Consider the following 57,671-nt stretch of genomic DNA (forward strand, 5'->3'; position numbering starts at 1 on the left):
TACAAGAACCTTATGAAGCTGGTGTCCATAGCGAACACCGATGGTTTTTACTATAAACCTAGGGTAGACCATGGGGTTCTTGCGGAGCACTCCAAGGGGTTAATCGCCTCTTCCGCGTGTCTTGCAGGGGAGATCCCCCAGCTTTTGATGGAGGGGGACTTCGATGGTGCCGCAGCCAGGGCCATGCTTTACCGGGATATATTTGGGGAAGGTAATTTCTTCATAGAGGTCATGTACAACCAGCTCCCGGAACAGGCCCTTGCGAACCGGGAGCTAATAAGGTTGGCCAAGAGCTGCTCTCTGCCGCTTGTGGCCACCAACGATGCCCACTATCTAAGGCGTGAAGATGCATCTTGGCATGATGTCCTTCTTTGTGTCCAGACCAACAGCACTGTGGAGACGAAGGACAGATATAGGTTTGGCTCTGATGATTTCTATTTGAGAAGCCCAGAGGAGATGTGGTCTCTTTTAGGAACTGAGGTTCCAGAGGCCCTTAAAAACACCCTTTTGATAGCTGAACGTTGTGATGTAAAGCTAACCCTGGGGCAGTACATGCTGCCGGAGTTCCCGATCCCGGAGGGAGAGACTCTGGACAGCTATCTAGAGAGGATCGCACAGGAGGGGCTTAGACGGAGGGTTGGTGAGCCGGTACCCAGGGAGTACGAGGACCGCCTTCGTTACGAGCTTGGGGTGATAAAGCAGATGGGCTTCCCGGGGTACTTCTGCATAGTGGCGGACATAATAACCGCCGCCAAGTCGAGGGGCATCCCCATAGGACCTGGCAGGGGATCTGCGGCGGGATCTTTGGTGGCCTGGTCGTTAGGCATAACAGAGCTTGATCCGCTAAAGTACAACCTTCTTTTTGAACGGTTCCTGAACCCTGAGAGGATCAGCATGCCCGATATAGACACTGATGTTTCGGACAAGCGAAGGGACGAGGTGCTTGCTTACATAGTTGAGAAGTACGGAATGGACAGGGTTTCCCAGATAATCACCTTCGATAGGATGAAGAGCAAGGCCGCTGTAAGGGACGTGGGAAGGGCCCTTGCCATGTCTTATCCGGAGGTTGACAGGGTTGCCAAGCTGATCCCTGATGGGGTGAAATCCCTAAAGGAGGCGCTGGAGAAGTCGGCGGAGCTCAAGGAGGCCCACGCTTCGGATCCCAAGGTGCGCCGCTTGGTGGATACCGCTTCTCATATAGAGGGCATAGCCAGACACTGTTCTCAGCATGCCGCGGGGGTCGTGATAACCCCGGTGCCCCTTGTTGAGATGGTCCCGGTCAAGAAGATAGGGGAGAACCAGGTGGTTACCCAGTACTCCATGGAGCCATTGGAACACCTGGGGCTGGTTAAGATGGACTTTTTGGGGCTTAGGACCCTTTCCGTGATAGAGGGTGCCCTTAAAAACATAGAGTCTAACAGAGGGATCAAGTTGGACTTAGGTGCCATTCCCATGGATGACGAGGCCACGTTCCGGATGCTCCAGCAGGCCGACACCCTTGGGGTGTTTCAGCTTGAATCCTCGGGCATGCAGGACCTGTTGCGCCGTCTTAGGCCGGACTGTTTCGAGGATCTTGTAGCGGTGTTGGCCCTTTATAGACCTGGTCCCCTTGGGAGTGGGATGGTGGACGACTACATAGAGAGGAAACATGGCAGGGCCCCGGTTACCTACCCCCATCCGAGCCTAGAGAAGGCCCTGAAGGAGACCTATGGGGTTATCCTGTACCAGGAGCAGGTCATGCAGTGTGCTGCCGAGTTGGCCGGTTATACGCTTGGCGAGGCGGACCTGTTGAGGAGGGCCATGGGTAAGAAGAAGGCGGACGTGATGGAGAAGCAGAGGTCCAAGTTCGTTGAGGGGGCCAGGCAGAGGGGCGTGGATCCCAAGATGGCGGAGGAGATCTTCAACAGCATAGAGAAGTTCGCCGAGTACGGCTTCAACAAGTCTCATAGCGCTGCGTACGCCCTTATAAGCTATCAGACCGCCTATCTCAAAGCCCATTACGGTCCGGAGTTCCTGGCATCTTATCTCTCCAGCATAGTTGGGGCCCGCATGGATGTGTTGGGGAAGTACATAAGGGATGTGAGGAACCTGGGTTATCAGGTCCTTCCGCCGGATGTAAACGAGTCTCAGCGCGACTTCGTGGCGGTCAAGGACGTTATAAGGCTGGGCTTGTCAGCGGTGGCCAAAGTTGGTGATTCTGCGGTGGAGGCCATCATAAAGGCCAGGTCCGATGGTCCATTTAAGTCCTTTTGGGACTTTTTATGCCGAGTTGACCTAAGATCGGTTAACAGGGCGGTGGTGGAGAACCTGATAAAGGCCGGTGCTTTTGATGCCCTCTGCCCCAACCGCAGGATGTTGTTGGAGAACCTTGGCAACCTTTTGGAGATAGCTCAGCGCAGATGCGACTCCACCAAGCAGGTAAGCCTCTTCTGCGAGGATGATGTGGAGGAAGCGGAGCCGGCGATGGAGGAAGTGGAAGATGCGGAGCTCCACCAGAGGTTGGAGTGGGAGCGGGAGGTACTGGGGTTGTACATATCGGGGCATCCGTTTGAACAGGTGGAACGGGATCTTGCTCCGTACCTGGTTTGCCGCATAGGGGATCTTCCGTCGTGGAGATCGTCCAACGTGGTCCCGGTGACCGCCGGTTTGCTGGTGGGGTTGAGGGAAAGGTACACTAAGCGGGGGGATCCCATGGGGATTCTAGAGATGGAGGACGGGGAGGACAAGGTTGAGGTGGTGTGCTTCCCCAAGGTTTGGCAGAGGGTCAAGCCTGTGCTTAGGAGCGGGGGCATATACGTGTTCTCCGGGGCGGTTAAGGACGATGGGCGGTTGTCGGTTTTGGTGGATGAGATTATGGAAGCGGGAGAGTGGATGAAGACGAAATCTCCCATTGCAAAGATAAGGGTTTTAGGTCCCAGGGCTGGCCTTTTTAGAGATCTTGCAAGAGAATTAAAGGGACATTCCGGCCCCAGTCCTCTCTTGGTTTACGTTGAGGATAGGGGTAGCATTGTGGCCCTCTGGTCCCGTTCCATAAAGGTGAGGGTGGATGATTCCTTGAAGAGGAGCCTTGAAGAGATGTTTGGCGGCCAGTTGGCCCTTGACTTCTAGGCTCCAGGATGAGGGCGAAGTGGAGGGGTGAGACAAGTGGAGGGTGTCCAGCGCATGTCGGTCATGAGTGATTACGTGGTGGTCAAGGCTTTGGAGGATGGGGTGACCGTCATAGGTTTGACCAGGGGGCAGGAGACTAAATTCTCCCATACGGAGAAGCTTGATAAGGGTGAGGTTTGGATCGCTCAGTTTACGGAGCATACCTCCGCCATAAAGGTGAGGGGAGCAAGCGAGATATACACTAAGCACGGTAAGATAGACAGCGGGAGGTGAGCCCAGTTGAGACGGGTGAAGATAGTTTGTACTTTGGGGCCCGCGTGCAGCGATTACGATGTTTTGAGGGCCATGGCGGAGGCGGGAATGAACGTTGCTCGTTTTAACTTCAGTCACGGGGAATACGAGACTCACGAGCTTAACCTGAAGCTGGTTCGTCAGGTGGAACAGGAGATAAGGCGTCCCATCGCCACGCTTTTGGATACCAAGGGTCCGGAGATTAGGACCGGCCTTCTGAAGGGTCATTCTCCGGTGATGTTGCAGCAGGGGAAGAGCTTTGACCTGGTGATCCCTGAGATAGAGGGGGACGAGAGGGGAGTTTCGATAAGCTACCACAACCTTCCCTCGGAGGTCTCCCCGGGCATGGACGTGTTCATTGATGACGGCACCATTCACCTGAGGGTCGAGCGGGTATATGAGGACCGCATATCCTGCAAGGTCTTGGTGGGCGGAGAGCTTGGGGAGCGGAAGGGGGTTAACGTCCCGGAGGCGGCGCTTTCGGTCCCCACCCTCACATCGAAGGACATAGAGGACATCAAGTGGGGTGTGGAGAAGGGGATGGACTACATAGCGGTCTCCTTCGTGAGGACCCGGGACGACATAATTCAGGTGAGGCGGGTTTTAGAAGAGCTGGGCGGTACCATGAAGATCATCGCCAAGATAGAGACCCGGCAGGCCTTCCAGAACTTGGAGGACATTGCCCAGGTGGTTGACGGTATGATGGTGGCTCGTGGGGATCTTGGGGTTGAGATGCCCACGGAGGATGTCCCGCTTGCGCAAAAGCGAATAGTGGACGTATGCCGTCTCCAGGGGAAGCCGGTCATCGTGGCCACTCAGATGTTGGACTCCATGATAAGGAATCCCCGGCCCACTAGGGCGGAGGCTAACGACGTGGCCAATGCGGTGTTGGACGGGGCGGATGCGGTGATGTTGTCCGGGGAGACCGCAAAGGGTAAGTATCCTATCCAAGCGGTGGAGACCATGAGCCGGATCGTTAACCGCGCCGAGGGGGAGATGCGCCTGTGGCAGCGGTATCAGCAGGTTCAGGTGGCTAACCATGTGGCTGATGCGGTGAGCCACGCGGCCATGACGATAGCTGAGGACATGAAGGCGGCGGCCATAATATCCCTTACCAGAAGCGGAAGCACCGCCAGGATGGTGAGTAAGTATCGTCCCCAGTGCCCCATCGTGGCGGCTACCCCATCGAAGAACACCTGGAGGGAGTTGGCACTCCTTTGGGGTGTTTACCCGGTTATGAGGGACGAGGCCAGCAACGCAGAGGAGGCGGTTGAGGCCGCCATGTCTGCCGCACTGGAAGAGGGTTTCGTCGCCGAGGGAGATCTGGTCGTCATAACCGCCGGGGTGCCAGTTGGAATACCTGGCACCACCAACATGGTTCAGGTTTACACCATAGGCCAGATATTGGTTAAGGGTTTGTCCCTCATAAAGAGAGAGGCCTCGGGGTTTGTGTGTCGTTGTAAGAATGCCAAGGAAGCATTGGAGAAGATGCGCCCCGGGGATGTGCTTGTGGTGGAGCAGACCGACAAGGACTATGTTCCTGCCATGAGAAAGGCCTCTGCGATCATAGCGGAGGAGGGTGGTCTTACCAGCCACGCTGCCATAGTGGCGTTGGAGCTTGGCATTCCCTGTGTGGTGAGCGCCAAGGATTCCATGAAGCTCCTCCAGGATGGTATGTTGGTCACTGTGGACGGTACCAGAGGAGTGGTCTATCAGGGGAGGGTGAAGCTTCGCTGAACGACAAAGGGGCTTCGGCCCCCTTTTTTAATTTGGAGCTCTTATCTCATCGGATTTCCCTGCGGGCCATCAAAACGGCGGAGGAGATCCCCTTGTGGGACTCCTATGGCTTTGATGGCTTGTGGGGAGCCATATGGGTTCCCCTGTGGTTTTCTCCAGCTAAAGGGGTCTGTACGTTGCTGACCAGGCGCCCGTTTACCCTAAGGCGCCACCCCGGACAGATAGCCTTTCCTGGGGGAGCCAGGGATCCTGAAGATCGTACGCCGGCAGATACCGCCAGCCGGGAGGCGGCGGAGGAGGTTTCTCCTTCGGGGGACTGGCGCCCAGTTGCGGTTATGTCCCCCGTTAGGGCAATAACCAGCTCGTTCAACGTGGTGCCGGTGGTGTTTGTAAGCTTAGATGGTGAACCCGTATTTGCGCCATCCCCTCAAGAGGTTGATGCGATTGAGAAGATCCCCCTCCCAAAGCTGGGGGATTTCTCCTTTGACGAAATGGGAGGTCCGGAGCTGATTTTATGTGGTTTGGGAAGGGTTTTCGGCCTCACCGCCAGGGTGTTGTTGGCTCTTGCCCTTAAATCGGAGGAGATACGATGGCTCTTCTAGGGGCGCACGTGTCGGTTGAGGGGGGACTCTGGAGGGCCTTCGAGAGGGGAATGGCCTTGGGATGCCAGTGCATTCAGATCTTCACAAAGAGCCAGTTGCAGTGGTTTGCATCCCCCGTATCCATTGACCAGTGTCAACGGTTTTACAGGGCATGGATGGGTTGCGGTTTTATCCCTGTGGTGGCGCATGGTTCATACCTCATCAACCTGGCATCTAGCGATTTGTCCATGTGGGAGCGGAGTGTGGAAGCCCTCGTTATGGAGATGCAGCGCTGTGATGCCTTGGGGATAGAGTCCTTGGTATTTCATCCCGGCCATCACGGTGGTGCGGGGTATGAGGCGGGGATGGCGAACCTTGAGAGGGGTATAGAGGCGGTTTTGGAGCGATCTCCGAGTTCCGTGAGGCTCCTTCTGGAACCCTCCGCCGGGCAGGGCACCGCCGTAGGTTATGTGCTGAAGGACTGCGTTGAGCTCTGTGTGCGAATGGGGATAAAGAGGGTTGGTCTATGCCTTGATACGTGCCATCTTTTCGCCGCGGGGTATGATATCAGGTCCCCCGGAGGGTATCGACGAACCCTTGGAGCCTTGGGTGATATGGGGGTGTCCATAGTAGGATGTTGGCATCTTAATGATTCCAAGGACCCTAAGGGGTCTAGAAAGGACAGGCATGAGAGGGTGGGTAACGGGGCCATCGGTTTGTCTGCCTTCGGGATGGTTTTACAGGACCAAAACTTCTCTAAAACCCCCGCAATCTTGGAGATATCTCCTGCCTTTGCGGCGGAGGACATGGCGATTCTGAGCAAGCTAAGATAGCCGATATTAGGGAAAATGTTTGCACGTTCCTTGCCCAGGCGGAGCTCTTTGGCACGAGACTGTGTGTTTAATAAAAGCGATACAGTAGGTCTAGAGGAGGGGGGATGCGTACATGGACCGGTTGCCAGTCCTTTCCGTTGACCTTGATCTGATACGTTTTAACGCTTACAGGGTATGTTCCATGGCTGCCGCCGCTGGGGTTTCGATTTGGGGGATCACCAAGGGGCTTTGCGGGGAACCGGGGGTTGCAATGGCCATGCTGGAAGGCGGTTGTTCGGCTTTGGGGGACAGCCGGCTTCAAAACTTTGAGAAGATGAGAAGGGCTGGGATCGAAGGCCCTTTCTTTTTGATAAGGATTCCCATGCTCAGCGAGGTGGACCGAATGGTTCATCTGGCAGATGGTTGTTTAATATCCTCTCTGGAGACCTTGGAGGTTCTTGAAGGGCGCTGTGCGCTGGAGAGGAAGTCTTTCAAGGTGATACTCATGTTCGACCTGGGGGATCTAAGGGAGGGTTTTATGGTTGAAGATGCCCCCAGGGTGGGGGGTTTTTGCGCGTCCCTTTCGTGGGTCAAGGTGGAGGGGGTCGGGACTAACCTAGGGTGTTTCGGTGGGGTTTTAGCTACCCCCGCTAACCAGAGGGAGCTATTAGAGGTAGCTCAGGTCATACGAGAGGCGTCTGGTTTTGACGTTCCAATAGTATCCGGAGGTGGAACCTTAGCCCTTAGGTTATTAGAGGACGGTACTCTGCCAGCGGGGGTGAACAACTTAAGGGTAGGAGAGGGTATAATCCTTGGGACCGACTCAACGGGCATGAGGGATATCCCCTATCTTCGAAGGGATGCGGTCAAGCTCATCTCGGAGGTGGTGGAACTTCGGCGTAAGCCGTCGGTGCCAAGGGGTGAGATTGGAAGGGATGCTTTTGGTAACTTGCCGGTGTTTGAGGACCTTGGGGAGAGGTTAAGGGCGATACTGGCGGTTGGTCGTCAGGATACCAGGCCGGAGGGGCTTACCCCGTTGGACGAGGGGGTAAGGATTCTTGGGGCCTCCAGCGACCACATGGTTTGCGACGTAGAAGATGCCATCCATATTTCGATGGGTTGTAAGTTGAGCTTTCGGCCTAACTACGGGGCCATGCTTCAGAGCGCCACTTCGGAGTACGTGGCGAAAGAGTACTTAGGTGTTTAAGAGGATTTTTTATTTCTTATTAAGCTTTGGAGGTATATACAGTGTTCTGGCCCAGCCTTAGGTGGCAGGACTTACTGGACATATTCATAATCGCGTTTGTGGTTTACAAGCTCCTGCTTTTGGTGGTTGGTACCCGGGCGGTTCAGCTCTTGAGGGGGCTTATGGTGCTTGGCATAACTGCGGCATTAGCCAACCTGTTAGAGCTCAAGGCTCTTACCTGGGTGCTATCTAGGTTTTTCCAGGCGTTGCTCATAGTCATACCGGTGCTTTTTCAGCCGGAGCTTAGGCGGGTTTTGGAGGAGCTTGGCAGGGGGCATCTTTGGAGGATCCAGAAGGGGAAGGAGAAGCTGGAAACCTTGGCGGATGAGGTTTTAAGGGCGCTTTTGTACCTTCAGAGCAAGAGGATCGGGGCGCTTTTAGTCCTTCAACGTCAGACCGGGCTGAAGGAGGTGTGGAGGTCTGCGGTTCCCATAAAGGCGCAGCCCTCTCAGGAGCTTTTGGTATCCCTGTTTTGGCCTGGGAACCCGCTTCACGATGGGGCGGTTATATTAGACAGGAACAGCGTGATAGCCGCATCTTGCTATCTCCCCCTGACCGAGAAGAGCGATCTCTCCCGTTGGTACGGTACGAGGCACAGGGCAGCCCTGGGGGTTACGGAGATATCTGATGCGTTGGCGTTGGTCGTGTCTGAGGAGAGGGGAGAGATTTCCCTGGCGGTTAACGGTAGGATATCGAACCCCCTCAACGAGGAGCAGCTTCGCAAGCTGCTGTTGCACTACTTTAGAGGGAAAGATGGATACCGTTCATTTTGGGATCGTTTCCGGGACAGCCTGATCGAGGAGGATTCGGTGATCGATTATGATGACTAGGCGGGGAAGGGTTAAGCAATGGATATATTCCAGACTTTCCCTACAGCTCCTCTCCTTCCTCATAGCGGTGGTGATTTGGTTCTTCGTATCATGGGATCACAGTACGAAGGGCTACAGGCCTGTGACCCTTCCTTTGGAGGTGGTGGGAGCTTCGAGGGACCTCTCGGTGGAGGTTAAGGAGAGCTCGGTGGAGGCAAAGTTCTTTGGGGACATAGGTTTGCTATCTGACATGGATCCCTCATCCTTGAGTGTGAGGGTTGATGTAACCGGTCTTCCCCCGGGCACTTACAAGCTGGTGCCCCGCATTGAGCTGCCAAAGGGGGTTGAGTCTGTGACTTTCAAGCCCCAGTATGTGACGGTAGTGCTGCACAGGAGGTCTGTGAGGGATGTGCCGGTTAGAGTTGACTTTGGCAAGGACTTTCCGCGGGAAGCGAAGGTGTCTGGTGTAACGGTGACGCCTAGGTATGTATCGGTTCAGGGGACTGAGGAGCAGGTCCGGGGAGTGGATCATGCAAGGGTACAGGTTACTTATCAGGCCTTTTCAGAGGGGCGTAGGGTTTTCCCGGTGGAGTTGGTCTTTAGGAAGGATTACTCCTTGGGCAGGGATTTGGATTTTAATCCCAAAGAGGTGACTTTGGACATGCCCATCTCCTCTGATAAAATTATTGGCCGTGTGCCCCTTAGGGCCTCGGTGGAGGGTATGCCGGGTTGGGGTTTTGTGGTGGACTCGGTTAACGTGATCCCTGAGGCCGTGATGGTTCAGGGTACCCCCGAGGCCATAGAGCAGTTGAAGGTAATAGACCTTCCTCCGGTTAACGTTGAGGGAGCCCAGCAGGATTTTTCAGCCTGGGTGCCGGTGAGATCTCCCGTGGACGGTGTTGTAGTTCTAGGTGGTGGGCTGGCCCAGGTGCATGTTAAGCTTTCCCATCGTTCGTCTAAGAGGGTCATCAGGGGTGTGCCCGTGAAGTTAAGGGGGGTCGATGTGGATAAGGGTTGGGTGTTATCCCCCGCGGAAGTTGACGTTACCGTGGAGATTTCTTCGAAGGAAGGCATTCCATCTGAGGCACCTCCGTCGGAATTGGTGGAGGCCTATGTGGATGTAAGCAACGTGGTGACCAGCAGGATAACCCTTCCGGTGCTGGTGAAACCCAAGAGGGAATCTGTGGTTGTGATTTCGGTGGATCCACCGAGGGTGCAGCTGCAGGAGAAGAGATGAACTATATGGAGTGATCTGAGTTGTCCGAGAAGATGGCGAAGAGGATGTACTTTGGCACCGACGGGGTAAGGGATGTGGCTAACCGGGGTGTCATGACCCCTGAGATGGCTACGCGGCTTGGGGTCGCTTACGTCAGGTTTCTCAAAAGCCGAGGGGTTGATGCCCCAAAGGTGATAGTTTGCAGGGATACTAGGGCCTCGGGGCAGATGTTGGAGTTAGCCCTTGGGGCGGGGATGATGTCGATGGGAGCTACGGTTGTATCCGGGGGTGTGTTGCCCACCCCAGGGGTGAGCTTTTTGCTTCGGAATGGAACGGCTGACGGGGGTGCGGTGGTCAGTGCGTCGCACAATCCCGCGGAGTACAACGGCATAAAGTTCTTTGGCCCCGATGGGCAGAAGCTTTCCGATGAGGAGGAGGCTGCCATAGAGGGCTTTTTGGAGTTTGAGCCCCATCATCGCCCAGCGGGGCTTGGGATGGGGGTTTATAGTGAGACCTTGGAGTTCAGGGATCAATACTCCCAGTGGCTTTCATCCTGCTACGACGGGGCGAGCCCCGTTAAGGGTATCGTTGTTGATTGTGCTAATGGTGCGATAGGGCCGGTTGTGGAAAGGGTGTTTGCCTCCTGGGAGCCCCGGATTATCTGGGCTGAACCGGATGGTACCAACATAAACCGCTCATGTGGGGTAATGCACATGGAGAGCCTGGCTGAGGCGGTGGTCAAGAGCGGGGCCCCCTTGGGAGTGGCGTTTGACGGGGATGCGGATCGCACCCTGCTTTGTGATCCTAAGGGCAGGGTGATAGACGGGGATCTGATGCTTTGGGTGCTAGCCAGGTGGTTGAAGTTAAGGGGTGGGCTTGGCAGCGGCGTGGTGGCCACGGTGATGAGCAACATGGCCCTGGAGGAGAATCTAGGCTCCGAGGGTATAAAGCTGTTCCGTTGTCCCGTGGGAGACAGATATGTATTGGAGACCATGGTGCGGGAGGGGGCCATGTTGGGGGGGGAACAGTCGGGGCATGTGATTGTGAAACCCTGGGTTGAGAGTGGTGATGGTCTGTGCACCGCGCTGCTGTTCATTAGGGCCTGCGAGGAGTTGGGGGAGAGCTTTGATGGTTTGTGCGATCGTTTTGAGCGGTATCCCCAGAGGTTGATAAATTTTAGGGTTAAGGACAGGGATGGGGTGTTGAATTCCCATGAGCTTGCCGCTGCGGTGAGGTCCGCCGAGGAGATCATAGGCCGATGGGGAAGGGTGTTTGTGAGGCCCTCCGGCACGGAGCCCCTGATAAGGGTGCTCCTCGAGGCGAAGGATCCCAGCCGATTGGAATCCGCGAGCGCCGTGTTCTCCGAGGTTATGGGCAAGCTTATTGGCTAGGTGGTTGTTCGGTCCTGTGCCGGCATTTGAGGTTCCGGTCGGTATCGGATGAGGTTTGTTGATTTACTAATGGGGGTGTACGGGCTTGAGCGATTCTAGCGTGCTTCGCCACTGTCTTTTCCCCGTAGCTGGTCTTGGTACTCGTTTCCTGCCCGCCACTAAGGAGACGCCGAAGGAGATGCTGCCGCTTATAGACAAGCCGCTCATTCACTACGGGGTTGAGGAGGCGTGTGGGGCCGGTTGTAGGGACATAGTGTTCGTGACCGGTAGGGGGAAGAGGTCCATAGAGGATTACTTCGATAGATCCCCTGACTTGGAGGCCCTGTTGGAGTCCCGGGGTAAGGCTGATCTTGCGGACTTGGTTAGGGGTATAAGCGAGATGGCCCGATTTTCTTACGTGCGGCAGTCGGAGCCCCTTGGCCTTGGTCATGCGGTCCTCTGCGGCAGGACCTGTTGTAACGGTGATTACTTTGGGGTGATCCTTCCCGATGACGTTATAGTCTCGGATGAACCGGTTCTAGCACAGCTGGATAGGGTGCGTAGGGCCTTCGGTGGCTCTGTGCTTGCCTTGGAGGAGGTATCTAAGGAGGATACCGCGCGGTATGGTATAGTGGATGCCGAGGACCTGGGGGATGGGGTGTTCCGTATAAGGGACATGGTGGAGAAACCGAATCCAGAGGATGCGCCGAGTCGGCTTGCCATAATGGGACGTTACGTCCTTTCCAGCTCGGTCTTCGACCACCTTGAGAGGGTTGCGCCGGGGTCTGGAGGGGAGATACAGCTGACCGATGGTCTGAAATCCCTTTTGAGGGATGAGCCGGTGTACGGCTATCTTTACAGGGGTGAGAGATTGGATTGCGGGACCAAGGAGGGATGGCTTAGGGCTACCGTGACCATGGCGGTTCGTGATGAGCGGTTGCGGGACATAGTGGTGGAGGTCCTTGAGAAGGAGGGGGTGATTTAGATGTAGGGGGTTTTTTACATCGGTTTGCGTTAAAGGGGGTTAAGCGCCTGATCCCCGCGTTAGTTTTAACGAGGGGATGACGAGGACGGGGTTTATCGATATTTCGGCGGATGCCCCGGGGTCCTGTGGGGGGCCCTGAATCGGGACCATAAATCCCCGGAGCAATCCGGGGGACAAAGGGTCTCGAACCCGCGTTTAGGTTGGTTTTTGATTGGAAGGAGAAATGATCTTATGTGCGGTGTGGTCGGGTATGTGGGGCCCCGCAATGCTGTTGGTGTGTTGCTTGACGGTCTTAGACGTTTGGAGTACCGGGGTTACGACTCAGCGGGGCTTGCGGTTCACGATGGTGTGAACATAAAGGTGGTTAAGGACGTTGGCAAGGTATCAGACCTCGCGTCCCGGGTGGAGGGCATGAATCTGGAGGGTGGACTTGGGGTTGGACATACCCGATGGGCCACCCACGGGGATGTGACCGGAGAGAACGCCCATCCGCACGTGGATTCGGATGGAAGGTTTGTGTTGGTGCATAACGGCATAGTTGAGAACTACCTTGACATAAAGGACCAGCTTGAGCGGGAAGGGATTTCTTTCGTATCCCAGACGGACTCCGAGGTGATAGTTCAGCTCCTTTCCAAGATCTACAATGGGGACATGGTATCCAGCCTTGTGGAGATCCAGCGTCGTTTGGAGGGGTCATATGCGTTGGTGATCCTCAACAGGGAGGACCCCAATGGGTTTTACTGCGTGAGAAAGGGTTCTCCGTTGGTCCTTGGGGTAGCCGAGGTAGAGGGCTTGTGCGCCTCGGACGTGCCTCCTCTGCTTCCATTTACAAAAGATGTGATCTACATGGATGAGGGGGATATCGCGGAGGTTCGTGGGGGAGCTATCCGCCTTTGGGACAAGGATGGACGGCCTTTGGAGAGGGCGCCCCAGCGGGTTGACTGGGACGTTTCGATGTCGGAGAAGGACGGCTACCCTCACTACATGGCCAAGGAGATTCACGAACAGGGGGCGGTCTTGAGGTCTACTTTAAAGGGCCGACTTCTGGAGGGTTCTGTTGACCTGGGAGATGGGGTTAACTGGACGCCGGATTTCCTTGGTTCCCTTAGACGCATTCACCTGGTGGCCTGTGGAACTTCCTACTACGCATGCCTTGTTGCAGAGCGGGTCCTTGAAAGGTGGACCACTTTGGACGTTAAGGTAGATATAGCTTCTGAGTACCGCTATCGGGATGTCAGGATAGGAGCTGATACCCTGGCGGTGTTTGTGTCCCAGTCCGGGGAGACCGCAGATACCCTTGCAGCCCAGAGAAAGGTGAGGGCGATGGGTGGTCGTTGCCTTGGGATAACCAATGTGAGGGGGTCTACCCTTGCGAGGGAGGTGCACGATCTCCTTCTCTTGAAGGCCGGTCCTGAGATAGGTGTGGCGGCTACCAAGACCTTCATGGGGCAGCTTGGCGCTCTGTACCTCCTGGCCCTTAAGCTCGGCTGGGACAGGGGGGATTTAAACCCTGCTGAGGCGGAGCGGTTGGCTTCCATCCTGCTTAAGCTCCCCTATGAGGTTGAGAGGGTCCTTGAGCGGGAATCGGAGGTTAAGAAGGCGGCGGAGACTTTCTTTGGATTTGATAACTTCTTGTTCCTGGGCAGGGGGTTCTCCTATCCTATAGCCATGGAGGGGGCCCTGAAGCTCAAGGAGATATCCTACGTTCACGCGGAGGCCTATGCGGCAGGGGAGATGAAGCACGGCCCGATAGCCCTGCTGGAGCCCAATGTGCCGGTCATGGTGGTGATCCCCAAGGACGGGTTATACGAGAAGACCTTGTCCAACGTCCAGGAGGCCAGGGCGAGGCGCTCCCCCGTGGTTGCGGTGGCTTCGGATGGAGATGACCTTATATGCCAGATGGCGGACACGGTGATCAGAATACCAAGGTGTGATGAGTGTTTCTCCCCGTTCCTCTCCGTGATACCGCTTCAGATGTTCGCCTATCACGTGGCCCTCCTGAGGGGGCGGGAGATAGACCAGCCTAGAAATTTGGCCAAGAGCGTTACGGTGGAGTAGTGGCGGTCTAGGGAAGAAAGCATCGGAGGGGGTCTTTAAGAGACCCCCTCCAGCCTTATTCCGGGTATTTGCTTAATCCCCTTGTGATTGTGATGTATCGGATTTAAGGGGTTCGTCATAGGTGGGGAAGTATATCCTTAGATGTGTAAGTCCCTTGAGCGCATGGTCATCCTTCCCCACCGCTACCGGTAGCTTTTGCCATGGGCCGCCTTGGATCCTGCACAAGACCAGAGGCCTCCTGCCGTAGGTGGACCAGAGGTCCCATAGGGACTCTGAGGAGGCGGGGCCTGGGACCAAACCCCCGAGGAACAGGGGCGGGGTTCCCCCCATGGGGGATCTGCCGTCCTCTGGGGCGATGACCATCCATTGCGTCATGTTCCAAAGGTTTAACATCTCCGGGGACCGGGAGTGTTCCCAGGGGATGATTTGGAACCCTCCTATTTCCCCGTTTGGGGAGGTGCTTATGTCGATTACGCCTGGGTGGTTTGCCCTTATCCTTCCCACGTCTTGAAACAGGGTTCCTTCGAAACGGCCTACGCCTTCAACCGGTCGCAACACCCTGCCTATTACCTCGGTCCTGTAAGACGAGTAATAGGCCATCACCCTTCCCCCGGGCCGGTTTTCGATCTCCACCAAGTAGGGTACGGAGTCTTTGGTTACCTTTATTACGAGTGAATCCCCCGGTTTAGGTATTCTAGACTCCGAGAGGGGGGCTTCAGTTCCGTCCTCACCTCTGACCATTACCGGGTTGCCCACCGCTGGGGCCCATGCACCGAACATGCCTTCTCCTGCGGGGCTATCTATCACTATGCTGGCGCCGGGGCCTGCGGCGGGGGCTATGGTCTTTAGGGGCGTTATGCTCATGGTCCTGCCTCTGCCCTTGTCGATCCCTATCAGCAGGTGGATCGCGTTAACCGCGGATGCCGCTACGGTGCCTGGTTTACCCCATTTTGTGGCGGTGTAGGAGGGCCAACGGGTCTTATCCGGAAGGGCTACCACCTTGCCGACCGTCTTAGTGCTGCCGTTGGGCAGGTTGACCGACACATCCTTCCCCTCAACCAATGGGACAGTTATGCAGAACAACAGCGCCTCCGTTTCTTCGGCGCGGCTCTTTGATGGTATGGCTAGGGTTGGGATGAGCGAAAAGAGCACAGCGAGAAGGGCGTATGCTCTTATCAAGGTTGAACGCAACGTGCCGGAAAGCATATGGTGAGATCTCCTCTCTGAAAAAGTGAAGTAAAAAATTGGGGTTTCCCTACAGGGAAAGATGTCTCCTTACCTTGTCTTTAACCACCTCTGGCTTGAATGGTTTCACGATGAAGTCGTTAGCCCCAGATTTCAACGCCTTCACGAGCCTGGGCTTATCTCCGTAGCTGGACACGACTATTATGGGGCGCTTGGAGGTGGAAGGGTTTCCCCTGAATCGGCTTATCAGGGCGAAGCCATCCATCCCTGGCATTATAAGGTCGGTTATGAGGAGATCTGGTGCGGATGATAGAAAGATGTTGTATGCCTCATTTCCGTTTGAGGCCTCCATCACGTTGAGCCCCATCTCGAGGAGGATGTGTTTAAGACCGTTCCTTATTATGGAGGCGTCGTCCACCACCAGGACCGACTTTGAGGTTTCTGGGGTGTTCGCGGTCTGCTGGGGTTGTGCGTTCCCTTGACCTGGGGATGGTTGAGGGTTACTCGAAGATAGACCAAGGGCCTGCCTTAGCTGGGTATCCGTAGGGGTGATGGGCAGGACGTCTGAACATCCCATGGAACGTCCCATCAGGCGTATCTTCATCTTGTCCCACTGGTCATGAAGGCCCAGTATCTTGCAGGTGTTCCCTCCTGGTAGGTTCTTCACCACCTGAAGCACGCTCTTCAGCTCTTCGGGAGCCGCGTGTTCCAACGAGAAGACAAGAGCAACTATCCCTTGGTTGTCAATGGATACCGTCATGGAAGGAAAATCTTGAAAGGATAGCACGGGGTGCCCCATGGCGGATATCATCGACTCCAACAGGATCTTTACCTTCGATAGTTCATCGGGGAGAACTATGGCTACCAAACCGTTAAGACCTTCCAGGTTCATCTTACCTCCCTATAGCCCTACAGTATTTAGCCCTAGGGCCACAGGGACAGTTTAGCAGAATCCCCATGGGGTTGGTAAAGGTCTTAATCTTTAAAAAGCCTGAAGGTATGTGTTAATGTACATATATTAAAATTTATTTTTATGAACCATACTTTAGTTTCCATACATCTCCTTACCCCTTTTGTGTAGAGCAATCTCGGCATAGCCCATAGACAAATAGCTCGAATCGGGTTACCATAGCCCCTCCGTGGGGCACTAGTGTTAGGGAGATGTCGCCGCCAATGTGCTCAAGGTCCCAGAGCTTCCCGCAGCTTTCGCAAAGGAAGTGCCCATGGCTTGCCACGTTGGGGTCGAAGTACATCCGCTTATCGTCTATGGAGAGGATCTTTACCAGATTTGCCTTGGCCATCATCTTGAGGGTCCCATAGATGGTGGCTATGGATATGGACGGATACTCTTCCTTCACTTCGTTGAATATGGCGTCCGCAGAGGGATGGTCTGTCCGGGCCTCCATGGCCCTTAGTATGGCGATCCTCTGATTAGTTATCTTCCCTCCAGCTTCTCGTAGCCTTTCGATGCCCTCCTCTACGGTCCACACGGTCCTTCCTCCTGATTGGTAATAGTTTGAAATCAATTTACATTATATTTCCCATCGCAGTGATTGAAAAGGGGGCTGTGCCCTTTTGCCGCATCCCCATCGGGTGCCCTTGAAGGGCTGCCCTTTAAGGGATATAATCTAGGATCGATTGGGGTGTAGCCAAGTGGTAAGGCAGCGGACTTTGGATCCGCCATTCGATGGTTCGAATCCATCCACCCCAGCCATCGGATTTAGTGGGGAGCCTGTGGGCTTCCCTTATTTGTTGCGGTCTTGAGAGTTTTAGAACTCGCGAGAGAGGGTGGATCCTTTGAGTGCTGGCTTGGTGGGTGGCCTGGTTTTAGCAGCTGGCAAGGGGACGAGGCTTAAGAGCAGCACGCCCAAGGCTCTCTTCCCGATCCTTGGTGAGCCCCTGGTTTACTATCCCCTTAGGGCCATGGAGGAGAGCGGCGTTTCCGCCATGTGCGTGGTGGTGGGCCATGAAGGGGAGGCGGTGGCGTCCTGCGTTAGGGATTTGGGTTTCGAGGCCTCCGTTGCCTTTCAGTCTCCCATGCTTGGTACGGCCCATGCGGTCATGTGTGCCAGGGATTGGTGGAAGGAGCTTAAGCATCTCCTGGTTTTGCCTGTGGATGCCCCCATGTTGTCGGGGGAGACTTTAAGGGGCTTGATCGACAGTCATCTATCCCAGGGTAACTTGTGTACCCTCCTTGCCTTTGAGGCGGGGGACCCTTCTGGATATGGAAGGGTGATACGCTCTGGAGGGGCGGTCCGCATCGTGGAGGAGAAGGATGCCTCTCCGGAGGAGAAAGCGGTGAGGCTTTGTAACGGCGGGGTATATGTGTTCGATGTGGAGGCCCTGGATGGGGTGTTGGAGAGGCTGGATAATAGAAATGCCCAAGGGGAGTACTACCTCCCGGATGCGGTTTCGCTGTTATCTCAGATGGGATCCATCGGGGTCTTGTCCGTTTGTGAGGATGAGCTTCGGGGTATAAACGATCCCTTGCAGTACGCTCAGCTGTCTGAGCTGTTGAGGCTTAGGGTACTCACTCGTTGGTTGTCGTTGGGGCTTAAGTGTTTGGACCTCAACTCCGTGTGGATAGGCCCCCGGGTTGAGATCGGCCATGACGTCTGGATAGAGCAGGGGGTTACGGTCATAGGAAGGTCTCGCATAGGAGACTCCTGTCGTATAGGGGCCATGTCATGGCTTAACCACGTGGAGATGGGGAGCCGATGCCGGGTCTTGGGCAACGTGAGGATGGAGTCTTCAAAGCTAGGCGATGGGGTGCAGGTGGGGCCGTTTGCTTTTCTTAGGGATGGGGTTATTATGGAAGACGGTTCCCTGGCGGGCCGTTTTGTTGAGATAAAGAAGAGCCGGATTGGTGAGGGCAGCAAGGTGCCTCACCTGTCCTATGTTGGGGATGCTTCAATAGGCAGGGATACCAATATAGGGGCTGGCGCCATAACTTGCAACTACGACGGGGTATCAAAGAACCCTACGATCATAGGGGACAACTGTTTCATTGGCAGCGATACCATGTTGGTTGCGCCGGTCAGCGTGGGGGATGGGGCTACGACTGCTGCTGGTTCCGTGATAACCCAGGACGTGCCTGCTGGTTCTCTGGGGGTTGCCAGGGCAAGGCAGAGGAACGTGGAGGGATGGAGCCGGCGGAGGCATAAAAAAGATTGAGGAAGGGTGTTGTGTGATGACGGCGGGGCTCAAGGAGATAAAGGTTTTGTCCGGCAGCTCGCATCCCCAGTTTGCGGAGAGCATATGCATGAATCTGGGGGTGCCCCTTGCGGCTTGTAAGCTCTTCAGGTTCTCCGATGGTGAAATAGGGGTTTCCATTGAGGAGAGCGTGGAGGGGGGCGGACGTTTACGTGGTGCAGCCCACCTGTAACCCGGTCAACGAGAACCTTATGGAGTTGTTGGTGATGGTAGATGCCCTTGCCAGGGCGTCTGCTTACAGGATAAACGTGGTGACCCCTTATTTTGGTTACGCCAGGCAGGACAGGAAAACTCGCTCCAGGGAGCCCATCACCGCAAAGCTCGTGGCCAACCTGCTCAGCGTAGCAGGTACCGACAGGATGATAGCTGCGGACCTTCATGCCGGTCAGATACAGGGTTTCTTCGATATACCGGTTGACCATCTCACCGGGATACCCCTTCTGGCCTCCTATTTCAAAAGGACCTTGAAGGATGACATAGAATCCGGAGAGGTAGTGGTTGTATCCCCGGATATCGGTGGTGTGGTGAGGGCCCGTAACTTTGCGGGGCATCTTAACGCGGACCTGGCCATAGTGGACAAGCGCAGGTCCCATGAGGTGGCCAACTTCTGCGAGGTCATGGAGATAATCGGGGACGTCAAGGGCAAGGTGGCCATACTGGTTGACGACATAGTTGACACCGCTGGGACGTTGGTGAACGCAGCCAGCGCCCTTATGGACAAGGGGGCCAGGAGGGTCTTGGCCTGTGCTACCCATGGGGTTCTGTCCGGTCCCGCGGTTGACAGGGTGCGGTCCTCCGTCATAGAGGAACTGGTGCTCACCGACACCATACCCATGAGCCAGGACAAGTTGTGTGATAAAATAACTACCCTGTCGATAGCGCCGCTTTTTGCGGAGGCCATAAGGCGTATACATTCGGATCACTCTGTGAGCATACTTTTTCATCAGCGCCCATCGCGCTGAGGCGTCCTAAAAACTTAAAAAAGTTCGTAGTGGCCGCGGGGCTGATGTGTTTGTCCTGATTGGGCCCCGGGGATCTGCGTCAGAGGAGGATGAAGGATATGAGGGAAAGGGTAAAAGTGCAGTTTCACGATAGGGAGGGGCTTGGTAAGGGGGCCTGCAGGAAGCTTCGTAGCAAGGGGATGATCCCGGCGGTCGTCTACGGTCCTTCCTATGAGGGTGGTAAGGCGGGGTACGTTAGTGCCAAAGAGGTTCAGCCGGTGTGTGCCAGTGAGAGTTGGGAGACTACGGTGATCGAGCTGGCGATCGGCGGGAACCAGGAGATGGCGCTAATAAAGGAGATCCAGCGTCATCCCCTCTCCCGGGACCTGGTGCATCTGGACTTCCTCCAGATGGTCAAGGATCACAAGGTTAGGGTGCAGATCCCGGTGCATCTCCATGGCAAAGATGTGTGTGCTGGGGTTAAGCAGGGGGGAATCCTTGAGCAGTACCACTACGAGCTGGTGGCGGAGGTGTTCCCCGAGGATATCCCGGAGCGGGTGGATATAGATGTGAGGTCCTTGGAGATGGGCAAGGAAGTTCGTATCTCGGACCTTGAGTTCGGTCCTAAGGTTCACTGGGTCTTGCCGCAGGACACGGTGGTGGTGGCGGTTTCCTCTCCAGAGGAGGAGTCCGAGGCTGCTGAGGGTGAACCCCGTGAGGTTGAAGTCATGGCCAAGGGTAAGGCCAAGAAGGGCGGAGAGTAGGGGTTTAGCGGCGGATCATGAGGTTGATCGTGGGCCTGGGCAACCCAGGCCCTCAATATGTTTGGACCAGGCACAATGCGGGGTGGCTTGTGGTTGATCACCTAGCTCGGGCTTGGGGGGCAGGGTCCCCGAAGGATAGGTTTAAATCCCTGTTCTGGGACCCTGCCTGCGTTGAGGGGGAGGCGTGTTGTCTCATGAAGCCTACCACCTACATGAACCTGAGCGGCCTTGCGGTGGCGGAGGCGGCTAGGTACTTTAAGGTGCCCCCTGAGATGATAATGGTGATATACGACGATGTTGCCCTTCCTTTTGGTAGGCTCCGGATGAGGGATAGGGGGAGCGCCGGGGGCCAGAAGGGGATGGCCTCTGTGATAGCTTCCCTGGGGACCTGCGAGGTTCCTCGTTTGAGGATCGGGGTGGGTTCTCCTGAGGTCCCCGGTATGGACCTGGCCAAATGGGTGTTGTCCTGCCTGTCCGAGAAGGAGATAGGGTCTTGGCCTTTTGTGGCCCGTTGTGCAGAAGATGCCATAGGGCTTTGGATTAAATTGGGAGTTGAGAAGGCCATGTGTCGGGTAAACTCCAAGGATTTCTGCCATCTTGGATGATCGGTTCTCCATGATTTATTTTTGCTAGAGCCATGGAAGTGCATGGGCTTTTTCGCGTGCCAAGAGGGGTGGCTAGGGCCCTTTGGCTGGAGGATTTGGTTTGTGAAACCCCGCTGCGGCGAAGACTGGTAGTCTTGCCCGGCTCTGCCGAGGCCGGGACTTTGTTGGCGGATCTTCGAGCTGTTGGCACTCATGATCCCTTGGCTTTGCCGGATCTGCCGTTGAGCGGGCATGACGGGTGTGGGATGGAAGCCCTTCTCTTGCATAGGGGAAGGGCTGTGTTGCGTTGGGTTGATCAGGGCGGCATCATGGTAGCCTCCTCTTCCGGCGTGGTCTTGCCGTTCCTTTCGGAGTTTCAAAACCTTTGGATCGCCGTTGGGGAAGAGGTTCGCAGCGATTTGATATCCTGGCTGTCCTCCCAGGGCTACGAAAGGGTCCCGGTGGTTTGGGCTCCTGGACAGTGGGCCCTGCGAGGAGGGCTGGTGGATGTCTTCCCCCCCGGTGAAGGGGCGGTAAGGGTGGTCTTCGATGATGACCGGGTTGCGGAGATTCGGCTATTTGATACTTCCACTCAACGAACCGTTGGAAGGTTGGAGGGGCTTCATGTCCCAACCCTCAAGGGTCTGGGGGCTAGTGATCTCTCTTCCCTTCAAGTTGACTTTGATTTGGTGGTTTTCGAACCCAAGGAATGCAATACTCAGTGTGATGTTTCATCGTGGTTGTGGGGCGATTTTAGGCGCTCATTTCCGCGTCTTCCAGAGGGGACATCGTGGGAAGCGGTTCTTTCTAGGGCATCAAGCGTCCTTCGTGCTACCTTCTCTACCTCCTCCATGGCGTCACATACCGGTTGGGTTCAAGTGCCTGTTTTTGCCGGAAGGCTGCGGGATGCGGAGTCTTACGGGAGGGAGCTTAGGGATAGAGGTTGCAGGACCATCTTCTTTGGGGTGACCGAGGGTTACGTTGAGTGGGCTCATCGTGCGGGGTTCCAGACGGTTTCAAAGCCTATTTCGGCTGGGGCTTTTGACAGCCGAAGGGGGATCCTATACCTATCCGAGTCTGATGTGGCGGGTCCAGGTGGGACAAGGCATGGTCTCATGCCTGTGGTCCCACCTTTGGAGCTGTTGGACTGGATGTCCCCTGGGGATCTCATGGTCCATGAGGATTATGGGGTATGTCGGTATCAGGGGGTTGAGAGCCTCGTGCAGAGAGGGGTTTCTCAGGACTACTTGGCTTTGGAATTTGCCGGTGGAAGCCGTCTTTTGGTGCCCACGTACCGTATATCCAAACTGCACAGGCTTGAATCCCCGCCGGATCATCCGGTGGAGTTGGATTCTCTGCGGAAGGGCAGGTGGAAGAGGAGCTTAGAAGAAGCCCGTCAAAAGGCGAAGGAGGCGGCGTCAAAGCTGCTGGAGGCCCAGGCTAGGCGACAGATGCAGAGAGGCATAGCCTTTGAACCGCTTCGTGATGAGATGGAAGCGCTAAGGTCCACCTTTCCCCACAGGGAGACCCGTGACCAGATACGGTGTTGGGAGGAGATATGTGCCGACATGGAACGTCCTATCCCGATGGATAGGGTTCTAGTAGGAGACGTGGGCTTTGGGAAGACCGAGCTTGCCCTACGTGCGGCCTTTAAGGCTGCCATGTCCGGTTATCAGGTCTTGATAATAACCCCCACCACTCTCCTTGCCGCCCAACATCATAAGACCTTCTCTGAGCGGTTAGCTGCTTTCCCCATAAGGGTGGAGGCGCTTTATCGTTTTATCCCCAGTTCACAGCAGGAAGCGATAAGGAAGGACTTTGCCAAGGGGAAGGTGGATATACTGATAGGCACCCATAGGGTACTGATGGACGATGTGTCTTGCAAGAACCTTGGGCTTCTGGTGGTGGATGAGGAGCATCGTTTTGGGGTGATGCAGAAGGAACGGTGGAGACATCTTTCCCCTCGAGCGGACGTCCTCATGCTTTCCGCTACCCCGATACCGAGGACCTTGCAGCTTGCGTTGAGCGGTTATCGAGACATATCGGTGCTTTCAACCCCTCCGGTGGACAGGAGGCCCGTTATAACCGTGGTTTCCCCATGGCAGGATGCGTTGGTAAAGGGATCGGTTATGCGGGAGGTTAGCCGAGGTGGGCAGGTCTTCTTCGTTCATAACAGGATACAGTCAATGCACAAGACCTATCTGCGCCTTCGGACCCTTTTCCCGGATCTCAGGATTCAGATGGCCCATGGGAAGATGAAGGACCGGGAGCTTGAGGACGCGATGATGGCGTTCATGGATGGGTCGGTGGATATTTTGTTGTGCACCACGATAATAGAGAGCGGGCTTGACCTCCCTGGGGCCAACACCATAATAGTCGATGAGGCTCACCGCCTTGGATTGGCCCAGCTTTACCAGCTCAGGGGCAGGGTTGGTCGCCGAAGCGATCAGGCCTTTGCCCTTTTTCTCTACCCGGAGGGGCTTGCGAGGGGGGATTCCCTAAAGAGGCTGGAGGCCATAGGATCGATGGATCAGCTTGGATCCGGGTTTCATCTGTCCATGGTGGACCTCTCCATGAGGGGTGGTGGGGAGTTAATAGGGGCTTCTCAACATGGGCATGTCTCAAGCCTTTCTCCTGAGCTTTACTTCCGGATGCTGGAGGAGGAAATGTCCCGCCTGAAGGGTGAGGATACGGAGATGCCCCAGGTGGAGTGGGAGGATTCTCCCACGCTTCCTGGATGGTATTTGGAGGACCCTGCCGTTAGGGTAAGGTTGTACAGAAGGCTCTTCGGGCTGCTTGATGAGCGGGAAGTGGATGATCTTAAGGAGGAGCTTGAGGATAGGTTTGGCCCCATCCCGCCGGAGTTGGAGATGATGCTGCTGGCTGCATTGTGCCGGGTTCGCCTTAAGGGGATTGCTTCCTCGATATTGTTTGGGCGATCCGCGTTGAGGGTGAGCTTGAAATCCCTTAGCGCTTTCGGTTCGGCTAAGCTTCCTCCTGACTGGTTGATTCGGGGTAGTTCTATTGAAGGGCCTCCAGGGTTAGCGGGGGCCAGGGGGTTGGTGGAATTGGCATCCTCGCTTGCCGTCTGTGATGGATAGTTTCCCTAGCTTTCTGGTGGGGCGTCAATTTGTGTCCCGATGGTTTAATTTGGAGGTGATGATAAGTTGGAACCCACTATTGGGGGTAGGGCTGATCAGCTGGTGGCCCTTATGGAGAAGCTCAGGTCCCCTGAGGGTTGTCCCTGGGACAAGGCTCAGACCATAGATTCTTTAAAGCGGTATATAATAGAGGAGGCCTTTGAGCTGGTAGAGGCGATTGACTCAGGGGATCTGGAGGGGATAAAGGAGGAGGCAGGGGACCTGCTCCTTCAGGTGGTGTTCATCTCTCAGATAGCCAGGGAGGAAGGGCGCTTTCACCTTGGGGATGTGATTGATTCGCTTTTAGCAAAACTGGTGGAGAGGCATCCTCACGTCTTCGGGGGGACCGAGGTTTCTTCCGCTGAGGAGGTGAGCCGGAACTGGGAGGCCATAAAGTCTTTGAAGCGTAGGCGGGAGGATAAGGATCACTCCGCCATGGCGGGGATACCGAGCGCTCTGCCTGGTCTTTTAAGGGCCCTTAGGATTCAGGAGAGGGCTGCAAAGGTGGGGTTTGACTGGCCCGCTGGTGATCAGGAACCGGTTTTCTCAAAGATCCAGGAGGAACTTGGAGAGGTTAGGGAGGCCGTTGTCCTGGGGGATCCCAAGATGCTGGCGGGGGAGATAGGGGACTTGCTTTTTGCGGTGGTTAACCTTTCTCGTCGATTGGGAGTGGATCCGGAGGAGGCCATAAGGGGCACCTGCGACAAATTCATCAGGCGTTTTAGGGCCATGGAGGGCCGTGCGGCCTCGGAGGGGAAGGGACTTGGTGATCTTTCCCTTGATGAGTTGGATGCCCTTTGGGATAGTGCTAAGGCGTCTGAGGAGATTGGAAACTAAGGCGTTTCAGTGCTTGGTCCTGTGGACAGGTTGGGTTTGCGGGGCATGTGGTTGATAAATTAAATTGAGAGGGGTAGTGATGTTGATGGAAGAGGGAATTAAGAAGCTGATCGACCAGGAGATAAGGCCGGCCCTTCAGTCTCACGGGGGTGACATAGAGTTTCTGGGTTTCGATGAGGCCTCCAAGGTGGTTAGGGTGTCTCTTACCGGTGCTTGCGGGACGTGTCCTTTTGCGCAGGAGACGCTTAGGGTTCAGGTTGAGCAGGTTATAAAGCGTTCCTTCCCGGATGTGGCTGCGGTAAAGAGAGAAGGCTAGGGATGGTATAGGTTATCCATGGAATTGGGATCCGGGAGCAGGTCTTTAAGTCTGAGGGTCAGACCCTTTCCTGGACAGGACCAGGTTATCAGGGAGATAGAGAGGGAGTTTGACCTTGAAGTTCTAGGTCGAGGGGATCTCATAGTGTTAAAAGGCGGGGATGAATCGCAGGTCCGTGGCGTTGCGGACCTGCTGTCCCGTCTTGGGGAGATGGATGACCGGAGGCTTCCCATAGAGCTTCATGTTCTAAGGGAGGCTATGGATGAGATAAAGCGGGGTGGCAAGTCGACCCTGTTGGACCGCTGGGATGATTCCCCGGTGGTTTATCAGACCGCCAAGGGGCGGCAGGTTCGGCCTCATACTAGCGGACAGATCGATTATGTGAAGGCCCTTATGGAAAGCGAGGTCACCTTTGCGATAGGGCCTGCTGGAACGGGGAAGACCTATCTAGCTGCGGCGTTTGCCCTGTCCCTTCTTAAAGGGGGGCGAAATAAGCAGGATAGTTTTGGTGCGTCCCGTGGTGGAGGCGGGGGAGCGGCTGGGTTTCCTCCCGGGGGACATCATGGAGAAGGTTGAGCCGTATCTAAGGCCGCTGTATGACGCTTTCTTTGACCTTCTAAGCCCCGATAAGTTTATGCGGCTGTTGGACCGCAAGGTTATAGAGATAGTCCCTCTGGCTTACATGCGCGGTCGAACCTTGAACGAGAGCTTCATTATACTGGATGAGGCTCAGAACACCACTCCAGAGCAGATGAAGATGTTCCTTACCCGTATGGGTATTGGTTCCAAGGCTGTGGTTACCGGAGATGTTACCCAGGTAGACCTTCCTCAGGGCAAGGACTCGGGGCTTTTAGGTGTTGAGGCAATACTTGGTGGCATATCTGGAATTTCTTTCGTGAGGCTCTCTGCCTCTGATGTGGTAAGGCATCCGATAGTGCAGAAGATAGTGAGGGCTTATGAGGACTACGAGGCTAGGGCAAGGGACATCTAACGGTAAGCCACTTATGAGTAGGGGAGTCAGGGTTGTTTATAACTGGAACCTTGACAGGAGGAGATGTGGTTTTGTCGTCCTCACGGTTTTCCTGTCCATATTGGGGGTTGTAGCTAACTGGTGGTTGGTAGAGCTCCCCACGGGTTTTAGAATAGGCGAGCCTTCCCCAAGGACCTACAGGATGCGGCTTTGGTCCGTAAAGGCAGAAAGCCCATCAGAGGGTTTTTTGAGCTCATTGAACGCGCTCAAGATTGATCCGAATCAGGTTCTTTCTCAGAAGCTGGTGGGGTTGATCTCGTCCTTTGATCCTGTCACAAGGGATAGGCTTATATCCGCTGCTATAGCCACTGGGGAGCTTGTTTTGAGGGAAGGCGGTTTGGGTAGAACCGGCGGCGGGGTTCTTGGGGTTGACGATGAGATATGGAAGGCGTTGGATAACCTTTCCATTCCCCAAGCCCAGAAGAACGTGGTTTTTCAGATCCTATGGGAGCTTTTGGTGTCTTCCCAGACCAAGGGAAGGGCTAGGGACGTGATCGTCTACGAGGGGCAGATGGTTACGGAGGATATAGCTAGGCTTCTGGCTGCGGAGGGATATAGGGACAGGGAATTTCCTTGGAAGCGGTTTTTGTGGGCTTTCTTCGCAGTTGCGTTCTGGAGCAACATGTCCTGGTCTCTCTTCTCTAGGGCAGACAGCGGCAGAAGATCTTATTCGTTGGAGCCCTCTCATTGGGGTTTTGCCGTGACCGTTATCTTCCTGTGTTGGGGGCTGCAGCTTGGGATGTCTTCTTTGCTTTTAGACGTTATGTTCCCGGCGGCGGTGGCCTCTTGGTTGTTTTTAGTCCTTGCCCCTGTCGTTGCCTTTGGCATTTCGGTTGGATGGGGGATAGTGGGGGCTATAATATGCTTCATATACTTTCCTCCCATGGCGGCGATACAGACGCTCCAAGCGGTGCTTTCCGCTGGTTTGGGGTATTCACTCCTCAGGGGGATTTCCTCTAGGCTTTCCTTGCTTTATCGTCTGACCTATTATTTCGTGCTCATATCCCTGATGTCCATATTTGTCAGGTGGGGTTTTGGTTTCCCGTTGGATTCTGCTGTGCTGTTACAATATGGGGCTTTGTGCCTGCTTTGGCCAAGCGTTGTTTTGGCTTTGCTTCCCCTTTGGGAGAGGCTCTTTGGGGTGTTGTCTCCTCTTATGATCATGGAGCTGAGTCACCCATCCAATCCGCTTCTAAGGCGTCTTCAGCTGGAGGCTCCTGGGACGTACCACCATTCCCTGGCTGTTGGTGCCATGGCTGGCGGAGCGGCTGAGTTGTTGGGGATGGATGGCCTTATGGTAAGGGCTGGGGCCTATTATCACGACATAGGCAAGTTGAGGAGGCCCAAGTTCTTCATAGAGAACCAGGGTGGGGGAGAGAACGTTCACGACAGTTTATCGCCCTCCCTGTCTGCGCTGGTGATATTGTCCCATGTGCGGGATGGTCTTGAATTGGCGGATGAATACGGATTGCCGGATTTTGTGAAGGATTTCATCTCCGAACACCACGGTACCACCTGTCTGGCTTACTTTTACAGGAAGGCAAGGGCCATGGGGGAGGATGTGCCCATTGATCAGTTCTCCTATCCCGGGCCTGCTCCTCGCAGCAGGGAGACCGCGCTGGTGATGTTGGCGGATTCGGTAGAAGCTGCCGCCAAGGCCATGGAACATCGATTGGAGGACCCTTCGGAGGTGGAGGGCCTCGTTGACGAGGTCATAAAGTCCAAGATGGATTCGAAGCAGCTTGACAACGTGGACTTCACCATGCGGGAGATTCGTATAATAAGGGATTCTTTTGTCGGGGCGCTCAGATCAATGAGACACACGAGGCAAGTGCGTCCCATTCAGGGCCTTAAAGAGGGAGGATGATTCGGTTGGCCGTTGAGGTTGCCATGGAGATACAGGGCAATTTGCCGGTGGAGCTGTCCGGTAGGGAGGCAGCGATTTGTTCCGCATGGGAAGGGTTCTTTAGAGCCCGTTTTGAGCTCCCTTCGGCGGTATCCAAGGTCCAGGTGGGGGTTACTTTTGTTGATGATGAACAAATGACAGAGTTTAATTTAAAATACAGGGGAGTTGATTCGGTCACCGATGTGCTGTCCTTTCCCCTATGGGAGGAGGAGGGGGGGGTTGTTCTCCCTGAGTGGGAGGTTTTGCCGCTTGGAGACGTGGTGATATGTCCTGGGGCGGTGGAGAGTTTGGACGGCAGCTTTGAGAAGGGGTTGTTGTTGGTAATTCATCATGGTTTTCTACACCTTTTGGGCTACGATCACCTGGAGGATGAAGCAAGGGAGATCATGTGGCGCCTTCAGGATGAGCTTGTGGGGCTTACGTTATAATGGGGCCATTCCGGCAGTGTTTTTTAGTATCTTCATGATATTCAAAGGAAGGGAAGCTCCGTGAGTGAAGAGGTAGGCAGTAAACTTCTGTATCTTTTATTTCTTCTTTTGATGTCTTTCGTTTTTAGTGCCATGGAGACCGCGATGACCGCGGTATCTAGGGCCAGGCTGGCCACATTGGAGGAGGTTAGCCCGGCTAGAAGGGGTCTTATCTCCTGGCTATCTTCCAACAGGCAGAGGGCCTTAATGGTTACCCTCTTGGGGAACAACCTGGTAAACATAGCCTCCAGCGCCATTGCGTCTGCGGTGGCGGTGACCTTGGTAGGGGGCAAGGGCATATGGATTTCCGTTTTCCTGATGACCGCGGTCATAGTTTTCTTTTGCGAGATCCTGCCGAAGGCCTCTGCGATAGCTAGACCTGATGGCTTTGTTGTTTCCCTGCTGCCCCTTATAAGGGTTTTAAGCGTTATCCTGTGGCCTGTGGTCTCACTGGCGGAGATGTTGGTCTCCCTAGTGGGCCGCATATTTGGGGTTAGGCTTGATACCTCCACGCTGATCACCCGGGAAGAGATAGACCACATAGTCAAGGAGGGCAGTGCTAGCGGGGTCCTCGAGGAGGATGAGAGGAAGATGATCCATGGGATAATATCCTTCGAGGAGACCAGGGTTTCCGAGATAATGGTTCCCCGCACGGATGTGACCGCGGTGGCATCCTCCAGCTCCGTGAGGGACGCCATAGGCATATTTATGGAGAGCGGCCATTCGAGGATGCCCATCTACGATGGAGACATGGACCACATCGTGGGGATCCTGTATGTTAAGGACCTGCTTCGAAACCTAACGGTTGGAGATGTGGACAGACCCGTGGTTGAGTGCAAGAGGGACAGTCTCTTCGTCCCGGAGACCATGAAGGTGGCGGAGCTGTTCGACAGGATGAAGAAGGCTAGGGTTCACATGGCCATAGTGGTTGACGAGTATGGGGGCACCGCAGGGTTGGTGACTTTGGAGGATCTGATAGAGGAGATAGTGGGGGAGATACAGGATGAGTACGACGAGGAGGTTCCCCCCATACAGGCCGATGGAGATGGTTTCTTGGTCCAGGGACACGTGCACCTGGAGGATCTTTCCGACGCCTTGGATTACACCTTTGAGGCGGAGGATGTGGACACCGTAGGGGGGTTGGTCCTGTTTCTGTTCGGTGGTTTCCCGGAGGAAGGCCAGTCCATTGAATATGGCCCTTGGGTTATAGAGGTAACCAGGGTGAAGAACTACAGGATTCTTGAGGTTAGGTTCAGGAACCGGGAAGGCCTAGGATTGGAGGAGTAGCCGATGGTGGATCTTACAGTGGAGGAACTGGACAGTCTTTGGGAGCTGGCGCTTAAGGCAAGGGAGAGGGCTTACAGCAGGTATTCTGGGTTTTCCGTTGGAGCTGCATTGATGTGTGTGGACCGGAAGGTGTTCCTTGGGTGTAACGTTGAGAACGGTAGCTACGGGCTCACCCAGTGTGCCGAGCGCTCCGCCATCTGTTCGATGGTGGCTGCAGGTGGTTCCAATCCAGTGGCCATAGCGGTTAGAGGCCCAGAGGAGGTCAACTGCTCCCCCTGTGGAGCCTGTCGTCAGGTTCTGATGGAGCATAACCCGGAGATGTTGGTGCTTTTCCAGTGGGGGGGGCGTCGGGTGGAGGTGCTTGCCAGGGAACTGCTCCCATACGGTTTTGATCTGGAGGAGTCTAGTGAGATCGGGGGAGGGAGCCGATGACTCAAGATCCCTACAGGGCAGGTTGTGTGGCCTTATTAGGGAGGCCTAACGTTGGTAAGTCCTCATTGATAAACGCCCTGGTGGGAGAGAAGGTAATGGCGGTTTCTCCAAAGGTTCAAACCACCAGGCACGCCATAAGGGGGATAGTGAATGGTGAGGGTTACCAGATAGTCTTAGTGGACACCCCGGGTGTTCACGAGCCTAGACACGACCTTGGGAGGTTCATGATCTCTCAGATTAGGGCCGCATTAGAAGAGGTGTGTGGTATTTGTTTTGTGGTGGATGCCACTTGTGACAGGGTTTCCGCCATGGACGAGCGGGTGCTTGAGTGGATATGCGAGGCTGGCCGTCCCGCTGCTCTTTGTGTAAACAAGGTTGACCTGCTTAAGCGCAAGGACGATTTTTGGGACGTGGTGGCCCTATTCCAGGACCGATATGGGTTTGACGCGGTAGTACCGGTATCGGCCGTTCAAGGGACCAACCTCGATGTTTTAAAGGATACGATGGTTGGCTGGCTGCCGGAGTCGCCGCCCTTGTTCCCTGAGGAGTTCTTGATAGACAGGACGGAGCGCTTCCTGGCGGAGGAGATAATAAGGGAGAAAGTGTTCCTCGCGGTAGAGGAGGAGGTCCCCCACTGTGTGGCGGTGGTTGTGGAGTCCTTTAAGAGCCCCGAAGAGTATCCGGATAGGAAGACCCTTGAGATAAGGGCATCCATAGTGGTGGAAAAAGAGGGGCAGAAGGGGATTCTGATAGGTTCTGGGGGCAGGATGATTCGATCCATAAGGATTGCGGCGGAGGAGGAGCTGAAGAGGTTTTTTGGTTATCCGGTGGCTCTGGATCTGTGGGTAAAGGTGAGGCCCGGCTGGCGAAAGAACCCATCCATGTTGAGAAATTTGGGATACGGTCAGTGATACGGGTGTTGTGGTGAGTCATGAAACTGTCCCTTCCGCTTCATCTTAATTGCGACCTCGCCCCCCCGAGGTCCTTTCACGGCCTCGGGAGTGGTCCTTAGGAAGGAGGAGAGGGAAAGGAGCCGCCGGGCTCTATTCTTTCTTAGGGGTTACGGCGCCCTTTGGGCCACGGTTCCCCTGGGAGGCAGGTCAACCCTTGGGGGAGCTTCGGAGGTCATGTCATGGGGGGAGTTCTCCTTCCATCGAGGGCAGAGGTCCATTATGCTTAAGGATGCGGTGGTAAGGGCCAGTTACTTGGATCTATCCGGCCGGCCAGATGCGCTTAAGTGCTTTATGGAGGTCTGCGAGCTTCTTGCCTTTCTGCCTTGTACGATACAGCGAGATGACCTGCTGAGGCTCTTGTGGTCCTTTTACAGTGGGCTTGTGGCGGGTGTTTTGCCCGTTGTTGCTGTTGCCAGGTTTTTGGGCCGATGGTTAAGGCAGGAGGGTTTAATGCCGGATCTTTTAAGGTGCTGTAGGTGTGGTTCCCAAGTGACCTCTCGCTGGGGGCTTGGGGAAGAAGGGGTCGTGTGCTGCGGTTCTAATGCTGCTTGGGAGCCGGAAGTTATGGGGGAGCTGCTTAGGACCTTGTACTTGGGGCACGACGATTTTGTGGAATGGGGTATTGGGCATTTTAGGGCTCCTTTGACGGGCGATCGGCTTTATGTTTGGAAGCGAATAATCCGGTGGATGAAGGGGCTTTTATTTGAAGCGAACATAATTTTGGGGAGGGAAGGGGTTTGAACTTTCAGGAGATAGTGATGCGGCTTGAGCGTTTCTGGGCAGACCAGGGATGTGTCATTCAGCAGCCTTACGATATAGAGGTTGGGGCTGGCACTATGAATCCCGCTACCACCTTAAGGGTGTTGGGGCCGGAGCCCTGGAGGGTGGCTTACGTGGAGCCTTCTAGGCGTCCTACTGACGGAAGGTATGGTGAGAACCCTAACCGTCTCCAGCACTATTATCAGTATCAAGTGATAGTCCAACCCGCTCCTGATGACATCCAGGACATATACCTAGACAGCCTTAGGGCCCTTGGGATAGACCCATCTGAGCACGACATAAGGTTCGTGGAGGATGATTGGGAATCCCCAACCATAGGTGCGTGGGGCCTTGGATGGGAGGTTTGGCTTGACGGCATGGAGGTTACTCAGTTCACCTACTTCCAACAGGTGGGTGGTATTGACATGGAGGCGGTTCCAGCGGAGATAACCTATGGTTTGGAGCGCATTGCCATGTTCGTCCAGAAGGTGGACAGCGTTTACGACCTCCAGTGGGTTGGGGATGTCAAGTACGGGGATATTCATCATCAGGGGGAGGTAGAGCATTCTACCTATAACTTTGATGTTTCTGACCCGAACATGCTGTTTGAGCTTTTTGTCCCATTATGAGAGGGAGGCCAGGAGGGTGCTAGATGCAGGTCTAGTCCTTCCAGCCTATGATTACGTTCTCAAGTGCTCTCACACTTTCAACTTGCTTGATGCCAGGAGTGCCATAAGCGTTACCGAGCGGACCGGTTACATAGCCAGGGTCAGGGCCTTGGCGGGAGCTTGTTGCCGGGCTTACTGGGAGCAGAGGAAGGCCATGGGATATCCCCTGATGGGCAAGTTCAAGGCTTTTGACGCATCTTTTGGGGGAGGTGAGTGAGGATGATGTCGGTTAGAGATCTTCTCTTTGAGATAGGTACCGAGGAGATACCCGCATCCTTCCTATCCTTTGGCCTTGAGGAGATTAAGAGACTGGCCAGAGAAGAGCTTGAAGGTGCGGGGTTGAAGTACGGTGGCATAGAGTCCTATGGCACCCCCAGGAGGCTTACCCTTTACGTGAGGTCTTTGAACGAGAGGCAGGATGACGTTGAGGAGGAGGTGAGAGGACCTCTTTGGAGTCAGGCGTTCGATTCTAATGGTTACCCCACCAAGGTGGCATTGGGGTTTGCTAAGAGCCGCGGTGTGGGCGTTGAGTCCCTGCAGATGCGGGAGGTCCGTGGTGCGGCTTACGCCTTTGCGGTGGTCCGCAGGGAGGGTCGCAAGACGTTCGATCTTCTGCCTGAGATGCTGCAGCGCTTGCTTAAGCGTTTGATCTTCCCAAAGAACATGTATTGGAGCGACCCCTCGGTCAGATTTGCCAGGCCTATCCGGTGGCTTGTTGCCCTTTGGGGCAGCGATGTAATTCCGGTTTCTGTTGGCAATGTAAGGAGCGACAGGGTGAGCCGCGGGCATAGGTTTTTGGGGAAGAGGAGCATAGAGATCCCCAGCGCCGGTGATTACCTTAAACTGCTTTACAGTGAGTTCGTCATAGCTCATCCGGAGAAGAGGCGGGAGAAGATGTTGTCCGCCGTGGCGGCCTTGGAGAAGGAGATGGGGGCCAGGGTGGAACTGGATAAAGATCTGGTGGAGGAGAACGTAAACCTGGTGGAGTACCCCGTGCCTTTTTACGGTACCTTTGACCAGTCCTATCTGGACATACCAGAAGAGGTCCTCACCACCACGATGAAGAAACACCAGCGCTACTTCCCGGTTCGTGACCGGGATGGCAAATTGGTGAACTTCTTTGTGGGTATAAGCAATAACCAGGCTACGGTGATGCAGAACGTTAGGGACGGTAACGAAAGGGTCCTAAGGGCTCGTCTTTCAGACGCGGCGTTTTTCTGGGAGGAGGACCGGAAGAAAGGGCTTGCCAGCCGGGTGGAGGATCTTAAGGCGGTGGTCTACCAAGAGAAGCTGGGATCTTTGTACCAGAAGGTGGAGTCCATCAGGGAGCTGGCCCTTTGGCTTACGGATCATCTCGGCCTTGGGGATAAGCGGAATTTAGTGGATAGGGCCGCTTTCCTATCCAAGGCGGACCTTGTGACCAGCATGGTCTATGAGTTCCCGGAGTTGCAGGGGGTCATGGGTAGGGAGTATGCCCGTTGCGGCGGGGAACATCCTGAGGTGGCTTTGGCCCTATACGAGCAGTACCTGCCTAGATTCGCGGGAGATCAGCTTCCCAAGGGTGTGGTTGGGGCGATCATAGGCTTGGCAGAAAGGGCTTACACCATAGTGGCCATTCACCACGTGGGGCTGGAGCCCACCGCTTCCCAGGATCCTCACGGTCTAAGGCGTGCCTCCCGGTGCATAAACGAGATAATCTGGGGTCTTAACTTGGACGTGTCTATGGACCTCTTGTTCCGCAAGGCTGCGGAGATACTCGGTTCTGATGAGAAGGTGTTGGATCGGGCTTTTGATTTCTTCCGGCAGCGGCTTGTGGTTCAGCTTAAGGAGCGGGATTTTAGCCACGGTCTTGTGGGCCTCGCGGTGGATTGTATTGGAAGGAGGCCTCTGCAAGCCCTAAAGCTGATAGAGGTTTTAGATGGTCTTAAAGAGGAGGATTGGTTCTCAAACCTGGTCACCGCTGCCATAAGGGTTCGGAACATCCTGGTGAAGGCTAAGGACGAGGTCATCGGAGAGGATCTCAGCGGCGCGGAGGGCGTAGAGCTGGAGCTGCTGGAGGAGCTTAAGATGGTTAGGCCTCTGGTGGAGGGGGCTTTGAGCTCCTTTGACTGGCATGAGATGGCCCGTCTTCTGCACCGTCTGGAGGGGCCGATTAGCCGTTTCTTCGATGGTGTTATGGTGATGGATCAGGATCTATCGGTAAGGGCCCGCAGGCTTGGTATACTAAGGGAGGCCCAGGGGTTGTTCGACCTAATTGGGGATTTCACAAAGCTTAAAGGCGAGGTGCGATGATGAGCCCCGATCTCGTGGAGCTTTACGTGGTTTCTGACTTCACTGGGGAGACTGCCGAGCACGTTGCCAGGGCGGCGGTTAGCCAGTTTGGGCCGGATGCGGTTAACTTGGTGCGTTTCCGTTACGTGAGCGATGAGGAGAGAGGGTTGGAGGTCCTCAAGGCCGCAAAGGATAGGAATGCGGTTTTGGTGTGCACCCTCGTGGACCACAGCCTTCGCAGATGGTTCGTAAAGAAAGCCCAGGAGCAGGGTAATGAGGTGGTTGACATACTTGGCCCCATCCTTGAGATACTGGGCCGGCGGCTCAACAGGCAACCATTGGAGACCCCTGGGTTGCTCAGGCGTATGGATGAGGAGTACTTCCGCAGGGTTAAGGCCATAGAGTTCGCGATCCGCTGTGACGATGGTAGGTCTCCTGAGATGTTGGACCAGGCGGAGCTGGTGGTGGTGGGCGTATCCAGGACCAGCAAGACCCCCCTGTCCATGTACCTTGCCCACAAGGGGGTGGCAACAGCTAACGTGCCTCTTGTGCCGGAAGCGGAGCCCCCGGCGGAGCTCTTCAAGATCCCCGCAGAGCGGGTCGTGGGGTTGGTAATAGCACCGGAGAAGCTGATACAGATAAGGCGTGAACGGCTTAAGGTTTTAGGGCTTGATGCGGACGTGTCATCCTATGCCCAGTGGGAGCGGGTAGAGGAGGAGCTTAGTTTCGCCAAGTCCATAATGAGGCGCATAGGTTGCAGGGTGTTCGACGTTACCAATCGGGCCATAGAGGAGACTGCCCAGGAGATCCTGGATTACATAGGAAAGTAGCCCTTAAAGGTTGCGCTGGAAGAGCCTAAAGAGTGCCAGAGAAGCTAGGGGGGTAACCTTATGTCTGGGGAAAAGTGGGTTTACGAGTACGAGCATGGAAGCGCAGAGATGAAGGGTTTGTTGGGTGGCAAGGGGGCGAACCTGGCTCAGATGTGGAACATAGGTTTGCCGGTTCCTCCGGGGTTCATAATAACCACCGAGGCCTGTAAGGCCTACTGGGTGGATCCCCGTGGTCTTATGGACTCCGTGTGGCCCCAGGTGTCCGATGCGGTGGCTCGGCTTGAGGAGAGGACCGGCAAGGTTTTTGGGGGTGAGCGAAATCCCCTGCTGGTGTCCGTCCGCTCCGGAGCCCCCGTTTCGATGCCTGGCATGATGGACACGATATTGAACCTTGGGCTCAACGAGACCACCGTGAAAGCCTTGGCGGAGGCCTCTGGGGATGAGAGGTTTGCCTGGGATAGTTACAGGCGTTTCATTCAGATGTTCTCGGATGTGGTGTTAGGCCTTGAGATAGGTGAGTTCGAGTTCCTCCTCTCCAGGGCAAAGGGGGAGCAGGGCTGTTCTTACGATCATCAGCTGACCGCGGATTCCCTTAAGAAGCTGGTGGGGCAGTACTTGAGGCTTGTGGAGTCCAAGGGGATTTCGTTCCCCACGGATCCCTGGGATCAGCTTCGGAGTGCGGTGGAGGCGGTATTTAAGAGCTGGAACACTCCAAGGGCGGTGACGTACAGGAACATACACAAGATCCCCGATGACCTTGGTACCGCGGTTTGTGTGGTGTCCATGGTCTACGGCAACCTCGGGGAAGATTGTGGTACCGGGGTATGCTTCACCAGGGATCCATCTACGGGGGAAAAGCGGCTCTACGGTGAGTTTTTGGTGAACGCCCAGGGGGAGGACGTGGTGGCTGGTATAAGGACTCCCCGTCCCATATCGGATCTTAAGGATGCCATGCCGGAGGTTTATTCCGAGCTGGTGAGGCTTACGGACCTTCTGGAGAGGCACTACCGGGACATGCAGGACATAGAGTTCACGGTGGAGCGAGGTAAGCTTTATCTTCTTCAGACTCGCAACGGTAAGAGGACCGCTAAGGCGGCGGTTAAGGTCGCGGTTGACATGGTGAGGGAGGGCCTCATATCCCAGGAGGAGGCTGTAAAACGGGTTACCCCTGACCAGGTGGAGCAGCTCCTGCATCCCCAGCTGGATCCGTCGCTTAAGTTCGATGTCTTGGCCAAGGGGCTTCCGGCGTCCCCAGGGGCAGCGGTTGGCAAGGTGGTCTTTGACGCCGATGAGGCGGAGCGGATGGGGAAGAACGGAGAAGATGTGATACTGGTGAGGCCGGAGACCACGCCGGACGATATACATGGTCTTTTCGCTGCAAGGGGTATACTCACTAGCCATGGTGGCATGACCAGCCACGCGGCGGTGGTGGCTCGAGGTCTTGGCAAGCCCTGTGTCTCTGGTTGTGAGGCTCTGGACATAGATTTGGCCAAAGGGGTTATGCGAGTTGGGGGCAAGGAGATACGCCGCCACGAGGTCATAACCATAGATGGGTCAAGGGGATTGGTGGCCTATGGAGCGCTGCCCTTGGTACAGCCAAGTTTCACCGAGGACTTCCGGGAGTTGTTGTCCTTTGCGGATCGGGTGTCCAAGTTGGAGGTCTGGGCCAACGCGGATACTCCGGAGGATGCGGAAAGGGCCAGGGGGTTTGGGGCTAAGGGCATAGGGCTTTGTAGGACCGAGCACATGTTCATGCAGGCGGACCGCTTGCCGGTGATGCAGGAGATGGTGGCGTCAACCGATCGGGACGAGCGTTTAGAGGCCCTTGGCAAGCTTAAGGTGATGCAGAAGGAGGATTTCGTAGGGATATTCAAGGCCATGGAGGGGTTGCCGGTTACGGTACGTCTCCTGGATCCTCCGCTTCATGAGTTCCTGCCTAAGGTCCCGGAGATGACAGAGCGTCTTGAGGAGTTGATCGCCCAGGGCAAGGGAGATTCCCCCGAGGCTTGCAAGATTAGGGTGCTTATCCAGAGGGCCGAGAGCCTTAAGGAGGCGAACCCCATGTTGGGCTTCAGGGGTTGCCGTTTGGGGATAATATACCCCGAGATATATGAGATGCAGGTGGAGGCCATATTTGAGGCGGTAGTGGAGCTTATGCGGCAGGGGGTGGAGGTATATCCGGACATAATGATGCCCCTGGTTGGTACCTATGAAGAGATGCGTCGCCTTAGGGAGATGGTTGATCGGATGGCTCAGCGTTTTGAGGCAGAGCTGGGGCGGAAGATCCCCTACATGGTAGGTACCATGATAGAGGTTCCGAGGGCGGCCCTTATAGCAGGGGATTTGGCCAAGGAGGCGGAATTCTTCAGCTTCGGGACCAACGACCTCACCCAGACCACCTTTGGCTATTCCAGGGATGATGCGGAGGGCAAGTTCCTTGCGGAGTACGTGAGGATGCACATCTTAGGTGATAACCCCTTCCACGTCCTGGATCGTTCCGGTGTCGGCCGTCTTCTAGAGATAGCGGTGTCAGAGGGGCGGGCCCAGAGGGAGGACATTCAGATAGGCATATGCGGTGAGCACGGTGGGAACCCCAAGAGCATTGCTTTCTGCCACCGTCTGGGTCTGAAGTATGTTAGCTGTTCTCCGTTCCGCGTGCCGGTGGCCAGGTTGGCTGCGGCCCATGCGGCCATGGGGCTTATAGACTAACCTCTCCCGACGTAGCGGGGTGTGTCCCCCGCTTTTAAGCCTGTTGAGGTTCATTGTCGGGTTTTGGGGTTTGGTGGCAAACGGGAGTATTAAACGGGGCGGATGGTCTTGGCCTTCCGCCCCGTTTGTATGGGGGGGAGTTTTTTGGAGGTCAGGAGGATTTTGGAGCGCCGGGAGGAGGAGACCCTCTCTCCGAAGGCGTGTCTTGCGTCCCAATCCAAGGGCAGGGAGGTTGAGGAGGAGCCCTGTGCTTTCCGCACATGTTTTCAGAGGGATAGGGACAGGATAATCCACTCTAAGGCTTTTAGACGGTTAAAGCACAAGACCCAGGTCCTTTTGCTGCCCGAGGGAGATCACATAAGGACCCGTCTTACGCACACCCTGGAGGTAGCCCAGGTGGCGAGGACCATATCCAGGGCTCTTTTCTTGAACGAGGATCTCACGGAGGCCATAGCTTTGGGGCATGATCTAGGGCATACTCCGTTTGGACACATGGGTGAGCGGGTCTTGAGCAGGCTTAGTTTGGAGAGAGGCTTAGGGGGATTTCATCATGCATCTCAGAGCCTCAGGGTGGTGGACCGCCTGGAGAGGGACGGAAGGGGATTGAACCTCACTTGGGAGGTTCGGATGGGGATACTTCAACACTCCAAGGGACAGGTGGATGTTTCCAAGGGTTTTGACCTGGATGCCCCTTCAACCCTGGAGGCCTGGGTGGTCAGGGTTTCCGATTCCATAGCTTACCTTAACCACGACCTTGATGACGCCATAAGGGCTGGTTTCGTAAGGCCTGAGGAGTTGCCGGCTAGAGTGGCTCGGTTGGGGATGAAGGCTTCCCAGCGCATAGGGGCCATGGTGGAGGATGTTATATGTCAAAGTCAAAGCGGAGATCGTATAGCGTTCAGCGGCACGATGATATCGGTAATGGAAGAGTTAAGGGTGTTCTTGAACGAGAGGCTCTATAGGTCCAAGCGGGTAATGGAGGAGGAGCCTAAGGTGGATCATCTCATATCGTCTCTCTTCGAGCATTTCGAGAGGAGCAAGGAGGATTGGGATGCCCAGAGGATAGTGGATCACATATCCGGCATGACCGATCGTTATGTCCCTTTTGTGTTTTCAGCGTATAGCGGTGCCCAACCCATGGGGTATTAGACTGGATGCTATTTGAGGTTCATGTTTTAATGGGATGTATGGAGTGTTGCTGTAGCGTAATAGGAGGAGGGGGGATCCCCCTCCTCCTGATTTTTTGGAATTAATCGCTGATGTTGTACTTTTTTAGCAGGTTTTCATATTTCTTCTCCACTTCGCTGGATGGACTTGGGTCCGCCTTGTAGGGGTTGAATGACGGGTTTGGAGCTGGCGCAGCTGTTCCCTGGGGCTTTTGGGTCTTTGTTGGAACGGCAACCGGGTTAGGCGTGCTGTTAGAGGGGTTTGATGCGGCAGGGGACGATCCGCCGTACCTCATGGAGTATTTGGAGACGGTGTAATCGTCGTCCATGGGGGACAGGAGCAGTTGAGGTGCATTGGGGTCAGCGTTGGCAGCGCTTAGGCTGGCACCATGCATGGGGCATAGGGCGGTTGGTGCTTGTCCGGATTTGACGGCCAGGTAAGAGGATGGGCAGGAGGGGGTGGCCAGGAACCCCGTTTTTCTGCACAGTTTAATGAATTCCACGTTAACGTCCGAGGGAATTTGAAATCTTTGGGGCAGTTTTCTAACCTTAACGACCCCTTGAACGAATTCCCTCCATATTGGGGCTGCGATCTTACCGCCGGTGGCCTTGGGACCGAGGGATTTGTGGTTATCGTTGCCGGCGTAGACCACTGCTACGAGGCCTGGGACTCCTCCTACGAACCACGCGTCTCCCCAATCGTTGGTGGTGCCTGTTTTCCCGAACACCTGATAGCCTGCTACTGACGCGGACTTTCCAGTGCCCCACAGAACTACCTGTTCCAGCAGAGTTCTCATCTCCAGTGCCGATTCCGGGGATATAGCCCTTTCCAGCTGTGGCCCGTTTTTCTCCAGCACCTCTCCGGAGGGAGTTCGTATCTCCTTTATGGCGAAGGGGGTTATCCGGTAGCCGCCGTTGGCAAAGCAAGAGAAAGCGGAGGCCATCTCAAGGGGGGTGACGCTGGTTGATCCAAGGGCGATGGATAGGTCATCGGGCAGGTAGGGGGATGTTATGCCCATTGCCCTTGCGGTGTCCTTTATGGCCTTTATTCCCACCACCTGGGCAAGCCTTACCGCTGGGGTGTTAAGGGACCTCGTCAGTGCGTCGATTATGGAGACCTCGCCGTCGTAGCCTCCGTCATAGTTTTTAGGAGCCCATCCGTTAGGGAAGGAGAGGGGGGCGATCCAGCAGGTGATCCACGGGTCTGTAGCCCGCCTCCATGGCGGTGGCGTAGACTATTGGTTTGAAAGCGGATCCCGGCTGTCTGAAGGCCTGTACCGCCCTGTTGAACTTGCTCTTATCGAAGTTATGCCCCCCCACCATGGCGAGTATTTCGCCGGTGTCGGGGTTTAGGGCCACCAAGGCCCCCTCGGTCTTCAAATGGGCGAAGGCCTTCTCAGCCAACCGCTGTATGTCCAGATCCAGGGTGGTTTGGATGGTGAGTCCCCCCCTGTATATGGTCCCGGTTCCGTAGGTGGGGAGCAGGTTTTTGAATAGGATGTAGGAGACGAAGTAAGGGGCTTCCTGCTGGAACTTAGCTGGTGACCTGCGCCCTATGAGACGTAGGGGGGTGGACTCTGCGGCCTTGTGTTGTTCTGCGGTTATCCATCCGAGCTCCAGCATGCGGTTTAAAACGTACCTTTGGCGCACCTTGGAGGCGGATGGGTTTTTAAGTGGGGAGTAGTACTCCGGAGCGGCGATGAGTCCCGCCAGCGCTGACGCTTCCGATAGGGTGAGATCTGATGGGGACTTGCCGAAGTATACCTGGGCGGCGGAGCCGATCCCGTATGTGCCATGCCCCATGTAAATTGTGTTTACGTACATCTCAAGGATCTGGTCTTTCGTGTAAACCCTTTCTAGCCGCAGGGACAGGACCGCTTCCTTTATCTTTCTGGAGAGTTTTTTCTCGTGGGAGAGGAACATGTTTCTGGCGAGCTGCTGGGTTATGGTGCTTCCCCCCTGCCTTGCCTTTTTATGCAGGAGGTCCACCAGGACTGCCCGGACTATGCCGGACAGACTCAGCCCCTGGTGCTCGTAAAACTCGCTGTCCTCCGCGGCGAGCACGGCCTTGATGAACCAAGGGGAAACCCTATCCAGGGGGACGATGGTCCTGTCCTCCTCGTAGAGTTTGGCTATGACCCTGCCGTTTCTGTCTAGGATGGTGCTGGCCTGGCTAGGTTGCTTGGATAGGATTTCCTCGGTGGTTGGCAGTTGAGAGGAGACCTCTCGAAGGAAGAACGTCAGCCCCACTGAGGCAGCCGCGGCCCCCAAAAGGGCCAACAGGAGAAGCGTTGACAGGAGGAACTTCACTACGCCTCCTTGTCTTTTTGCGGTAAGGGATATCTTCATGGCGCCTCCTTATCGATAGCAAAAAGGTCTTTATAGGTATGGGTGATTATAGCACCTTGGGGGTAGAAAAATTTTTGCCTGGGGGGGTTGTGCGATCTGGGAAGTCGTGATAAACTACCCCCTGTCGCCGATGGCGACCGGCACCATGCCAACTGAATACGGCGCGATGGATAGCAAGACGCCTTTGAGTTAATGAATTGCTAGGAGAGTTTGATCCTGGCTCAGGACGAACGCTGGCGGCGTGCTTAACACATGCAAGTCGAACGGGCCGATGGGTGAAAGTTCGCTGGATCCTATTGGTTAGTGGCGGACGGGTGAGTAACACGTGAGAACCTGGCCTGCACAGGGGGACAACTGTTGGAAACGGCAGCTAATACCCCATAGGCGCGAGAGCGTTAAAGGAGAGATCCGGTGCGGGATGGGCTCGCGGCCTATCAGCTAGTTGGTGGGGTAATGGCCTACCAAGGCGATGACGGGTAGCCGGCCTGAGAGGGTGTACGGCCACACTGGAACTGAGATACGGTCCAGACTCCTACGGGAGGCAGCAGTGGGGAATATTGGGCAATGGGCGGAAGCCTGACCCAGCGACGCCGCGTGAGGGAAGAAGTCCTTCGGGATGTAAACCTCTGTTGTAAGGGAAGAAGGAAGTGACGGTACCTTACGAGGAAGCCCCGGCAAACTACGTGCCAGCAGCCGCGGTAATACGTAGGGGGCGAGCGTTGTCCGGAATTACTGGGCGTAAAGAGCGCGTAGGCGGCTGGATAAGTCGGCTGTGAAAGATGCGGGCTCAACCTGCGGATTGCGGTCGATACTGTTTGGCTGGAGTGCGGGAGAGGGAAGTGGAATTCCCGGTGTAGCGGTGAAATGCGTAGATATCGGGAGGAACACCAGTGGCGAAGGCGGCTTCCTGGACCGCGACTGACGCTCAAGCGCGAAAGCTGGGGGAGCGAACGGGATTAGATACCCCGGTAGTCCCAGCTGTAAACGATGGATGCTAGGTGTGGGGGTCGTATGGCTTCCGTGCCGGAGTTAACGCGATAAGCATCCCGCCTGGGGAGTACGGCCGCAAGGCTGAAACTCAAAGGAATTGACGGGGGCCCGCACAAGCGGTGGAGCACGTGGTTTAATTCGATGCAAACCGAAGGACCTTACCTGGGTTTGACATGTACGTGGTAGGGAGATGAAAGTCGAACGACCTTGGGGAGACTCGAGGAGCGTACACAGGTGCTGCATGGCTGTCGTCAGCTCGTGTCGTGAGATGTTGGGTTAAGTCCCGCAACGAGCGCAACCCCTATTGCCAGTTACTAACGGGAGAGCCGAGGACTCTGGCGAGACTGCCGTCGACAAGGCGGAGGAAGGTGGGGACGACGTCAAGTCATCATGGCCTTTATGCCCAGGGCGACACACGTGCTACAATGGCCGGCACAGAGGGAAGCGAAGCTGCGAGGTGGAGCGGATCCCAGAAAGCCGGTCCCAGTTCGGATTGCAGTCTGCAACTCGACTGCATGAAGCCGGAATCGCTAGTAATCGCGGATCAGCCAAGCCGCGGTGAATACGTTCCCGGGCCTTGTACACACCGCCCGTCACACCACCCGAGTTGGGTGTACCCGAAGTCGCCGGCCTAACCCGCGAGGGGAGGAGGCGCCTAAGGTATGCTTGGTGAGGGGGGTGAAGTCGTAACAAGGTAGCCGTACCGGAAGGTGCGGCTGGATCACCTCCTTTCTAAGGAGAAGCATCAGTGCGTCGTTGCTGTCCGTTGCGCCGTCAGTGGGCCGATAGCTCAGGTGGTTAGAGCACACGGCTGATAACCGTGAGGTCGGAAGTTCGAATCTTCCTCGGCCCACCAGTTTTAGTTGGGGATGTAGCTCAGTGGGAGAGCGCCTGCCTTGCACGCAGGAAGTCGGCGGTTCGAATCCGCTCATCTCCACCATTTTTATGCCTTGGACAATGACAAAGGCCCTTTTTGGGGTTATATGAGGAAGATGGGGTTAAGGTAGTAAGGGCACGCGGGGGATGCCTAGGCGCCAGATGCCGAGGAAGGACGCGGCAAGCTGCGAAAAGCCACGGGGAGGCGCAAGCGGCCATTGATCCGTGGGTATCCGAATGGGGCAACCTGCCGGGAGCAGTCCCGGCGCCTCTGAGAGAGGCGGGCACTCGGCGAAGTGAAACATCTCAGTAGCCGAAGGTAGGAGAAATCGAAGAGATTCCCTGAGTAGTGGTGAGCGAAAGGGGAGCAGCCTAAACACGGTGCGTGTAAGCGTGCGGGCGTTGCGTACTGTGGGTAGTGGGACGTGTTGGGGGCGAGCCGCATCTTGCCCGGTCAGTGAGAAAGGTACACTTTAGCGGAACCGTGTTGGGAAAGCGGGCCGCAGAGGGTGATAGCCCCGTACGCGAAAGGGTGTACTCTGGCTAGACGCGATCCCGAGTAGGGCGGAGCACGTGGAATTCCGTCTGAATCAGGGCCGACCACGGTCTAAGGCTAAATACATCTGGCGACCGATAGTGGAGCAGTACCGAGAGGGAAAGGTGAAAAGCACCCCTGGCGGGGAGTGAAATAGACCTGAAACCGCGTGCTTACAAGCAATCGGAGCCACGTTAGTGGTGACGGTGTGCCTCTTGGAAAATGAGCCGTCGAGTTATGGTGTGTGGCGAGGTTAAGGTCTTTAGAGGACTGGAGCCGCAGGGAAACCGAGTCTGAATAGGGCGTAAGTCGCATGCCATAGACCCGAAGCCGTACGATCTATCCATGTCCAGGTTGAAGTCCGGGTAACACCGGATGGAGGACCGAACCAGGGCCTGTTGAAAAAGGCTTGGATGAGGTGTGGATAGGAGTGAAAAGCTAATCGAGTACGGTGATAGCTGGTTCTCCCCGAAATGCATTGAGGTGCAGCCTCGACGAAAGGTGTAACGGGGGTAGAGCTACTGGATGGGTGAGGGGGCCGATGGGTCTACCGAGCTCAACCAAACTCCGAATACCGTTACATGTAGTTGGGAGTGAGACTACGGGTGAGAAGATCCGTGGTCGAGAGGGAAAGAGCCCAGACATCCGGCTAAGGTCCCGAAGCCCGCGCTAAGTGTTACAAGGATGTGGGGGAGCTGAGACAGCCAGGAGGTTGGCTTAGAAGCAGCCATCCTTGAAAGAGTGCGTAACAGCTCACTGGTCGAGCGCCCCTGCGCCGAAAATGTGGGGGGCTAAGCGCGGCACCGAAGCCGATGCATGTGCAGCAAGGCTGTACATGGGTAGGGGAGCGTTCTGTACGGGGTGAAGTCGTTCTGTGAAGCGCGGTGGACTGTACGGAAGTGAGAATGACGGCATGAGTAGCGTTAGGCAGGTGTAAACCCTGCCCGCCGGAAGCCCAAGGATTCCTGGGGAAGGTCAGTCCGCCCAGGGTTAGGCGGGACCTAAGCCGAGGCCGAAAGGCGTAGGCGATGGACAGCCGGTAGACAATCCGGCCCCACTGAGGGCGCGTTATTACCGATGGGGTGACGCAGGAGGCTAGGTGCGCCGGGTGATGGAAGTCCCGGTCTAAGGAGGTAGGGGGACAGGATAGGCAAATCCGTTCTGTCGTAACTCTGAGATCTGATGGGGACTGCGTTTATACGCGGGAAGGCATTGAAGCCATGCTGCCGAGAAAAGCCTCTAGGGAGTGCTCTTGGTGCCCGTACTGCAAACCGACACAGGTGGGCAAGCTGAGAAGGCAAAGGTGAACGGGAGAACCCTCGTTAAGGAACTCTGCAAGTTGACCCCGTAACTTCGGGAGAAGGGGTGCCCTGGTTGGTGAAGTTATAAGCTGACGGAGCTGACTGGGGTCGCAGAAACCAGGCTCAGGCGACTGTTTAATTAAAACACAGGACTCTGCTGAAGGCGTAAGCCGAGGTATAGGGTCTGACACCTGCCCGGTGCTGGAAGGTTAAGGGGAGAGGTTAGCCGCAAGGCGAAGCTTTGAACCGAAGCCCCAGTAAACGGCGGCCGTAACTATAACGGTCCTAAGGTAGCGAAATTCCTTGTCGGGTAAGTTCCGACCTGCACGAATGGTGTAACGATCTGAGCGCTGTCTCGACGAGGGACCCGGCGAAATTGTGGTACTGGTAAAGACGCCAGTTACCCGTGGTGGGACGGAAAGACCCCGTGGAGCTTTACTGTAGCCTGATATTGGATTTTGGCAATCTCTGTACAGGATAGGTGGGAGGCTTTGAAGTCATGCCGCCAGGTGTGATGGAGCCGTCGTTGGGATACCACCCTTAGGTTGCCGGGATTCTAACCGCTAGAGCTGAACCGCTAAGCGGGACACTGTCAGGTGGGCAGTTTGACTGGGGCGGTCGCCTCCTAAAGAGTAACGGAGGCGCGCGAAGGTCACCTCATCGCGAATGGAAATCGCGAGTTGAGCGCAAGGGTATAAGGTGGCTTAACTGTGAGAGCGACAGTTCGAGCAGAGACGAAAGTCGGTCCTAGTGATCCGGTGGTACCGAGTGGAAGGGCCATCGCTCATCGGATAAAAGCTACCCCGGGGATAACAGGCTGATCTCCCCCGAGAGTTCCCATCGACGGGGAGGTTTGGCACCTCGATGTCGGCTCGTCGCATCCTGGGGCTGGAGAAGGTCCCAAGGGTTGGTCTGTTCGCCCATTAAAGCGGTACGTGAGCTGGGTTTAGAACGTCGTGAGACAGTTCGGTCCCTATCCACCACGGGCGTAGGGGATTTGAGGGGATCTGCTCCTAGTACGAGAGGACCGGAGTGGACGAACCGCTGGTGTACCGGTTGTGGCGCCAGCCGCATAAGCCGGGTAGCCATGTTCGGATCGGATAACCGCTGAAGGCATCTAAGCGGGAAACCGGCCCCGAGATGAGATCCCCCACTGGGAAACCAGGTAAGGCATCCTGAAGATGACAGGATTGATAGGCCGGAGGTGTAAGCGGTGTGAGCCGTTGAGCTGACCGGTACTAATATGCCGAGGCCTTAACCCCATCTTCCTCATGTAACCCAAAGGGTTGCACAAGATTTCCGGTGGCCATAGCGGAGGGGAAACACCCGGTTCCATGCCGAACCCGGCAGTTAAGACCTCCAGCGCCGATGGTACTGCGGGGGGTACCCGTGGGAGAGTAGGTCGCCGCCGGTCCTTTCTTAAAACGGCCTTCCTGACAAACAGGAAGGCCGTGGTTTTTTTCCCCGCCCAAGAACATACCAATGCCCCCTTATATACAAATGCCCGCAGAACAAACCCCAAGGCCATCACAAAACCCCTCTCACCGAAAGGACAAGAGGCGAGGTCATGTAGATCTAAAAATCCGCACCAGCACATCCAGCTAACTTAGATTGTTCAACAGGCCTGACTTCCCTTATTCGACAACCCCTGGCTGGGCCTACCATGATCAACATGACCAACAGCACGTCACAGCAACACCACCATACTCCTTCTATTTATAAAAACATAGCACCGCTAATGCCAGCTAGACTCAATAGAAGGGAATAATCTTATTGGCTTTTTAACTCAAAGTGGGGCTTGTGGCGTGTTGACAAGGAATTATGTTACGAGAATAAATTTTAATTTTAAGGTGTGCAGCGCGTGGATGTATAATATAACACCCTATATATAAGCGGTGGGGTTAGTGGTATAATAAGCTGCAATTAGTATCATGGTTTCTTATATCTTCTGGAGGGGTGCTGAATGGCGGATACCAAGCACATGCGGCTGGGAGACATCTTGATACAGGCCGGCGTTTTGACCGAGAGCACTTTGAACGCAGCCCTTAAGGAGCAGAAGGTAAGCTCCATGCGGCTTGGTGAAATATTAGTTAAAAATAGGCTGGGTCTCGGAGAAGCATTTGGCGGAGGCCCTGAGCCGGCAGCTGAAGGTCCCCTTGGTATCTCTTGCTAGGTACAAGCCCACCCCTGAGGTATTGAAGGTTGTCCCCGAGAGCATGGCAAGGCGCTTAGAGGTTGTGCCCTTGAGCTTGTTGGACAATGGCAAGCTTCTTGTGGCCACTGCGGATCCCCTCAATGTCGTGGCCCTAGATGAGCTCAAGATGGTTACGGGCCGGGAGATAGAGCTCAGCATAGCTATGGTGTCCGAGATAAGGCGGGCATTTGAGCAGTTTTACCGGGTTCACACCACGTTGGAGGAAGCCATGGTAGAGGTTATGGAGGATAAGCCGGCGGACTCGTCTTTGAACCTGGTTGACGTTGGGGTGGATGATGCGCCGGTTGTGAAGCTGGTCAACTCCATAATGGAGGAGGCTGTCAAGGAGGGCACTTCCGACATTCACATAGAGGTCTTTGAAAGGGGTGCCAGGGTTAGGTACAGGATAGACGGAGCTTTGTTCGATTCCCTTGAGTATCCCAAGAACCTGCATCCCGCGGTTTGCTCCAGGATAAAGATCATGAGCGGCATGGACATATCGGAGCGCCGCAGGCCTCAGGACGGAAGAATCCTCTTGAAGGTGGGGAACAAGAGGGTTGACCTTCGTGTCTCCTCCTTGCCGTCCATATTCGGAGAGAAGATAGTCATGCGTCTTTTGGACCAGGACAAGGCAATGGTTGGCTTGGAAAGGTTAGGGTTCAGCCCCGATGAGAGGGCCCTCCTGGAAGATATGGCCTCCCTCCCCTACGGTATCATACTTGTTACGGGCCCCACGGGAAGCGGTAAGTCTACCACCCTTTATTCCCTTCTTGAGGTCATGAACACCCCGGACGTCAACATAATCACCGTGGAGGACCCGGTGGAATATACAATGCCTGGTATTACCCAGGTTCAGGTGAACGAGAAGGCGGGGCTTACGTTTAGCGAGACCCTGCGATCAATACTCCGGCAGGACCCTGACAAGATAATGATAGGAGAGATCAGAGACCAGGAGACCGCTCAGCTGGCCATAAGGGCTGCTTTGACTGGGCACCTGGTTCTATCAACCCTGCACACCAACGATGCTCCTAGCGCCGTGGCCAGGCTTTTAGACATGGGGATACAGCCTTTTATGGTCTCCTCCGCAGTGGTTGGTGTGGTGGCTCAAAGGCTCGCCAGGAGGCTGTGCAGCTCCTGCAAGAAGGAGATGCAACTGCCCGATGCGGTGGCGAGATCCCTTGACCTGCCCCCCGGCACCAGGGTTTTCGCCCCGGTGGGGTGTGATGATTGCAGGAACACCGGCTACAAGGGGCGTACCGCCCTTTTCGAGATACTCTTGGTGGATGAGGAGATAAAGCGGGCCATTGCGGAGGGAGCTCCAGTCTATGAGATCCGAAAGTTAGCCATATCAAAGGGCATGACAACTTTAAGAAAGGCTGGAATTAAAAAGGTCTTAGATGGTATAACTAGTGTTGAAGAGATGATGTCCGAAACCATGCAGTAAACTTTGATCTTCTTTGGAGGTGTAGCATGTCGGTTCCGTCATTGAAGGTTCTTCTGTATGAAATGGTAAAGAGGAAGGCCAGTGACCTTCACATAAGTTCCTCCACCCCCCCCATGTTGAGGGTGGATGGGACGTTGATCCCCTTTGACCTGCCGGACCTTACTCCCAACGACGTAATGGAATATCTGGGGGATCTTTTGCCCCCCGGCAGGCATGAGGAGTTCATTCAGAAGAGGGAGTTGGACTTCAGCTTCACCATGGTATCGTTGGATACAATGCCCCGGTTTCGTGTGAACTGTTTCTTTGAGAAGGGGAACCCTGCCATAGCCATCCGTTCGATCTCCACGGACATAAGGACCATGGAGCAGCTAAAGCTCCCGAGGGAGATGGTGCAGGTGGCGGAGAAGATGCGGGGTCTTTTCCTGGTTACGGGGCCCACCGGGTCTGGTAAGAGCACCACGTTGGCGGCGTTGATCCAGCAGATAAACATGAACAGGTCTTGTCACATAGTTACGGTGGAGGACCCCATAGAGTATGTCTTTAGATCTGAGAGGGCGATGATACATCAGCGGGAGGTTGGGGACGATACCATGTCCTTCTCCGAGGCGTTGCGTCGTGTTCTGCGTCAGGACCCGGATGTGATAATGATCGGAGAGATGCGGGACCTGGAGACTATCTCGGCGGCCATAACCGCGGCGGAGACGGGGCACCTGGTGCTTGCCACCTTGCACACCCCTGACGCGGCCCAGACGGTGGATCGAATTGTGGACGTCTTCCCTCCTTATCAGCAGCAGCAGGTGAGGCTGCAGTTGGCCAACATACTAATAGGCATATGTTCCCAGCAGCTCATACCCTTGGACGGAGGGGGCAGAGTGGTGGCCACCGAGCTTCTTTGGGCTACACCGGGCGTGAGGAACTGCATAAGGGAGGGCAAGACATCTCAGATCAAGAGCATGATGCAGACCGGAAGCTCCATTGGTATGCACTCCATGGATCAGGACCTGGTAAGGCTCTATCGGGAGGGTATCCTATCCAGGGAGGCGGTGGAGCAGTACTGCTTTGACACCAAGGAGGTGGAGCACCTGCTTGGTGGGGCAGTGTTGATGCGATGAAAAAATGATTCCTTGACTTTTGTTTTCTGGGTTGTTAAAATAAGGCTAATCATAGCCGGACTAGGCAGGGGGCACAGGACTTGAAGTTCGAGTACCGAGCTAGGAGCGCCGAGGGGGTTCAGTCAGGGGTCTTGGAGGCGGGCTCCAGGGAGGCTGCGCTCTCTCTCATGAAGGGGAGGGGTTGGGTGCCCCTGGAGTTGAAAGAGGTGCCGGAGGAGGGGAGCAGGCCTTTTGGAGGGTTTTCGTTTCTCCAGCCCAAGGTTAAACTCAAGGACCTTGCGGTGGCCTTCCGGCAGCTTTCCACCATGATATCCGCCGGGATAACCGTAGCGGGGGCTCTTAACATAATCAAGGAACAGGTGCACAGCAGGGCGCTTTCCTCCGCCTTTGAGACGGTATCCAGGGGGGTTATGGGTGGGCGCGGGTTAGCGGACGCCATGAGCGCGGATAAGGCCTTCTCACCTTTGGTGATCTCTCTCATAAGGGCTGGGGAAGAGGGCGGCGTCCTGGATCTCAGCCTCCAGCGATTGGCCACGTTGCTTGAGAAGCAGGAGGCGTTGCGGAAGAAGATATCCTCTGCGTTGGTTTATCCCATGGTGGTCTTGTCCATCTGTGTGATGGTGATGGGGATATTGGTGTTCGTGGTTATTCCGCGGTTTTCCCAGGTCTTTACGCAGATGGGGATAGAGCTTCCGCTGGTGACCCGGTTGGTGTTTGCCTTCGCCCTTGGGGCCCGGGACAATGGGTTTCTCATAGTTTTGATTTTGGCTGTTTTAGCGGTTTTGGTGATGTTGTTGAAGCGGATCCCCGCCTTCAAGGCCAAGTGGGATCGAGTGAAGCTTCGGATTCCCCTGATAGGGGATGTTATATACAAGGGGATAATGGCCCGAAGCTTTAGAACCCTTGGCACTTTGGTGTCCTCTGGGGTGCCGATTCTGAGGTGCCTGGACATGGCTGCGGGGGTGGCTAACAACCACTTTGTAGGAGGAGCTTTCCAAAAGCTTAAGGAAGGAGCTGAAAAGGGTGTGCCGCTCAACATAGTGGCCAAGAGGGAGGCCCTCTTTCCCCCTATGGTGTGCCACATGGTGGCCATAGGGGAGGAGACCGGCAAGCTGGAGGAGATGCTGGAGAAGGTGGCGGACTGGTACGACATGGAGCTGGAGGAGAAGGTCAAGGCCCTCACCTCTGCGCTGGAGCCGATGTTGATACTGTTCGTCGGGGGAGTGGTGGCGGTGGTCGCCATGTCCATATTCTTCCCCATAATAAGCGCCATCCAAAGCCTCATGTAGGGGCTTAAAAAAAGGAGGAGATGTAGATGAAGCAGATGTGGATGAGGTTGTTGGGCAAGAGGCGGAAGGGTTTTACGTTGGTGGAGCTCCTGATCGTCATCATCATCATCGGTATACTTGCGGGGGCTATGTTGCTGGTGGCGGGCAGCGGCACTGACAAGGCGGAGGCCACTAGGATCGTAAGCGACCTGAGGACCGTTAAGAGCGCCGCCATGATGTACTATGCGGATAACGGCAGTTGGACCACGGACCTCAGTCGGCTTAAGTCCTACATGGGAAGCTCTGGCGTGGATACCTCCCAGTTTAAGATGCTCGCTGCTAGCAACGATTACTACATTGGCCGCAACGTGACCAGCTATGGTAACGGTGTTAAGGCCAAGCTGAAGGATATGGCAACCAAGGACAAGAACCTCTTTGGCGGTACCGACAGCGCTGTTAATACCACAGCTTACAACAACGAGAACTGGATTTACATGCAGGTTCGCTAAGTCCTGGGGGTGTTGACGTGAGACGGGGTTTCTCCTTGGTGGAGGCTCTCATATCGCTGGTCATCCTGGCGGTGGTGTTGCTGGTCTTAGGGGCTTCCATAATGATGTCCCACGCCATGGCCATGCGAACCTCTCAGCAGGAGAATGCCCTGTGGCTCGCGGGAGAGGCTTTGGATGCGCTGGAGCGGGGGGGTCTCCCCCCCTCCAGTATTCATCCTTACAGCCTCTCCTGTTCGTCTCAGGATGTGTCGGGCGATAGGGTTCTGGTGGTGGTGGTTAGTTGGGATTCTGCCTCCGGTGCTCGGTCTTTGAGGTTTGAGAGGGTGGTGCCCAGTGATCCGGCCCTTAAGGTCAACTAGCCGGGCTTTCTCCCTTGCGGAGGTCCTGATGGCCCTCCTGGTGGGGGCGATAGCTCTGGTGGGTTCGGTTGCCATGTTTTGGCTTTATATATCTCATTACGAGAGGATAGAGTTTTCGTCCAGGGCAAGGATGAGAGCGGAGGAGGCGGTGGCGGTCCTTCAGGACTGGGTGTTGAACGCTGCGGTTGGGGTTTCCGCGGATAAACCTTCAAAAGCCTTCCCGGGGGTTTCGACGCTTGGCTCGTGGAACGATTTGGTGGAGGTAGTTGACTCCTCGAGGAAGCTTCGGTTGGTTTATGGGGTTCCAAGCGGCATAACTGTGATATCCGTGGATCGGCCGTCGGTTCCGCCGGGTGAAGTTGTTAAAATTGAAGTGACTGATCCACTGCCGGCAGACCTTTATGCCGTTTCCCCCGCTACCCTCAAGGGGTGGCTTGTTTTTCCCTCCGGCAACCTTCCTCTTCGCATAGACTCGGTTAGCGGGAAGACCTTGTCTCTTTCAAATCCCCACTCTGAGGACGTGTTTGTGGTTCCATTTGATGAGGTGTTCTATCCCAGGGCTTTGGTGGCAGAGCAGAAAGACGGTCAGCTGTACGTGGAAGACGTGTCCTTGGGGGCGCCTCAGCCTAGGACGGGGGTTGGGTATGCGGACATCCGGTTCCTTCTCTCTCAGGGGGTGCTCACTTTGCACGTTTTAAGCCGTGGTGATGGCCCCGGTAGGGGTTTGCCGTCCACCTGGCCGTCTTCTTTTGGAACTTCTATTTCTTCCGACGACCAAAAGGGGTATTTGATGCACGTCAGAACCTCTTGGAGGCTGAGAAACCGATGAGAAGGTCCGGATTTGCGTTGCCCACGGTCTTGGTTATCATGGTGGCTGGATTGGGTCTTGTGACCACCGCCTTCTTTTTGGCTAATAACCTGTTCTCTACCACTCAGAGTGTGGTTCAGCAGAAAAAGCTCTATATATCTGCCCAGTCAGGGATCAGCGCCGCAGAAGCGTGGCTTTTGGCAAACACCACCGATAAATCGTTCCCGGATTACGACCTAGCGGCGGATCTTTCTGCGTCTGGTGTTGTCTCGTCCAAGACGATAAAGGGAATCAGCGTGCCCTTCGGCAATTTGGTTGCGGTTGCCTCTGGGGACCAAGGTGTTTTTCGTTTTGAGCAGCAAGGCACCACAGTGACCACCTTTATATACAGGGTTGACTATCCAAACGTGCCGTCCTACACGACGGGGATCCCCCCGAGGCTTGGCGTGCTGGTATATGCTATGACCGCTGATGTTACCCTGGAGCCTACCATGCCGGGTTCCTCTGGTGGTGTGGGTTCCGTTGGAGATGCTGGGAAGTTTAGGCCACCTACCTATGTCATAAGGAGTACCGCTAAGAGGTCTGGTTTTGCCCTGGGGGAGGATAGGGTCATGACAGTAGAGGAAGGCATAATAGGCAGGGAGTGATGAGGATGATCGTAGGCAAATCATTGCGCAAATCATGGATCATCTTTACTGCTCTAGCCCTTTTGGGCGTTGTGTGGGCAGGTGGACTCATGGGGGCTGATGACGTCCTTCTTAATCCTTTCTTTAAAGAGGCTCCTAAGGGAATAGGCGAGGGGGTGCCCCCGAACGTGTTCCTTCTGATAGATACTAGTGCGTCCATGCTGTGGTCCACCAGTGGGGACGTCAACGATGTGCCTGCAAGTGGAACTTGTTACTCAGGGCCTGCCGGGTCTTCGCCGTATTATGTTCTTCCCTCCCCGGTCCCTCACAACCCGGTGGTTGGGGATCCGTATTATTTCTACGAATCCTCGGAGACTTGGTGTACCTATGGGGATGGTTCCCAGCCGTATAAGATGTACACAGGGGAGCAGTATCAGTATTGGGGGAGGGATCTTGACTCGTCCAACAACATAGAGAACGATCCAAACTGTTACGCCCAGGATAACGATTATCTAAGGTACAAGCGTGGGAATAGGGCCAATGGCCTGGTCCCGAACGACAGCAGGGCCTTTAAAATGAAGCTGGTCCTGTGGCGGCTTTTGCGTTCCCCGGATGTGGTGAGGGATGCGGTTGTTGGGGTTGCTACTTATGTCCAACAGGATTATTCCAGTTGGGGGGATAATGGCCTTCCGTGGGCAGACTGGTATCGCGGTGTTACCAAGAGCGGTAGCTTTGCATACAGGGAAGCCAGCTGGCCTAATGGCCGTTTTGGTTATGACAATCCCAATTCTTCCGGCACCGGCGGCAGCGGCATGACCTATTATGGCAGGAGTGTTCGGTTGAGTCGAGGTGTCTTGATCAGCACCAACGAATCCAGCAAGAGGGCCATGTTCATAGTCCAACCCTCCCAGATGTATCAGTTGTCCGGGGGGGCTTACGTGGCCACTCAGGCCAGGGACAAGGTTACCCAGTGGTTTGACGGGGTGGAGGATAGCACCAACAAGGAGCTTCGTTTCGATGGGAAACGGCCGCTTACCCAGTCTATAGCGTTCTCTGAGGGGGCTAACTACAGCAAACTGGAGGGATCCCTTCGGGATTTCTTCTGTGCCCGCAAGAGTGGGGTATATGATATTAACGATTCGCGTCCTTCTGCTGAGCCAACCTACATAAGACAGTGGTGTCAGGGTAACTACGCCATAATACTCACCGCCGGGGGGCAGAACAGGGACAACACGGACCCGGTTGAAGCGGTGAGGGCCCTTTATAATGCCCGCATATCTTACTATGGGTGGGGTGTTGATCCCGCCACTGGATCTTATAGGAAGTCTCAGCCGGTGAAGGTCTTTGTTGTGGCCTTTGTAAACCCCAATCCTACGTCCGACAAGGGGAGACAGCTTAAGCGTACCCTTGAGAAGATGGCGGATGTTGGGGATGATGGCCTGGAGAACGGCTCCGCCTCGCCTTTTTACGCCAACGACGTGGGAGCCCTTATGGATGCCTTCAGGCGTATATTTGACAGCATAAACAGCAATGCCGGCTCCGGCGGAGCCCCGGTGGTGAGCCCACGCAAGGACGGAGAGACCTTTGTGTACTCTTCCTCTTTTTCAGTGCCGAGTTCCAGCAGGGCGATGCAGTGGAAGGGAGACATAGTCTGCTACGGTTTTGATAAGGACGGGAACCAGACGAGAAAGTGGAGCGCCGCGGAGATGCTTAATAAGAGGGAGCATTCCGATAGGGCTTTGCTGGCGGTGGTTAACGGCGAGGGGCTTAAGAGGGTTCTTAACTCCGGATCGTTTAGTTACTTGGATCAGCTGGCATCTCAAATGGGCCTTTCTTCAAGCGGAGCCAGCGCTGCAACCCAGGCTGAGCTTTTCCTTAGGTGGCTCATGGGGGACAGGACCGTTGCGTACGACGCAAACGGTTTTAAGATAAAGTGGGATGAGGACCTGGATGAAAACTATCTTTACAAGAGGGCCGGGCAAAGATATAAGATGGGAGACGTATATCACTCCGGCATGGTGGAACTTACGATATACAACTCCAACGGCGGTAAGGATATAGCGCTTTTTGCCCAGGATAACCTGGGGTTGTTGCATGCGTTTGACGTTTCTAACGGGTCCGAGCGGTGGGCCTTCGCCCCCCCCAACGTCTTGGAGGGACGGCGCATGGTTGGGCTTAAGCAGTTCCAAGGGGCTTGGCTTCAGACCACCGATCCCATGCAGTCCTATTACTCAGTTCCCAGGTACCTTTTGGATGGGCCTTTGGTGGTTGAGAGGACCCGAGAGGGTAAGTATGTGCTGCTCGGGCTTCTTGGAAGGGGGGGGTGTGGATTATATGCCATGGACGTAACATCCCCTTGGTCTCCCAGCTTCCTATGGGCGGTGGAGAACCAGGTTTTTGAGTTCAAGGGAGATTCCTCCATGCCTGGTTTTTCCTCTTCCCCCAAATTGGTGATATGGGGTTCTAAGAGCAGGGAGGTTCTTTCTCACGTCCAGGCTTATGGCACGAAGAGAGATTATCGGGAGCTGCTCTTGTCAACTTCCACCCCCGTGGTGGGGACCTACTTGGGTGAAGACGTTTTGCTCATGGGCAATGGCTATCCTGGACCTTCGGGGATGTCCAAGCAGGGGGCGGTTTACCTCTCATCCCTTTTTACTGGGGATATAAAGAACAAGTTTACCCACTCGGACATGAAATCAGTGGTGGGCTCCCCCAAGGCCTTGGCTCCTTCCGACGGGAGTCGGGAGATCGATCTATTCTACTTTGGGGATCTGTCATCCTCGATTTGGAGGGCCAGTGCCTCAAAGGGACAGGTGTCTTGCATAGTTCCTTCTGGGGTTATACCTGGGGGCATGGGCATATCCCACGGCCTTGCGATAGGCAGGAGCGGTGGGGCATTGTGGATCGCGGGGGTGACTGGCGATGACGGAGGGCTTGACAACCCCTCGGGCACGAGGGCGGTCATGTTCTCCTTCCCCCTGGCCAGGGCGGAGAGCGGTGGTATAACCAAGACAGGTGATCTTAACGGTGTAAACGCTTACGATCAATCCACCGCGGGATCTACGGATGGTTGGTATATGCCCCTGGATCAGTCTGGTGCAAACCGGGAGCGGCCTTCGACCCCGCCGGTCATAAAGAACGGATATGCCCTTTTTGCCACCTTTACTCCTTCCAGCGGTGCCTGTGTGGCCGGGACCGGCCGGCTGTACGCGGTGGATTTAAGAACCGGTAAGAGCGGATGGGGAGGACTTAAGTACCGGGAGGTGGAGAACCTTAAGATAACAGGTATAACCATATATAAGAACAAGATCTACATGGGGGTCCAAAGGTTTGCGGATATCAGTGATAGCGCGCTTAAAAAAGCCTTCGGCAGCGACGCCAAGGCTTCGTGGGATAGCGGCCTTGTAACCATATCCCTGCCACCTAACGTTCCGGCTGACAAGGACAAGGTGGGTAAGTACGACAGGCTCTATTGGAGAAGACGATGATCACTGGCGGGAGGGGTGAAGAGATTGGGCCTTTGGGTTAGAAGGAAGAAGAGGCTGGCGGGGCTCTTTGTCATGGGAGACAAGATCCAATATCTGGCCTTGGATATTAAGCGAGGGGGGCTGTCTGTCAAGGCTATGGCG

General features: G+C 55.4%; 43 protein-coding genes, 3 tRNA genes, 3 rRNA genes and 3 pseudogenes (2 of these 52 running past the window's edge). 47 read left to right on the forward strand and 5 right to left on the reverse strand.

Annotation, left to right across the window (positions count from 1 at the left end; all coding sequences use genetic code 11):
- The 11 genes and pseudogenes from dnaE to glmS all read left to right on the forward strand — a co-directional run.
- Window positions 1-3,108, forward strand: a pseudogene (dnaE, locus tag THEVEDRAFT_RS03525) (DNA polymerase III subunit alpha); it begins 295 nt to the left of the window's first position.
- A 27-nt stretch (window positions 3,109-3,135) separates the two neighbouring features.
- Window positions 3,136-3,381: a trp RNA-binding attenuation protein MtrB gene (gene mtrB / locus THEVEDRAFT_RS03530; protein WP_425358267.1), complete on the forward strand. Its 246-nt coding sequence runs from the start codon at window positions 3,136-3,138 to the stop codon at window positions 3,379-3,381.
- A gap of 6 nt (window positions 3,382-3,387) precedes the next feature.
- Window positions 3,388-5,136, forward strand: coding sequence for a pyruvate kinase (gene pyk, locus THEVEDRAFT_RS03535; RefSeq protein WP_006583356.1), 1,749 nt, complete (start codon window positions 3,388-3,390; stop codon window positions 5,134-5,136).
- Between the two features lie 176 nt (window positions 5,137-5,312).
- A complete protein-coding gene (locus THEVEDRAFT_RS03540) occupies window positions 5,313-5,738 on the forward strand; it encodes an NUDIX hydrolase (RefSeq protein ID WP_216593061.1) in 426 nt (141 codons plus the stop codon).
- Window positions 5,726-6,550, forward strand: coding sequence for a deoxyribonuclease IV (locus tag THEVEDRAFT_RS03545; RefSeq protein WP_006583358.1), 825 nt, complete (start codon window positions 5,726-5,728; stop codon window positions 6,548-6,550). Before THEVEDRAFT_RS03540 ends, THEVEDRAFT_RS03545 begins: the two co-directional genes overlap by 13 nt.
- Window positions 6,551-6,662: 112 nt before the next feature.
- Entirely contained in the window at window positions 6,663-7,736 is a 1,074-nt protein-coding gene (locus THEVEDRAFT_RS03550) for an alanine racemase (RefSeq protein ID WP_006583359.1), read from the forward strand.
- A gap of 41 nt (window positions 7,737-7,777) precedes the next feature.
- Window positions 7,778-8,605 (forward strand): diadenylate cyclase CdaA, encoded by an 828-nt coding sequence (gene cdaA, locus THEVEDRAFT_RS03555; protein ID WP_006583360.1) that lies wholly within the window; start codon window positions 7,778-7,780, stop codon window positions 8,603-8,605.
- Window positions 8,598-9,821: a CdaR family protein gene (locus THEVEDRAFT_RS03560; protein ID WP_245522720.1), complete on the forward strand. Its 1,224-nt coding sequence runs from the start codon at window positions 8,598-8,600 to the stop codon at window positions 9,819-9,821. The genes cdaA and THEVEDRAFT_RS03560 overlap by 8 nt, the downstream gene beginning before the upstream one ends.
- Window positions 9,822-9,841: 20 nt before the next feature.
- Window positions 9,842-11,191, forward strand: coding sequence for a phosphoglucosamine mutase (gene glmM / locus THEVEDRAFT_RS03565; protein WP_006583362.1), 1,350 nt, complete (start codon window positions 9,842-9,844; stop codon window positions 11,189-11,191).
- A gap of 85 nt (window positions 11,192-11,276) precedes the next feature.
- Complete coding sequence (gene galU, locus THEVEDRAFT_RS03570) at window positions 11,277-12,155, forward strand: UTP--glucose-1-phosphate uridylyltransferase GalU (RefSeq protein ID WP_006583363.1); 879 nt, start codon at window positions 11,277-11,279, stop codon at window positions 12,153-12,155.
- Between the two features lie 231 nt (window positions 12,156-12,386).
- Window positions 12,387-14,213, forward strand: coding sequence for a glutamine--fructose-6-phosphate transaminase (isomerizing) (gene glmS, locus THEVEDRAFT_RS03575; protein ID WP_006583364.1), 1,827 nt, complete (start codon window positions 12,387-12,389; stop codon window positions 14,211-14,213).
- A gap of 72 nt (window positions 14,214-14,285) precedes the next feature.
- Here glmS and THEVEDRAFT_RS03580 read toward each other — a convergent pair whose 3' ends face one another.
- From THEVEDRAFT_RS03580 to THEVEDRAFT_RS03590, 3 genes are all read right to left on the reverse strand, one after another.
- Window positions 14,286-15,296 (reverse strand): hypothetical protein, encoded by a 1,011-nt coding sequence (locus THEVEDRAFT_RS03580; protein WP_245522721.1) that lies wholly within the window; start codon window positions 15,294-15,296, stop codon window positions 14,286-14,288.
- 172 nt (window positions 15,297-15,468) lie between these two features.
- A complete protein-coding gene (locus THEVEDRAFT_RS03585) occupies window positions 15,469-16,290 on the reverse strand; it encodes a response regulator (protein ID WP_006583366.1) in 822 nt (273 codons plus the stop codon).
- A 172-nt stretch (window positions 16,291-16,462) separates the two neighbouring features.
- Window positions 16,463-16,888 carry a Fur family transcriptional regulator gene (locus tag THEVEDRAFT_RS03590; protein ID WP_006583367.1) on the reverse strand — a complete coding sequence of 142 codons (426 nt, stop codon included), beginning with the start codon at window positions 16,886-16,888 and terminating at the stop codon, window positions 16,463-16,465.
- Window positions 16,889-17,037: 149 nt separating this feature from the next.
- Between THEVEDRAFT_RS03590 and THEVEDRAFT_RS03595 the strand changes: the two genes are divergently transcribed.
- From THEVEDRAFT_RS03595 to THEVEDRAFT_RS03690, 21 genes and pseudogenes are all read left to right on the forward strand, one after another.
- Window positions 17,038-17,112 (forward strand) — tRNA-Gln (locus THEVEDRAFT_RS03595).
- A gap of 74 nt (window positions 17,113-17,186) precedes the next feature.
- Entirely contained in the window at window positions 17,187-18,572 is a 1,386-nt protein-coding gene (glmU, locus tag THEVEDRAFT_RS03600; protein WP_425358268.1) for a bifunctional UDP-N-acetylglucosamine diphosphorylase/glucosamine-1-phosphate N-acetyltransferase GlmU, read from the forward strand.
- A gap of 16 nt (window positions 18,573-18,588) precedes the next feature.
- A pseudogene (locus THEVEDRAFT_RS03605) lies at window positions 18,589-19,573 on the forward strand (ribose-phosphate diphosphokinase).
- A 98-nt stretch (window positions 19,574-19,671) separates the two neighbouring features.
- The gene (locus tag THEVEDRAFT_RS03610; protein WP_006583370.1) at window positions 19,672-20,316 is read left to right on the forward strand and encodes a 50S ribosomal protein L25; all 645 of its coding nucleotides are present in this window, start codon (window positions 19,672-19,674) and stop codon (window positions 20,314-20,316) included.
- A gap of 17 nt (window positions 20,317-20,333) precedes the next feature.
- Window positions 20,334-20,921, forward strand: coding sequence for an aminoacyl-tRNA hydrolase (gene pth / locus THEVEDRAFT_RS03615; RefSeq protein WP_040825281.1), 588 nt, complete (start codon window positions 20,334-20,336; stop codon window positions 20,919-20,921).
- A 200-nt stretch (window positions 20,922-21,121) separates the two neighbouring features.
- On the forward strand, window positions 21,122-24,001 hold the full coding sequence (locus tag THEVEDRAFT_RS03620; RefSeq protein ID WP_245522722.1) for a DEAD/DEAH box helicase: 2,880 nt from the start codon (window positions 21,122-21,124) through the stop codon (window positions 23,999-24,001).
- Between the two features lie 66 nt (window positions 24,002-24,067).
- Window positions 24,068-24,877: a nucleoside triphosphate pyrophosphohydrolase gene (gene mazG / locus THEVEDRAFT_RS03625; RefSeq protein ID WP_006583373.1), complete on the forward strand. Its 810-nt coding sequence runs from the start codon at window positions 24,068-24,070 to the stop codon at window positions 24,875-24,877.
- A 79-nt stretch (window positions 24,878-24,956) separates the two neighbouring features.
- The gene (locus THEVEDRAFT_RS03630; RefSeq protein ID WP_006583374.1) at window positions 24,957-25,193 is read left to right on the forward strand and encodes a NifU family protein; all 237 of its coding nucleotides are present in this window, start codon (window positions 24,957-24,959) and stop codon (window positions 25,191-25,193) included.
- 18 nt (window positions 25,194-25,211) lie between these two features.
- Window positions 25,212-25,769, forward strand: a complete 558-nt coding sequence (locus THEVEDRAFT_RS10095) for a PhoH family protein (RefSeq protein WP_281054550.1) — start codon at window positions 25,212-25,214, stop codon at window positions 25,767-25,769.
- A complete protein-coding gene (locus THEVEDRAFT_RS09850; protein WP_281054558.1) occupies window positions 25,714-26,184 on the forward strand; it encodes a PhoH family protein in 471 nt (156 codons plus the stop codon). The genes THEVEDRAFT_RS10095 and THEVEDRAFT_RS09850 overlap by 56 nt, the downstream gene beginning before the upstream one ends.
- A gap of 13 nt (window positions 26,185-26,197) precedes the next feature.
- Complete coding sequence (locus THEVEDRAFT_RS09140; protein ID WP_156787102.1) at window positions 26,198-28,090, forward strand: HDIG domain-containing metalloprotein; 1,893 nt, start codon at window positions 26,198-26,200, stop codon at window positions 28,088-28,090.
- A gap of 5 nt (window positions 28,091-28,095) precedes the next feature.
- Window positions 28,096-28,557, forward strand: a complete 462-nt coding sequence (ybeY, locus tag THEVEDRAFT_RS03645; RefSeq protein ID WP_006583377.1) for an rRNA maturation RNase YbeY — start codon at window positions 28,096-28,098, stop codon at window positions 28,555-28,557.
- Window positions 28,558-28,617: 60 nt separating this feature from the next.
- A complete protein-coding gene (locus THEVEDRAFT_RS03650) occupies window positions 28,618-29,883 on the forward strand; it encodes a hemolysin family protein (protein WP_006583378.1) in 1,266 nt (421 codons plus the stop codon).
- Window positions 29,884-29,886: 3 nt separating this feature from the next.
- Window positions 29,887-30,315, forward strand: a complete 429-nt coding sequence (locus tag THEVEDRAFT_RS03655; protein ID WP_006583379.1) for a cytidine deaminase — start codon at window positions 29,887-29,889, stop codon at window positions 30,313-30,315.
- Window positions 30,312-31,226, forward strand: coding sequence for a GTPase Era (gene era, locus THEVEDRAFT_RS03660; protein ID WP_006583380.1), 915 nt, complete (start codon window positions 30,312-30,314; stop codon window positions 31,224-31,226). The genes THEVEDRAFT_RS03655 and era overlap by 4 nt, the downstream gene beginning before the upstream one ends.
- A gap of 90 nt (window positions 31,227-31,316) precedes the next feature.
- On the forward strand, window positions 31,317-32,009 hold the full coding sequence (gene recO, locus THEVEDRAFT_RS03665; RefSeq protein ID WP_006583381.1) for a DNA repair protein RecO: 693 nt from the start codon (window positions 31,317-31,319) through the stop codon (window positions 32,007-32,009).
- Window positions 32,006-32,912: pseudogene (gene glyQ, locus THEVEDRAFT_RS03670) on the forward strand (glycine--tRNA ligase subunit alpha). Before recO ends, glyQ begins: the two are co-directional and overlap by 4 nt.
- Window positions 32,913-32,914: 2 nt before the next feature.
- On the forward strand, window positions 32,915-34,987 hold the full coding sequence (gene glyS, locus THEVEDRAFT_RS03675; protein WP_006583383.1) for a glycine--tRNA ligase subunit beta: 2,073 nt from the start codon (window positions 32,915-32,917) through the stop codon (window positions 34,985-34,987).
- Window positions 34,987-35,796 (forward strand): pyruvate, water dikinase regulatory protein, encoded by an 810-nt coding sequence (locus THEVEDRAFT_RS03680; protein WP_006583384.1) that lies wholly within the window; start codon window positions 34,987-34,989, stop codon window positions 35,794-35,796. The genes glyS and THEVEDRAFT_RS03680 overlap by 1 nt, the downstream gene beginning before the upstream one ends.
- A gap of 60 nt (window positions 35,797-35,856) precedes the next feature.
- On the forward strand, window positions 35,857-38,505 hold the full coding sequence (gene ppdK, locus THEVEDRAFT_RS03685) for a pyruvate, phosphate dikinase (protein ID WP_006583385.1): 2,649 nt from the start codon (window positions 35,857-35,859) through the stop codon (window positions 38,503-38,505).
- A 144-nt stretch (window positions 38,506-38,649) separates the two neighbouring features.
- Complete coding sequence (locus THEVEDRAFT_RS03690) at window positions 38,650-39,654, forward strand: deoxyguanosinetriphosphate triphosphohydrolase (RefSeq protein ID WP_245522724.1); 1,005 nt, start codon at window positions 38,650-38,652, stop codon at window positions 39,652-39,654.
- Window positions 39,655-39,754: 100 nt separating this feature from the next.
- On the opposite strand, the gene THEVEDRAFT_RS10100 is transcribed toward THEVEDRAFT_RS03690, so the two are convergent.
- On the reverse strand, window positions 39,755-40,867 hold the full coding sequence (locus THEVEDRAFT_RS10100) for a penicillin-binding transpeptidase domain-containing protein (protein ID WP_342610186.1): 1,113 nt from the start codon (window positions 40,865-40,867) through the stop codon (window positions 39,755-39,757).
- Window positions 40,833-42,020 (reverse strand): transglycosylase domain-containing protein, encoded by a 1,188-nt coding sequence (locus THEVEDRAFT_RS10105; RefSeq protein ID WP_281054551.1) that lies wholly within the window; start codon window positions 42,018-42,020, stop codon window positions 40,833-40,835. The genes THEVEDRAFT_RS10100 and THEVEDRAFT_RS10105 overlap by 35 nt, the downstream gene beginning before the upstream one ends.
- A 198-nt stretch (window positions 42,021-42,218) precedes the next feature.
- Here THEVEDRAFT_RS10105 and THEVEDRAFT_RS03700 point away from each other — a divergent pair.
- The 15 genes from THEVEDRAFT_RS03700 to pilM all read left to right on the forward strand — a co-directional run.
- A 16S ribosomal RNA gene (locus tag THEVEDRAFT_RS03700) occupies window positions 42,219-43,742 on the forward strand.
- A gap of 47 nt (window positions 43,743-43,789) precedes the next feature.
- Window positions 43,790-43,866 (forward strand) — tRNA-Ile (locus THEVEDRAFT_RS03705).
- 9 nt (window positions 43,867-43,875) lie between these two features.
- Window positions 43,876-43,950, forward strand: a tRNA-Ala gene (locus tag THEVEDRAFT_RS03710).
- 56 nt (window positions 43,951-44,006) lie between these two features.
- Window positions 44,007-46,984: ribosomal RNA gene (locus THEVEDRAFT_RS03715) — 23S ribosomal RNA — on the forward strand.
- Between the two features lie 36 nt (window positions 46,985-47,020).
- Window positions 47,021-47,136 (forward strand): 5S ribosomal RNA (rrf, locus tag THEVEDRAFT_RS03720).
- The 16S, 23S and 5S rRNA genes sit together here with 2 tRNA genes alongside, the layout of an rRNA operon.
- 549 nt (window positions 47,137-47,685) lie before the next feature.
- Window positions 47,686-47,895, forward strand: a complete 210-nt coding sequence (locus tag THEVEDRAFT_RS10345) for a cyclic di-GMP-binding domain-containing protein, MshE-related (protein WP_483754774.1) — start codon at window positions 47,686-47,688, stop codon at window positions 47,893-47,895.
- Window positions 47,879-49,360: a GspE/PulE family protein gene (locus THEVEDRAFT_RS03725; RefSeq protein ID WP_483754775.1), complete on the forward strand. Its 1,482-nt coding sequence runs from the start codon at window positions 47,879-47,881 to the stop codon at window positions 49,358-49,360. The genes THEVEDRAFT_RS10345 and THEVEDRAFT_RS03725 overlap by 17 nt, the downstream gene beginning before the upstream one ends.
- Before the next feature lie 26 nt (window positions 49,361-49,386).
- Window positions 49,387-50,472: a type IV pilus twitching motility protein PilT gene (locus tag THEVEDRAFT_RS03730; RefSeq protein ID WP_006583389.1), complete on the forward strand. Its 1,086-nt coding sequence runs from the start codon at window positions 49,387-49,389 to the stop codon at window positions 50,470-50,472.
- An 80-nt stretch (window positions 50,473-50,552) separates the two neighbouring features.
- Entirely contained in the window at window positions 50,553-51,761 is a 1,209-nt protein-coding gene (locus THEVEDRAFT_RS03735) for a type II secretion system F family protein (RefSeq protein WP_006583390.1), read from the forward strand.
- Between the two features lie 26 nt (window positions 51,762-51,787).
- Window positions 51,788-52,249: a prepilin-type N-terminal cleavage/methylation domain-containing protein gene (locus THEVEDRAFT_RS09145; RefSeq protein ID WP_006583391.1), complete on the forward strand. Its 462-nt coding sequence runs from the start codon at window positions 51,788-51,790 to the stop codon at window positions 52,247-52,249.
- A gap of 17 nt (window positions 52,250-52,266) precedes the next feature.
- Window positions 52,267-52,608, forward strand: coding sequence for a prepilin-type N-terminal cleavage/methylation domain-containing protein (locus tag THEVEDRAFT_RS03745; RefSeq protein WP_006583392.1), 342 nt, complete (start codon window positions 52,267-52,269; stop codon window positions 52,606-52,608).
- Window positions 52,583-53,437: a type IV pilus modification PilV family protein gene (locus THEVEDRAFT_RS03750; protein ID WP_040825283.1), complete on the forward strand. Its 855-nt coding sequence runs from the start codon at window positions 52,583-52,585 to the stop codon at window positions 53,435-53,437. The genes THEVEDRAFT_RS03745 and THEVEDRAFT_RS03750 overlap by 26 nt, the downstream gene beginning before the upstream one ends.
- The gene (locus THEVEDRAFT_RS03755; RefSeq protein WP_006583394.1) at window positions 53,434-54,063 is read left to right on the forward strand and encodes a hypothetical protein; all 630 of its coding nucleotides are present in this window, start codon (window positions 53,434-53,436) and stop codon (window positions 54,061-54,063) included. Before THEVEDRAFT_RS03750 ends, THEVEDRAFT_RS03755 begins: the two co-directional genes overlap by 4 nt.
- 167 nt (window positions 54,064-54,230) lie before the next feature.
- Complete coding sequence (locus THEVEDRAFT_RS03760) at window positions 54,231-57,530, forward strand: pilus assembly protein (RefSeq protein WP_245522725.1); 3,300 nt, start codon at window positions 54,231-54,233, stop codon at window positions 57,528-57,530.
- A gap of 15 nt (window positions 57,531-57,545) precedes the next feature.
- On the forward strand, window positions 57,546-57,671 hold the 5' end (the start) of the coding sequence (pilM, locus tag THEVEDRAFT_RS03765) for a type IV pilus biogenesis protein PilM (RefSeq protein ID WP_245522726.1). 837 nt of this gene lie beyond the right edge of the window; 126 of the gene's 963 nt are visible here — the first part of the coding sequence; it begins with the start codon at window positions 57,546-57,548; its stop codon lies beyond the right edge, outside the window.

Source organism: Thermanaerovibrio velox DSM 12556, from assembly GCF_000237825.1.
In the GTDB taxonomy this organism is placed as follows: Bacteria; Synergistota; Synergistia; order Synergistales; family Synergistaceae; genus Thermanaerovibrio; species Thermanaerovibrio velox.

Excerpts from the sequence above, each read along its gene's own strand:
- THEVEDRAFT_RS03630 (WP_006583374.1), top strand. The coding sequence starts at position 24,957 with ATGTTGATGGAAGAGGGAATTAAGAAGCTGATCGACCAGGAGATAAGG.
- THEVEDRAFT_RS03655 (WP_006583379.1), top strand. The coding sequence starts at position 29,887 with ATGGTGGATCTTACAGTGGAGGAACTGGACAGTCTTTGGGAGCTGGCG.
- THEVEDRAFT_RS10105 (WP_281054551.1), bottom strand. The coding sequence starts at position 42,020 with ATGAAGATATCCCTTACCGCAAAAAGACAAGGAGGCGTAGTGAAGTTC.
- THEVEDRAFT_RS09145 (WP_006583391.1), top strand. The coding sequence starts at position 51,788 with ATGAAGCAGATGTGGATGAGGTTGTTGGGCAAGAGGCGGAAGGGTTTT.
- THEVEDRAFT_RS03550 (WP_006583359.1), top strand. The coding sequence starts at position 6,663 with ATGGACCGGTTGCCAGTCCTTTCCGTTGACCTTGATCTGATACGTTTT.
- THEVEDRAFT_RS03560 (WP_245522720.1), top strand. The coding sequence starts at position 8,598 with ATGACTAGGCGGGGAAGGGTTAAGCAATGGATATATTCCAGACTTTCC.
- THEVEDRAFT_RS10345 (WP_483754774.1), top strand. The coding sequence starts at position 47,686 with ATGGCGGATACCAAGCACATGCGGCTGGGAGACATCTTGATACAGGCC.
- THEVEDRAFT_RS03680 (WP_006583384.1), top strand. The coding sequence starts at position 34,987 with ATGAGCCCCGATCTCGTGGAGCTTTACGTGGTTTCTGACTTCACTGGG.
- THEVEDRAFT_RS03755 (WP_006583394.1), top strand. The coding sequence starts at position 53,434 with ATGAGAAGGTCCGGATTTGCGTTGCCCACGGTCTTGGTTATCATGGTG.
- THEVEDRAFT_RS03730 (WP_006583389.1), top strand. The coding sequence starts at position 49,387 with ATGTCGGTTCCGTCATTGAAGGTTCTTCTGTATGAAATGGTAAAGAGG.
- era (WP_006583380.1), top strand. The coding sequence starts at position 30,312 with ATGACTCAAGATCCCTACAGGGCAGGTTGTGTGGCCTTATTAGGGAGG.
- THEVEDRAFT_RS10095 (WP_281054550.1), top strand. The coding sequence starts at position 25,212 with ATGGAATTGGGATCCGGGAGCAGGTCTTTAAGTCTGAGGGTCAGACCC.
- THEVEDRAFT_RS03610 (WP_006583370.1), top strand. The coding sequence starts at position 19,672 with ATGAGGGAAAGGGTAAAAGTGCAGTTTCACGATAGGGAGGGGCTTGGT.
- THEVEDRAFT_RS03545 (WP_006583358.1), top strand. The coding sequence starts at position 5,726 with ATGGCTCTTCTAGGGGCGCACGTGTCGGTTGAGGGGGGACTCTGGAGG.
- THEVEDRAFT_RS09140 (WP_156787102.1), top strand. The coding sequence starts at position 26,198 with ATGAGTAGGGGAGTCAGGGTTGTTTATAACTGGAACCTTGACAGGAGG.
- THEVEDRAFT_RS03585 (WP_006583366.1), bottom strand. The coding sequence starts at position 16,290 with ATGAACCTGGAAGGTCTTAACGGTTTGGTAGCCATAGTTCTCCCCGAT.
- glmS (WP_006583364.1), top strand. The coding sequence starts at position 12,387 with ATGTGCGGTGTGGTCGGGTATGTGGGGCCCCGCAATGCTGTTGGTGTG.
- ppdK (WP_006583385.1), top strand. The coding sequence starts at position 35,857 with ATGTCTGGGGAAAAGTGGGTTTACGAGTACGAGCATGGAAGCGCAGAG.
- glyS (WP_006583383.1), top strand. The coding sequence starts at position 32,915 with ATGATGTCGGTTAGAGATCTTCTCTTTGAGATAGGTACCGAGGAGATA.
- pth (WP_040825281.1), top strand. The coding sequence starts at position 20,334 with ATGAGGTTGATCGTGGGCCTGGGCAACCCAGGCCCTCAATATGTTTGG.